We start from the raw sequence: 41,073 nt of genomic DNA, 5'->3' as shown, positions 1-41,073 counted from the left end.
CGGCGCAAGCCGCGACCGCGTTGCAGCAGGTCGCGCCGTAAGCGCGGTGTCGCGGTCGCGGCTCGCGCCGCTCCTACAGTCGGACCTCGCGCACCGCCAGTGCGTGCAACGGCCGCCGGCTCGCGCCGGCGGCCGCGCGAGCTTCAGAACCGCGCATCCAGGGTCAGGAACAACTGCCGCGGCGCGTTGGCGTGGAACGCATAGGTCTTGCCCTGCGGATCGGACGCGCTGAACGCGGTCAGGTTGCTGGCCGTGCGCTTGTCGGTCAGGTTGCTGGCGTTGAGCGAAACCGACCACTGCCGCAGCGGGCCCATCGCATCGAAGGTGTAGCGCAGCGCGGCGTCGAAGGTGGTGTAGCCGCCGAAGCCGTTGTCGTTGAGGTAGGTGTAGTAGCGCTTGCCGGTGTACTTGCCGCTGACGCTGGCCAGCCACGGGCCGTGGCTGTAGCTCACCTCGCTGGAGAACATGGTGTCCGGCACGTCGACCACGCGCTTGCCGCTGGTCGGCACGACCTTGCCGCCGTCGATGTAGTTGTCCTCGTACGTCGACTTGTTCCACGACAGCGCGTTGTACCACTGCAGGCCGTCGATCGGCTTCCAGATGAAGACCAGCTCGCTGCCGTAGCTGTCGACCGAGCCGACGTTGAAGAACTTGGTGATGCACTCCGGCCGGGTGCCGGCCTCGATGCTCGAGCACGGGTTGAGCGAGAGCAGGCGGTTGTCGAAGCGCACTTTGTAGAAGCTCAGCGACGCCTGGTAGGTCTCGCCGACCTGGCGGTAACCCGCTTCCAGGGTCTTGGACTCTTCCGGCTTGAGATCGCGCCTTTGCGCGTCGAACGCAGCCTGGCCGATCGCCAGCGGGCCGCCGGCGCCGCCGCCGACGAAAGCAGCGACGTTCTCGGTGTAGGCGGCGAACACTTCGCGGCCCTCGCCGAGCTTGTAGCCCACGCCCAGCTGCGGCAGGAAGCTGTCCTTGGTTTCCAGGCGGCCGGTGGCGTTGGGCACTTCCATCATCTTCGACGGCACCTGGGTCGCGCGCATGTCGACCTGGGTGCTCTTGGCGCCCACGTCCACGGTCAGGCGGCCGTCGAGCAGGCTCATGGTGTCCTGCAGATACGCCTGGCGGGTGTTGATGCGGTACTTCTGGAAGAACAGGCGGCGGTCGGGATCGTTGAGGAAACGGTCGTCGTTGACCGGCCCGTCGATGAAATAGAAATTGCGCTGCACGTCGTGGTGATTGCTCTCGTACCAGAACCCGCCCTGGATCTTGTGGATGCCCACGTCCCAGCTCAGCGAGGCCATCGCGCCGTAGCGGTTGATGCCGTAGTTGGTGCTGCGGATCGAGATCGGGATCTCCTTGGCGGTGCCCGGGAACGACCAGTTGCCCGGCGACCACCAATGGCCCTGGCCGCGGTCGTCGTGGTAGTAGGTCTGCGCGTTCAGGCGCAGGCCTTCGCCGAGGTTGAACTCGCCGGCCAGCGCGGCCAGGTGGTCGGTGCGCAGCGCGCGGCTGGCGTAGTAGGCATCGTCGATGGTCGCCGCCGGCGATTCGAACTTGCAGCGGCGGTCGCCGGCCTTGTTCGCCGGCCACGGCTTGGGCGCGCAGTAGGCGGCATTGAGCGCGCGCTGCCAGTCGGGCTTGTACAGGTTCCAGTCCCAGTCCGCGCCGCGCGCCAGCAGCGCCTTGGACAGATACGCGTAGTTGGCCTGGCTGGTTTCGGCGCTGGAGACGAAGGCGCTGATGCGGTTGCCGTCGCCGAAGTTGTACACCGCCTTGATGTTGACCTGGCTCTGGTCCTGGTTGTCGTTGGGGCGCGACCACATGTCGGCGCTGAGCAGCGAGCCGGACAGATACATCGAGAAGCCGCCGTGCTCGCCGGTGTCCAGGCGCGCATAGGTGCGGCGGGTGCTGTCGCTGCCGAAGGTTTGCGCCACGCGCAGACCGAATTCGGCCTCCGGATCGGACGAGAAATACTGCAAGGTGCCGCCGAGATTGCTGGTGGACGCGGTGCCGAGCGAACCGATGCCCGCGGCCAGTTCGGCGCCGGCGAGGTTCTCGCCGATCAGCGCGCGGCTGATGCCCAGGCCGTTGTAGTTGCCGTAGCTGTTGTCGCCCAGCGGGATGCCGTCGAGGGTGTAGCCGAGCAGACGCTGGTTGAAGCCGCGCAGGCTGATGGTCTGCGATTCCTCGTTGGCGCCGTACGCGTCGTTGGACTGCACCGAGATGCCCGGCAGCTTGTTGAGGATCTTCTGCGGGCTGGTGCCGGCCACGGTCTTCTCGATGTCGGCCAGCTTGACCCGCTGCACCTGGCGGGTTTCGCCCAGGCCGATGACCGAGACCGCGTCGAGCGTGGTGGCGTCGCGGGATTCGCCGGCCGCGGCGGCATCGGCGCTCGCGGCGGCGGCATCGGCATCGGCGGCATGAGCGGGCGCGGCGGCCAGTGCGGCGGCCAAGGCGGTGGCGATCGCCAGCGCGAGCGCGGCGTGGGAATGGGGGTGCGTCATCGAGGATCTCCGGGGGAGCAGGGCAAAATCCGCGCAAGCATGGGCAATGCAGATGACGCGCTGATGGCGGCGCCGCCGCGCCCGCGGCCGCCGCGCGGCGATCTAAGACCAATTGGCTAAGCCGCGCGCAGCGCGCGCAATGCCCGGTTTTGCGGCATGAACCGGCGATTTCGCGGCGCCGCGGCGTGTGCGCCGCCGGCCCTAACCCTAAGGTGCTATTGGCCCTCCCCTTCCTGCCGCCCACCATCGGCGCCGGGTGTGGGGACGCCCTTGCGCGCCGACCGCGCGACACCGCGCCGGCACTGGCGCTTCCCACCCTCGATCTTCGCAACAGGAGCCGATGTGAGCGCGACCACTTCCACCCAAGCGCCGGCCGCGGCCGCGGGCATGACCCCAGGCCAGCGCCTTAAATCGATCTTCTCCGGCTCGGTCGGCAACCTGGTCGAGTACTACGACTGGTACGTCTACAGCGCGTTCTCGCTCTACTTCGCCCACGTGTTCTTCCCCTCCGGCGACCGCATCTCGCAGGCGCTCAACGCCGGCGCGATCTTCGCCGTGGGCTTCCTGATGCGCCCGCTCGGCGGCTGGGTGTTTGGCCGCTACGCCGACCGCCACGGCCGCCGCGCCGCGCTGATGCGCTCGGTGCTGCTGATGTGCGCCGGCTCGCTCATCATCACCTTCACTCCCGGCTACGACACCATCGGCGTGTTCGCGCCGATCCTGCTGGTGGCCGCGCGGCTGATGCAGGGCCTGAGCGTCGGCGGCGAATACGGCAGCTCGGCCACCTACCTCAGCGAGATGTCCTCGCGCCAGAACCGCGGCTTCTGGTCGAGCTTCCTCTACGTGACCCTGATCCTGGGCCAGTTGCTGGCGCTGCTGGTGCTGATCGTGCTGCAGCAGTTCGTGCTCGATGAAGAACAGCTCAAGGCCTGGGGCTGGCGCATCCCGTTCGCGATCGGCGCGATCGCCGCGATCACCGCGCTGTACCTGCGCCGCAACATGCAGGAAACCGAGTCGTTCACCAAGCTCAAGAGCAGCGACGCGCCGGCCCGGCGCGAGGGTTCGCTGAAGACGCTGATGCAGCACCCGCGCGCGGTGCTGACCGTGGTCGGCCTGACCATGGGCGGCACGCTGGCGTTCTACACCTACACCAACTACATGCTGAAGTTCCTCACCATCAGCACCGGCTTCGACAAGGAGACCGCGTCGCTGATCAACGCCGGCACCTTGTTCGTCTACATGCTGATGCAGCCGCTGGTGGGCGCGCTGTCCGACCGCATCGGCCGGCGCCCGATCCTGATCGCGTTCGGCGTGCTCGGCACGGTGCTGACGGTGCCGGTGATGCACTGGATCCGCGGCGCGCAGACGCCGATGGAAGCGTTCTGGCTGATCATGATCCTGCTCAGCGCGGTCAGCGGCTACACCGCGATCAACGCGGTGGTGAAGGCCGAATTGTTCCCGGTGGAGATCCGCGCGCTCGGCGTCGGCCTGCCCTACGCGCTCACCGTCGCCTTGTTCGGCGGCACCGCCGAGCCGGTCGCGCTGTGGTTCAAGAAGATCGGCATGGAAACCGGATTCTTCTGGTACGTCAGCGCCTGCATTTTGTGCTCGCTGCTGGTCTACGCGCTGATGCCCGACACCCGCAAGCACTCGGCCATCGACCGCGACTGAGCGCGCTGCGCTCGCCCCTCATTCCTTTTCGCTCACTCCTAGCCTCCGGTGCCCTCCATGAAAAAATCAGGCTCGCATTTCTACCTGTGGGTGGTCGGCGCCATCGTGCTCGGCGGCCTGATCGGGCATTTCTTCCCCGAGTTCGGCGTCAAGCTCAAGCCGCTGGGCGACGGCTTCATCGCCCTGATCAAGATGCTGATCGGCCCGATCATCTTCCTGACCGTGGTGCTCGGCATCGCCGGCGTCGCCGACGTCAAGAAGGTCGGGCGCGTGGGCGTCAAGGCCATCCTCTACTTCGAGGTGGTCTCCACCATCGCCCTGGTGATCGGCCTGGTGGTGGTCAACACGCTCAAGCCCGGCGCCGGCTTCAACGCCGACCCGGCCAAGCTCGACCCGGCGCTGGTGGCCAAGGCCACCGACTACGCGCACAAGGCCGAGCAACAAAGCACGGTCGACTTCCTGCTGCACATCATCCCCAAGACCTTCACCGACGCCTTCACCGGCGACGGCAGCCTGCTGCAGGTGCTGTTGCTGGCGGTGCTGTTCGGCTTCTCGCTGCTGCACATGGGCAAGACCGGCGAGAAGGTCATGGACCTGCTGGAGCCGCTGTCGAAGGTGTTCTTCGGGATCATGAGCATGATCATGAAGCTCGCGCCGATCGGCGCCGGCGCGGCGATGGCCTTCACCATCGGCGAGTTCGGCGTCGGCGCGCTCGGCCCGCTGATGAAGCTGATGGGCAGCTTCTACCTGACCTGCGCGTTGTTCGTGCTGATCGTGCTGGGCCTGATTGCGCGCTTCACCGGCTTCAGCATCCTGCGCTTCATCCGCTACATCCGCGACGAACTGCTGCTGGTGCTGGGCACCTCGTCGTCGGAATCGGCGCTGGTGCCGCTGATGCGCAAGCTCGAGCGGCTGGGCTGCTCCAAGCCGGTGGTCGGCCTGGTCGTGCCCAGCGGCTATTCGTTCAATCTCGACGGCACCAACATCTACCTGACCATGGCGGCGATCTTCGTCGCCCAGGCGCTGGGCGTGGAGCTCACGCTGACCCAGGAGATCACTCTGCTGGCGGTGGCGATGCTGACCTCCAAGGGCGCCTCCGGCGTCACCGGCGCCGGCTTCATCACCCTGGCGGCGACCCTGCACGTGGTGCCGGCGGTGCCGGTCGCGGGCCTGGCGCTGATCCTGGGCATCGACCGCTTCATGAGCGAGGCGCGCGCGCTGACCAACATCATCGGCAACGGCGTGGCCACGGTGGTGGTGGCGCGCTGGGAAAACGAGCTCGACCGCGACAAGCTCAATTACGAACTGCTCAATCCGCCGAGCGCGACCGACCTGGACGCCGACCTGCCGTCCGACCACCACGCGCCGCTGCCGGACAAGACCCCGGCCTAAGCCGCAGCGACCACGCGGCCCGCGCGCGGGCTGCATCCCGACTTTCCCATCCGGCCGGACGCCCTGCGCGTCCGGCGCGGAGCCCTGTTGCCAGGACGGCGCCGACGAACCTGGAGCCCCACCCATGCGCACCGCCCGCTTCGCCTTCGCCGCCTCTCCGCTCGCCCTGGCCCTGTGCGCGCTGTCGCCCGCGGCCGCCGCCGGCAGCTTCGACGACTGGCCGACCAAGTACAGCTTCGCCGACGGCACCGAAATCTCGGCCACCGCCAACTGGGCCTACGACGTGGCCGATTTCGACGGCGACGGTTACGGCACCGCCGCCACCCGGCTCAAGGACGACGGCCACTACCGCCGGCGCGAGTTCGGCATGAACCTGAAGAAGAAGGACGTCTACGACTTCACCGCGGTGTTCGACTTCGAATCCAAGCTCTGGCTCGACGTCGCTTTGCGCCTGGAAACCAAGGCGCTGTTCGGCGCCGACTACGGCAAGCTGCGCGTGGGTTACTTCAAGACGCCGGTGAGCATGGAGAGTGTCGCCGCCTCGCGCAGCGGCAGCATGATGGAGCTGTCCGCGGCCTCGCAGGCGATCTTCGAAGGCCGCCGCACCGGCGTGGAATGGTCGCTGGAACGGCCGCGCTACGCGCTCAGCGCCGGCTATTTCTTCGGCCACGACCTGCAGGGCGACAACCCCGGCACCACCGCCGCCGGGCGCGCGGTGTGGACGCCGGTCAAGGACAAGGACCACGTCGTGCATCTGGGCCTGACCGGCTCGGTCGAAAACCCGCACGGCTTCAGCGACGGGCGCGGCGCGTACTTCGGCCCGGCCGCGCGTTTCCGCGCGCGCCCGCTCAACGGCCTGACCGCGGTGCGCCTGGTCGATTCGGGCAGCCTGCGCGAGACCGACAAGATCGTGCGCAACGGCCTGGAAGCGCTGTGGATCGACGGCCCGTGGTCGGTCCAGGCCGAATACCTGCGCGCCACCGCGCAGCGCGACAACGGCCAGCGCGACTTCACTGCGAACGGCTACTACGTCACCGGCAGTTGGGTCGTCACCGGCGAAACCCGGCCCTACACCGGCAACAACGTCGCCAACGTCAAACCCGCGCACGGCTATGGCGCGGTCGAACTGCTGGCGCGCTACGGCGAGCTCGACCTGGACGACGGCGGCATCGCCGGCGGCAAGCAGCGCGACTGGACCCTCGGCGCCAACTGGTATCTCACCAGCCACTTCAAGTTCCAGGCCAACTACGTGCACGTGAAGGCGGACAAGGGCTTGCTGGCGGCGGATCCGGATGTGGTGGAGGTGCGGGCGCAGGTGCAGTTCTGAGCGACCGGGCGTCGGGATCGGTGGAGCCGAAGCGCGGCGATCGTCACGTTCGCCGCGCGCTCGCGACCGCCGCTTGACCGCCATCTCACCCCATCCCCGCTAGGCTGCCAGAGCCCGCGCAAGCGCCCCGAACCGATCCCGACTCCTCACTCCCGTGCTGCATACCCGCCGCCGCCAGCTCCAGACCGCCGCCTGGATCGTCCTGATCCTGGCCGGCATGCTGCTGTCGGCGCTGGTCGCCGGGCGCATCGCCTACTCGCAGGCGCTGCAGCGCCAGGCCGGCGAGGCCAGCGTGTTGCTGGCGCAGCGCGCGCAAGTGATCGAGCAACACATCGACCGCTACCGGATCATGCCGGCGGTGCTATCGCTGGACCCGCAACTGCGCGCCACCCTGGCCAATCCCGGCGACACCGCCCAGCGCCAGCGCGCCAACGAGCGTCTGGTCCAGCTCAATTTCGCCAACCGCACCAGCACCCTGACCCTGATCGACCGCAGCGGCACCGGCATCGCCGCCAGCAACTGGGACCAGCCCAACAGCAACGTCGGCTATTCCTACGCGTTCCGTCCCTACTTCCAACTGGCGATGGCCCACGGCGCCGGCGAGTTCTACGCCATCGGCGTCACCACCGGCGTGCCCGGCCATTTCATCGCCCGCGCGGTGCGCGACGAGCGCGGCGGCGCGGTCGGCGCGGTCGCGGTCAAGGTCGAACTCGAAGACATCCGCTCGGACTGGAGCGAACGCGGCGACGTGGTCCTGCTCAGCGACAACCACGGCGTGGTGTTCCTGTCGGCGCAGCCGCAATGGCGCTACCGCATGCTGCATCCGCTACCGCCGGCGTGGCAGCGCGAACTGCGCGACACCCGCCAATACCAGAGCCAGCGCCTGCGCCCGGTCGCGTTCGACGTGCAGCGCGAGATCGACGGCGGCGCGCGCGTGGTGCGTTGGCGCGAGCCGCGCCTGCGCGAGCCGATGCTGTGGCAGTCGATGCACCTGTCGCGCGAAGACTGGACCTTGCACCTGCTGCGCGACGTCACCCCGAGCATCCGCGCCGCCTGGATCGCGCGCGCGGTCGCTGCCGGCGCCTGGCTGCTGGCGGTGGCGGTGGCATTGCTACTGATCCAGCGCGGCCGCATCGCCTCGCTGCGCCTGCGCAGCCGGCAGGAACTGGAGAAGATGGTCGAGCACCACGCCGAAGCGCTGCGCAACGCGCAGGACGGATTGGTGCATGCGGCGCGGCAGGCGAGCATGGGCGAAGGCCAGAGCCTGGAGCATTTGCCGCAAGGCGTCAGCGTGGTCGATTCGCAGCTGCGCCTGGTCGCCTGGAACCAGCGCTACGCCGAGCTGTTCCGCTATCCGCCCGAACTGCTCCAGGTCGGCCGGCCGATCGAGGATTTGATCCGCTTCAACGCCAAGCGCGGCCTGCTCGGCGTCGATCCGGAAGACGCGATCCGGCGCCGCCTCGATCATCTACAGCGCGGCCAGCCGTATCTGCACGAGCGCGAGCGGCCCGACGGCACGGTGATCGAAATCCGCGGCAACCCGATGCCCGACGGCGGCTTCGTCACCAGCTACGCCGACATCACCGCCTACAAGCAGGCCGCGCGCGATCTGCGCACGCTGGCCGACAGCCTGGAGCGCGGCATCGAGCAGCGCACCAGCGACCTGCAGGCGGCCAAGGGCGAGGCCGAGCGCGCCAACCGCTCCAAAACCCGCTTCGTCGCCGCCGCCGTGCACGACCTGCTGCAGCCGCTCAACGCCGCGCGCATGTATCTGTCGTCGCTACGCCGGCGCGTCGACGACGGCGAAGGCCGCGAGCTGGCCGATCACATCGAAGCGGCGCTGGCGGCGCAGGACGACATCCTCTCCAGCCTGCTCGACATCTCGCGGCTGGAATCGGGCGCGCTGGAAGTGCGGCGCGGCGCGCTGCCGCTGGCGCGGGTGTTCGCCGCCATCGACAGCCAGTTCCGCATCCTCGCCCAGGCGCGCGGGCTGCGCCTGCACGTGCTGCCGACGCGTGCGACGGTCGACAGCGACGAGGTGCTGCTGCGGCGGATCTTGCAGAACTTCGTTTCCAACGCGATGCAGTTCGCGCCGCGCGAGGGCCGCATCGTGCTCGGCGCGCGGCGCCTGCGCGAGGGCGTGCGGATCGAGGTGTGGGACAGCGGGCCGGGCATTCCCGAAAACAAGCGCGAGTTGATCTTCGAAGAATTCCAGCGCCTGGACACCGGCGTGGAAGCGCCGCAGCGCGGCGCGGGCCTGGGCCTGGCGATCGTGCGGCGGGTGGCGCGGCTGCTCGGCCATCGCGTCGCGGTGCGGTCCTGGCCGGGGCGCGGCAGCGTGTTTTCGGTCGAGGCGCCGTATGCGCGCGCGATCGAGGCCGAGGCGGCGCCAGCCGTCGCGCACAGCGCCGAACGCGCCGCAGCTACGGCCGATCCCGATTCGCCGCTGCGCGGCCGCAAGGTGTGGGTGATCGACGACGACCTGCATTCGCGCCAGGCCGCGCTGCATCTGCTCGGCGACTGGGGCTGCCTCGCCGACGGCGCCGCCAGCGCCGCCGAAGCGCTGACCCGCGCCGATGCGCAGCCGCCGCCGGATCTGCTGTTGCTCGATTACCGTTTGGGCGAGAGCACCGGCTTCGAGCTGGGCACGCAGTTGGAAGCCAAGTGGAAGCGGTTGCCGCCGGTGGTGTTGATGTCGGCCGATGCCGATCCGACCTTGCGGCCGCGCGCAGCCGAACGCGATTGGCATTTCCTGCCCAAGCCGCTCAAGCCGGCGGCGCTGCGCGCGTTGGCTTCGCGGTTGCTGCCGGCGCGCGGCGAATGAGGTTGCGATCGGGGCGCGCTTGCGGCGCGAACTGAAACTCCGCGGTCGCGGCTTGCGCCGCTCCTACAGTCGCTGCGTTGCGCCATCGAAGCCCCTGTAGGAGCGGCGCAAGCCGCGACCGCGACAGTACAACTACGACGAACGCGCCAACGCCGCTAAGCCAACCCACCCGCCCCGTCGTGCAACTCCCCGCCCTCGTCCTCCAGCGCCAACCCCTTCACCAACACCGCCGCCTGCGTGCGCGAATGGCAACCCAGCTTGCGCAAGATCGCGGTGACGTGGATCTTCACCGTGTTCTCCGCCAACGAAAGCTCATAGGCGATCTGCTTGTTGAGCAAGCCGTCGGCCAGGCGCAACAACACCCGCATCTGCTGCGGCGTCAGCTGCGCCAGCCGGTCGGCCAGTTGCGCGTCGCCTTCGTCGCGCTCGGCCTGCTGCGGCGGGAACCACACCTTGCCGGCCAACACCGCGCCGACCGCTTCGGCCAGCACTGCCGCCGGCGCCGACTTGGGCACGAAGCCGGATGCGCCGAACTGCTGCGCGCGGCGGATCGTGCGCGGGTGTTCGTTGGAGGAGATGATCACCACCGGCAACTCCGGCCGCTCCCCGCGCGCGTACACCAGCGAGGAGAACCCCATCGCGCCGGGCATCATCAGGTCGAGCATGGCCAGATCGAAGGCCTCGCCGCTGCCGATCGTGGCTTCCAGCGCGCTCTGGCTGGCGACTTCGACGATGTGCGCGTTCGGCGCGATCTCGCCCAGCGCATAACGCAACGCCGCCCGGAACATCGGGTGGTCGTCGGCGATGAGGATGCGCAGCGCGGGGTCGGCCATGAGGGGTCCCAGTGGAAAGCGGGTCCGATCCTACACGCTCCGCCTTCGACCGGGGGCCGCGCGGTGGCTGCGGCCGGGCCGTCGTCCCGCGCGGCTGCTCTTGTGGGAGGGACTTCAGTCCCGAGGCTGTGCGCTCGGGTCGCCGCGATCTGGAACAAAAGCCTCGGGGCTGAAGCCCCTCCCACAAAAGCAGCAGCGGGGCCGCCATCGCGCAAAAACAAACGGGGCGGCCGAAGCCGCCCCGTTCATGCATCGCGATGGCGAACCGATCAACCCAGCAGGTGGGCGACGCCGGCGCGCTCTTCTTCCAGCTCGGCCAGGGTCTTGTCCATGGCCTTGCGGCTGAACTCGTCGATCTCCAGGCCTTCCACGCGGGTGTACTCGCCGTTGGCGGTGATCACCGGCACGCCGTACATCACGCCCTCGGGGATGCCGTAGCTGCCGTCCGACGGCACGCCCATGGTCACCCACTTGCCGTCGCTGCCCAGCACCCAGTCGCGGATGTGGTCGATCGCGGCATTGGCGGCCGAGGCGGCCGAAGACAGGCCGCGCGCTTCGATGATCGCCGCGCCGCGCTTGCCGACCTGCGGGATGAAGGTGTCGGCGTTCCAGGCGGCGTCGTTGATCTTGTCCTTCAGCGAGGCGCCGCCGGCCTTGGCGAAGCGGTAGTCCGGATACATGGTCGGGCTGTGGTTGCCCCACACGATCAGGTTTTCGATGTCGCCCACGGCCACGCCGGCCTTGGCGGCGAGCTGGCTCAGCGCGCGGTTGTGGTCCAGGCGCAGCATCGCGGTGAAGTTCTTGGCCGGCAGGTCCGGCGCCGACTTCATCGCGATGTAGGCGTTGGTGTTGGCCGGGTTGCCGACCACCAGCACCTTGACGTTGCGCGAGGCGACCTTGTTCAGCGCGGCGCCCTGGGCGGTGAAGATCTTGGCGTTTTCCAGCAGCAGGTCCTTGCGCTCCATGCCCGGGCCGCGCGGACGCGCGCCGACCAGCAGGGCGATGTCGGCGTCCTTGAACGCCACTTCCGCATCGTCGGTGCCGACGATGCCGGCCAGCAGCGGGAACGCGCAGTCTTCCAGCTCCATGATCACGCCCTTGAGCGCGGCCTGGGCCTTCTCCAGCGGCAGTTCCAGCAGCTGCAGGATCACCGGCTGGTCCTTGCCGAGCATTTCGCCGGAGGCGATGCGGAACAGCAGCGAGTAGCCGATCTGGCCGGCAGCGCCGGTGACGGCAACGCGGACGGGAGTCTTCATCGAGGTGTTTCCTTCGCTAGTGAACGTTGGTGCGGGCGCGGGCCCGCGAAGTGGATGCAGGACGCGCGCGCCGTCACAGCCGGTAGCCGAGCGGGGCGAGCTTGTCCTTGATCTGGTCGGGGTTGTAGCCGTAGACGATGTCCTGGCCGACGATGGTGACCGGCACGCCGCGCGCGCCGACCGCGGCCATCGCGCGCTGGCCCTGCTCGGTGTCGACGTCGATCAGGGTGTAGCGCACGTCGGCCAGCTCGAAGTCCTTGCGCAGTTTCTCGCAATAGCCGCACCACTCCGCGGCGAGCATGACGATGCGCTTGTCGCCGGTGCTGTGGCGCGGATCGTCCGGCGCGAGCTGCGCCGGTTGCGAGCCGAACCACTGCTGCGGCAGGCCGCCGTTGAGGACGAACTTGGCGCCGACCGCGCCCACGGCGAGCGCGGCCACGATGCACAACACGCTGGTGACACGCATGAGCTCGTCCTTCTCGTCGCGGGCGGGCGGCTTCGCCGGGCTCAGGCGAGCTCGGCGAAGAACTCCTGGAACCGCTGCAGGCCCGGGGCCAGCTGCGGGGTCGGGCAGGTGTAGCTGATGCGCAGCGCGTTGGGTTCGCCGAACGCCGAGCCCGGCACGCAGGCCACGCCCTTGGTTTCCAGCAGCGCGCTGCAGAAATCCATGTCGTTGCCGATCTTGATGCCGCTGGGCTGGTGGGTCTTGCCGAAGGCGACGCTGATGTCGGGGAACACGTAGAACGCGCCCTGCGGACGCGGGCAAATCACGCCCGGGATCGCGTTCATCACCGCCATGACCTGGTCGCGCTTGGCCTGGAACTCGGCGCACTTGGCGGTCGGCACGTCCTGCGGGCCCGACAGCGCGGCCACGGCGGCGGCGGTGACGATCTCCGGCACGTTGGTGATGTGGTTCGAGTTCATCGTGGTCACCGCCTGGGCGATGACTTCCGGCCCGGCCATGAAGCCCACGCGCCAACCCGGCATGCCGTAGGTCTTGGACAGCGAGTCGATGAAGATCACCCGGTCGCGCAACTCGGGACGGGCGTGCACGAAGTTGTGGTAGCCCAGGCCGTCGAACACCATGCGGTTGTAGATGTCGTCGGTGATGATCCAGGTGTCCGGATACTTGGCGACGACCGCGGCCAGCGCGTCGATCTCGTCCTTCGAATAGACCATGCCGGTCGGGTTCGAGGGATTGTTGAACAAGAACACCTTGGGCTTCTTCGCCAGCGCGGCGTCGAGCTGCGCGGGAGTGAGCTTGTAGTCCTGCGAGGCCGGGCACGGCAGCAGGTCGATCTTGGCGTTGACGATCTCGGCGATGTCGAGATAGCTGGTCCAGTACGGGGTCGGGAAGGCGATGGTGTCGCCTTCGTCCAACAGCGCCTCGGCGATGTTGTAGATCACGTGCTTGGCGCCGATGCCGGTGGCGACGTTGACGCGGCCGTAGCCGGTCAGGCCGATCTTGCCCATGTGCTCGATGAACGCGTCCAGCAGCGCGTCGGCGCCGCGGTTGCTGCCGTACTGGCCGCTGTCTTTGGCCAACGCTTCGCGCACGGCGGCGTAGACATGGTCGCCGGGCAGAAAGTTGGGGACGCCGATGGAGAAGCTGATGATGTCGCGACCTTCGGCCTTGAGCCGCTTGGCCTTTTCGGCAACCTGCATGATCGCGCTGGGCTTGGCGCGACCGATGCGCCGGGCGAGCTGGGGCATCGTGTAAACCTCGTGGGGTGGTGTACGACGGAGCGAGGATGGACGGCGCCGGAAGCAGCGGCGCGGCGCGCGGGCGCGCCGGGCGGCGGCTTGCGTAAAGCGCCGCGATTACCGCTGGTTCGAGCCGCAAAATGGTAGCACAGCGGCATCGGCCGGCCGCGCCGCCGGCAGTGCCCGGGCGGCGCCGGCGCCGGGCCGCCGGCATGCGCGATCCGGCGGCCGGGCTTGCCCGATCGGCGGCCTCGCCGGACGGACGGCGGGCGGCGGCGAAACCGCCGGCAGGGGGCCCGCGGCGGCGCGGTCGGCGACCGGCGTCCGCCCCGCCATCGCGACGGCCACTACGCAGCCGCCGGCACAAAAAACCCGCCGCAAAAAACAGGGGCGACCGAACGGCCGCCCCTGTCGGGTGTCGCATCGGGCGATGGCCGCGCCTGGCGGCCGCCGCGCGCTTACGGACGCGCTTCGGCGTCGAGCACCTTGTTCCACTCGGCCACGCGCTCGGCCTTGGCGGCCAGCACCGCGGCGGTGTCGCCCTCGATCTTCACCGAGTTGATCTTGTCGCCCTGCTGCACGGTGTCGACGATCTGCTGGCCTTCCAGCACCTTGCCGAACACGGTGTGCTTGCCGTCGAGCCAGTCGCAGACGATGTGGGTGATGAAGAACTGGCTGCCGTTGGTGCCCGGGCCGGCATTGGCCATCGACAGCACGCCGCGCTCGTGGCCCAGGCCGTTGCGGGTCTCGTCCTCGAAGCGGTAGCCCGGGCCGCCGGTGCCGGTACCCTTGGGGCAGCCGCCCTGGATCATGAAGTTCGGGATCACCCGGTGGAAGCTCAGGCCGTCGTAGAAGCCGCGCTGGGCCAGGTTGACGAAGTTGGCGACGGTCAGCGGCGCCTTCTCGGCGGCGAGTTCGACGCGGATCGGGCCGCGCGAGGTGTCGAAGGTGGCGATCAGGCTCATGCAACGTGCTCCAACTGGTGCGATGGGGATGGGTGTAACGGGTCGCCCGCCGACATGGCGGCGGCGCGGCCGATCCACAAGGGTACCGAAGCGACGATCCACTCGCCCCGCCCCGGAGCCCCTGCAGGAGCGGCGCGAGCCGCGCCCCCTCCCCGAAGTCCGGCCAGAACGACCGCCCCACCATCCCGAGCCCCGGAAACCCGGCCGGCCGCCTCCGATTCATCGCATCCAGCGGCGAGATTCAAAGCCAGCCCCGCCTCACCACTCAGAAAAAGCCACGTTTTACGCAGTCTTCGAGCCACCGCACCCCACGCCCGCCCGGCGCGATGACTCTAAAACCACCCCGCCCCATTCAGCCGATCCAGCCGTCTGAACAAAAATCCCCGCCAGCACAAGCGTTTGCCGCATTTGCCCCGTATAATGGCGGGCTTCCTTCCAGACCCAGGCGCCTTCCGGCGTCCTCCCGCATGTCCATCGAACGCCTGCGCAATATCGCCATCGTCGCCCACGTCGACCATGGCAAGACCACCCTCGTCGACTGTCTTTTGAAGCAGTCGGGCACCCTGTCCGAGCGCACGGTGCTGGCAGAGCGCGCGATGGACAGCAACGACCAGGAAAAAGAACGCGGCATCACCATCCTGGCCAAGAACACCGCCATCACCTGGCAGGGCAACCGCATCAACATCGTCGACACCCCGGGCCACGCCGACTTCGGCGGCGAGGTCGAGCGCGTGCTGTCGATGGTCGACTCGGTGCTGATCCTGGTCGATGCGATGGACGGCCCGATGCCGCAGACCCGCTTCGTCACGCAAAAGGCCTTCGCGATGGGCTTCAAGCCGATCGTGGTGGTCAACAAGATCGACCGTCCGGGCGCGCGTCCGGACTGGGTCATCGACCAGGTGTTCGACCTGTTCGACAAGCTCGGCGCCACCAACGAGCAGCTCGACTTCCCGATCGTCTACGCCTCGGCGCTGCACGGCTACGCCAGCCTCGACGACGCCGCGCGCTCGGGCGACATGACCCCGCTGTACGAAGCGATCATGAAGCACGTCCCGCCGCCGGAAGTCGATCTCGACGGCCCGTTCCAGATGCGCATCAGCCAGCTGGACTACAGCAACTTCGTCGGCCTGATCGGCATCGGCCGCATCCAGCGCGGCAAGGTCCGCCGCAACATGCCGGTCAGCGTGGTCGACCGTCACGGCAAGAAGCGCCAGGGCAAGGTGCTGCAGGTGCTCGGCTTCATGGGCCTGGAGCGCCTGGAGACCGAGGAAGCCGAGGCCGGCGACATCGTCGCCATCTCCGGCGTCGCCGATCTGTCGATCTCCGACACCGTGTGCGCGCTGGACGCCCCGGAAGCGCTGCCCGCGCTGACCGTGGACGAGCCGACCATCAGCATGACCTTCCAGGTGAACAACTCGCCGTTCGCCGGCAACAAGGATCTCAGCGGCGGCAAGTTCCTCACCAGCCGCCAGCTGCGCGAGCGCCTGGTGCGCGAGACCCTGCACAACGTGGCGCTGAAGGTCGAGGAAGGCTCCGATCCGGACAAGTTCCTGGTCTCCGGCCGCGGCGAGCTGCACCTGTCGGTGCTGATCGAGAACATGCGCCGCGAAGGTTTCGAGCTGGCCGTGTCGCGCCCGGAAGTCATCATCAAGGAAATCGACGGCAAGCTGATGGAGCCGGTCGAGCAGTTGGTGGTCGACATCGAAGAGCAGCACCAGGGCGGCGTCATGGAGAAGCTCGGCACGCGCAAGGCCCAGTTGAAGGACATGGTGTCCGACGGCAAGGGCCGCGTGCGCCTGGACTACATGATCCCGGCGCGCGGCCTGATCGGCTTCCAGAACGAATTCCGCACCCTGACCCAGGGCTCTGGCCTGCTGTTCCATGTGTTCGACCACTACGGTCCGAAGGAACAGGGCGCGATCGCCAAGCGCATCAACGGCGTGATGATCGCCAATGCGCCGGGCACCACCCCGGCCTATTCGCTTGGGCCGCTGCAGGATCGCGGCAGGCTGTTCGCCGCCGAAGGCGACAACGTGTATGAAGGCCAGCTGGTCGGCATCCACTCGAAGGACAACGACCTCACCGTCAACGCGATCAAGACCAAGCCGCTGACCAACATGCGCGCTTCGGGCAAGGACGATGCGATCCAGCTGAGCCCGGCGATCAAGTACACGCTGGAGCAGGCGCTGGACTTCATCGAAGACGACGAGCTGGTCGAAGTCACGCCGAAGGAAATCCGCTTGCGCAAGAAGTTCCTCACCGAAAGCGACCGCAAGCGCGCCTCGCGCGCTGCGTAAGCCGAACAGGGCGCCGCGAGGCGCCCTGTTTGTTTGTGGCGCCTGCAACCGGGCCGCGCCCGGCGCGCGGCCCGGTTGCGGCGACGCTCGCCGGCAGCCGGCGAACTGCCCCATGCGCCCGCCCCGGCAACCGCCCCCCCCTGCCCGCTTCATTCGGCCGCGCGTGCGTCGCGGCAGCTTGAACCGCGCCGTCGCCGCCCCAAGTCTTGCGATTCCGCTGCCGCGCTTGCGCCGCGGTGCGCGATCATAGGCCAGGCTCGCTCCGGCGCATCGCGTCCGGCGCAGGCCCGCCGCTCCCGCAAGGCATGGCCGGACTCCCCGGCGCCCGATGAGGATCCAAGCCGCATGCGTCCGCTTCCCCCGCTCCGCCTGCCCGCTGCCGCACCGTCCCGCCTGCGCGGCGCACCGTCCGCGCCCGGCGCCGCTGCGCGATGAATCCGGCCGACCCGCACTACAACGCCGACCCCAAGGCCCATCCGGGCCTGCACGCCATCGCCATGGTCGAGGCGGTCAAGGGCCTGCTCGCGCTGTCGGCCGCCAGCGGCCTGGAGCTGCTCGGCCCGACCCCGCTGCAACGCTGGATCGAACTGCTGATCCGCCGCTTCCACCTGGACCCCGAGCACGGCTCGATGGCCTGGCTCGCGCACAGCATCAGCCCCGGCTCGGTGCACCTGGCCGCCGGCATCGTGTTCGCCTACGCCGCCTTGCATCTGTTCGAAGCCTGGGGCCTGTGGAAGGCCAAGGCCTGGGCCTCGTGGCTGGGCTGCGTCGGCGCCGCGCTGTACCTGCCGTTCGACATTTTCGCGATGGTCCGGCACCCGGGCTGGCTCGCCAGCGCGGTTCTCATAATCAACGTGATCGTGGTTTGGGTTCTCGCCCGCGACATTCTCAAGCGCCGCCGTTGAGCGGCGCGCGCGCGTTCGCCGCGCGCGATGCGGCCGCGCACGCGCACGCCGGCGCATTAACGAAAACTTCTCCGAACGCGCGCGCATTCGTGGCGCGCTTCGCGTCGGTAGCGGCCTCCAATCACAGGCATCGCGGCGCGCGCGGGTGTATCGTGGATCGGTCGCGGTAGCAAGCCGCGACGGCGCGTTCGCGCCCCGCCCAGCGGCTCCACCCCTGCAAGAGGAACGCTCATGAAGACCTGGTCCAAGCCTCAGATCCTTGAAGTCCCGTGCGGCTGCGAAATCAACTCGTACTCCTCCGGCGACCTGTTCTGAGCATGCCCGCTTCCGCCGTCGCCCTTCGCGCGCGGCCGCGCAGCCTGCCGACGGAGCGTCGGTGATGCGCATCCTCGTGCTCGGAGCGGCGGCCGGAGGCGGCTTTCCGCAGTGGAACTGCAACACGCCCGGCAGCCGCCGGGCGTGGCACGAACACGACGGCGCCAAGCGCCGCAGCCAGGCCAGCATCGCGGTCAGCGCCGACGGCGAACGCTGGCTGCTGATCAACGCCTCGCCCGATTTCCGCCAGCAAGTGCTGGCGCTGCCGCCGCTGTGGCCGCAACGCGGCCTGCGCCATTCGCCGATCGAGGCGGTGCTGCTCAGCAGCGGCGAGATCGACCACATCGCCGGCCTGCTGTCGATGCGCGAACGCCAGCGCTTCGACCTGTGGGCCAGCGCGCGCGTGCACGAGCTGCTCGCGCTCAATCCGATCTTCGATGCGCTGCATCCCGATTACGTCGCACGCAAGCCGCTGGCGCTGGAGACCCCGGTCGACATCGACGGCGTCGACGTGCCGCTGGGCTTGCGCGTCACCGCGTTCGCCGTGCCCGGCAAGGTGCCGCTGTTCATGGAATCGCGCAGCGAAACTCTGCAAGGCAACGACGACGACACGGTCGGCCTGGAGATTTCCGACGGCCGCGAACGCTTCTACTACATCCCCGGCTGCGCCGCGCTGACCGCGCCGCTGCGCGAACGCCTGCGCGGCGCGGCGCTGGTGTTCTTCGACGGCACCTTGTGGCGCGACGACGAAATGCAGCGCGCCGGCGTCGGCAGCAAGACCGGCGCGCGCATGGGCCATATGAGCATCGCCGGCGGCAACGGCGAGGACGACGCCGGCACCCTCGCCGCGTTCGCCGACCTAGCGGTGCGGCGCAAGCTGTTCATCCATCTCAACACCACCAACCCGGTCCTCGACGAGACCTCGCCCGAGCGCGCGCACGTGCGCGCGCAGGGCTGGGAGGTCGCCGAGGACGGCATGGAACTCACGCTATGAACGCCGCAGCCGCCCCCGCGGCGGCGCCCGCGCCGAGCGCGCGCGACGCCGCGCTTGCGCCCGACGAGCTCGAAGCGCGCCTGCGCGCGATCGGCGCTGAGCGCTATCACGACAAACATCCTTTCCACGTGCTGCTGCACAGCGGCCGGCTCGACCGCGGCCAGGTCCAGGCCTGGGCGCTGAACCGCTTCGAGTACCAGCGCTGCATCCCGCTCAAGGACGCCGCCCTGCTCGCCCGCATCGAGGATCCGCAGCTGCGCCGGGTCTGGCGCCAGCGCATCGTCGACCACGACGGCGAGCGCGACGGCGACGGCGGCATCGCCCGCTGGCTGCGCCTGACCGACGCGCTGGAGCTGCCGCGCGAGCTGGTCGAATCCGGCCGCGCGCTGCTGCCGGCCACGCGCTTTGCGGTCCAGGCCTATATCCACTTCGTGCGCGAGCGCAGCCTGCTGGAAGCCATCGCCTCCTCGCTGACCGAGCTGTTCGCGCCGAAGATCATCGGCCAGCGCGTCGCCGGCATGCTGGCCAACTACGACTTCGTGTCCAAGGACGCGCTGGCCTATTTCGATTCGCGCCTGCACCAGGCGCCGCAGGACGCCGACTTCGCCCTGGACTACGTCAAACGCCACGCGCTCAGCCGCGAGCAGCAGGAATCGGTGCTGGCCGCGCTGCGCTTCAAGTGCGATGTGCTGTGGTCGATGCTCGATGCGCTGCATCTGGCCTATGTCGAGCCGCGCCTGGTTCCGCCGGGCGCGTTCCGTCCGCAGGAGTTCGTCCCGCAGGAGCCGCGACCATGAGCGCCGCCATCGATTCGGGCAGCGTGATGCGCTTTCCGGTCGGCGTGCGCCTGCAGCACGACCGCACGCGCGAGCGTTGGGTGCTGCTGGCGCCGGAACGGGTGATCGAACTGGACGACATCGCCCACGCGGTGCTGACCCACGTCGACGGACGCTCGGACGTGGAAGCCATCGTCGCCGCGCTGGCGCGCGACTACGGCGCCGACCCCGGCGAGATCTACGGCGACGTGATCGACCTGTTCTCCACGCTGTTGGAGAAACGCATGCTGGCGTTCGCGCCGCAGCTGACCTGAGCGCGCGGCGATGAACGCCCGGCCGGCCGACCTGTCCGCCTCGCCCGCGCCGCCGCTGGCGGTGCTGCTGGAACTCACCCATCGCTGCCCGCTGGCCTGCCCGTACTGCTCCAATCCGCTGCAATTGGTTGGCCTGCGCCAGGAACTGGACACCGCGCAGTGGCAGCGCGTGCTCGAACAGGCCGCCGAACTGGGCGTGCTGCAAGCGCATTTCTCCGGCGGCGAACCGACCCTGCGCAAGGACCTGGCCGAACTGCTGGCGCACGCCCGCGCCCACGGCCTGTACTGCAACCTGATCACCTCCGGCGTCGGCCTGAGCCGCGAACGCTTGATCGAACTGCAAAGCGCCGGCCTCGACCATCTGCAGCTGAGCCTGCAGGACAGCCGCGCCGACGGCGCCGACCGCGTCGCCGGCTACCAGGGCGCGCACGCGCGCAAGCTGGCGCTGGCGCGCTGGTGCGGCGAGCTGGATCTGCCGCTGACGCTCAACGCGGTGATCCATCGCCACAACGCCGAGCGCGTCGGCGAGATGATCGAACTGGCGCTGGAACTCGGCGCCGGCCGGCTCGAAGTCGCCCACACCCAGTACTACGGCTGGGGCCTGAAGAACCGCGCCGCGCTGTTGCCGACCCGGGCTCAGTTTGAGGCGGTCAGCGCCGTGGTCGCCGACGCGCGCGAACGCCTGCGCGGGCGACTGACCATCGACTACGTCACCCCCGACTACTACGCGCGCCGGCCCAAGCCGTGCATGGGCGGCTGGGCGCGGCGCTTCCTCAACATCACGCCCGAAGGCAAGGTGCTGCCCTGCCACGCGGCCGAGACCATCGAAGGGCTGCGCTTCGACAGCGTGCTGGAACGCGGCCTGGACGAAATCTGGCGCGACTCGGACGCCTTCAACCGCTATCGCGGCACCGACTGGATGCCCGAACCCTGCCGCGGCTGCGAACACCGCGAACGCGACTGGGGCGGCTGCCGTTGCCAGGCGCTGGCGTTGAGCGGCCGCGCCGACACGCTCGACCCGGTGTGCGAAAAATCCCCGGATCACGCCGGTCTGCGCGCGCTGACCGAACGCGAATCGCAGGCGCCGGCGCCCGAGTTCGTCTACCGCCGCCCGGGGCGCTGACAACGCCGCTACCGCATGGGCTCCCTGTAGGAGCGGCGCAAGCCGCGACCGCGAAACCCCGACCACGGCGCCAGTTTCGTCGTAGTTGCGCATTCGCGGTCGCGGCTCGCGCCGCTCCTACAGTCGGATGTCCAACCGACCACAGCGCCTGCTAAACCACGCAAACGCCGAACCACCGATACCGTCGTTGCCCGCCTCACCGCGTCGCTTGGGAAACGCAGTCGCGCAGGAACGCATCGCCCGCCCCCGCGGCTCACACTGCTCTACAGCCCCAAAATCACCCCGCCTCACCCACCGTGCCGCCAAGCACGCTCCCTGCGTGCGCTTTGCGCAGGCCGCGACCGCCGACGCCGCGCAATCCTCCGTCCGCGCCGCGCCCGGCTTCCGCGCGCGGGCGCCGCAGGCATACTCGCCTCGCCCTCGCCTCGTTCCGGAACCGGCCATGCCCGCCCTGTCTCCCGCGCCGCGCTCGATCGCGCTGGCCTGCTTCGCCGCTCTCGCCGCCGCCCTCGCCGGTTGCGCCGGCAGCCCTGCGCCGCGGCCGCCGCAGCCCATCGCCGCCTCCGCCGCGCAGGCGCCGCGCGACTTCGTTCCCGGCGACCCGCTGCGCATCGCCGAGGCCGACCTCGCCTCGCTGGCCGCGCGCATGGCCGGCGGCGAACTCAGCAGCGCGCGCCTGACCCAGGCCTACCTCGACCGCATCGCCGCGCTCGACGACGCCGGCCCGCAGCTCAACGCGGTGATCGAGCTCAATCCCAACGCGCTGAATGAGGCGCGCGCGCTCGACGAGGAACGCAAGGCCGGCCGTACGCGCGGCCCGCTGCACGGCATTCCGGTGTTGATCAAGGACAACATCGACGCGGTGCCGATGGTCAATTCGGCCGGCTCGCTGGCCCTGGCCGCGCACCGGCCCAAGCAGGACGCGCCGCTGGTCGCGGCGCTGCGCCAGGCCGGCGCGGTGATCCTGGGTAAGACCAACCTCAGCGAATGGGCCAACTTCCGCTCTGACCGCTCGATCTCCGGCTGGAGCGGCCGCGGCGGCCTCACCCGCAATCCCTATGCGCTCGACCGCAGCGCCTGCGGCTCCAGCAGCGGCACCGGCGCCGCGGTCGCCGCCAGCCTGGCCGCGGTCGGCGTGGGCACCGAAACCGACGGCAGCATCCTGTGCCCGGCGGCGATGAACGGCCTGGTCGGATTCAAGCCCAGCGTCGGCCTGGTCAGCCGCACCGGCATCATTCCGATTTCGCACAGCCAGGACACCGCCGGCCCGATGGCGCGCAGCGTCGCCGACGCGGCGCAGTTGCTCAACGCGCTCGCCGCGGCCGACGCCGGCGGCGACAGCGCCGCCCAGGCCGCGGCCGGCAAGCGCGCTCAGGACTTCCTCGCCGCGCTCGACGCCGATGCCCTGCACGGCGCGCGCCTGGGCCTGCTGCGCGACACCGGCATCAAGCTCCACCCCGAACAAGACGCGGCGCTGCAGCGCACCCTCAAGGCCTTGCGCGACGCCGGCGCGACCGTGGTCGACGTGCGCATGCCCAACGCCGGCAAGTGGGGCGCCGCCGAGTTTGAAGCCATGCTGTACGAATTCAAGGACGGCCTGCAGCGCTATCTGCAAAGCAGCGACGCGCCGGTCAAGACGCTGGACGAGCTGATCGCGTTCAACCGCGCCAACGCCGCACGCGAGATGCCGTTCTTCGGCCAGGAGCTGTTCGAGCAGGCGGCGAAGAAAGGCCCGCTGACCGACGCCGCCTACCGCAAGGCCGCCGCGCAGGCGCGCGCGCTGGCCGGCGCACAAGGCATCGATGCGCTGATGAAGAAGCACCGGCTCGACGCGCTGATCGCACCGGCGACGACGCCGGCGTTCATGGTCGACCCGGTCAACGGCGACGCCTTCGGCGGCGCCAGCTGGGGCGCGGCCGCGGTGGCCGGCTACCCGAGCCTGACCGTGCCGATGGGCGAAGCCCAAGGCCTGCCGGTCGGCCTGGTGTTCATGGGCCGGCGCTGGGACGACGCCAAGCTGCTGTCGCTGGGCTATGCCTACGAACAGATCACCCAGGCGCGCACGGCGCCGAAGTATCGGGTGACGTTGAGTCCTTGAGCCTGCCGCGGTCGCGGTCGCGGTTGCGGCTTCGGCTTTTGTGGGAGGGACTTCAGTCCCGAAGCTTTTGTCTCAGATCGCCGCGACCCGAATGGAAAGCATCGGGACTGAAGTCCCTCCCACAAAAGCCGAAGCCGGTTCAACCAGAATTCCCTCCCGCAACGAAAAAGCCCGCCTGACGGCGGGCTTTTTCGTTCGGTCCGACTTCAACCGATCAGGCCGGCGCCGCGATCTGCGCCTGCTTGCGCACGATCAGCATCGCCACTTCCAGCGCCTGCTCGTAGTTCAGGCGCGGATCGACGGTCGAACGGTACGCGCGTTCCAGATCGCTCTCGGTGAGCTCGCGCGCGCCGCCCAGGCACTCGGTCACGTCCTCGCCGGTCAGCTCCAGATGCACGCCGCCCAGGCGGGTGCCGGCCGCGGCGTGCAGTTCGAAGCTCTGCTCGATCTCGGCGCGGATGTTGCGGAAGCGGCGGGTCTTGTAGCCGTTGCTGGTGCTCTCAGTGTTGCCGTGCATCGGATCGCACACCCACAGCACGCGGCGGCCGTCGCGGCGCATCGCCTCCAGCAGCGGCGGCAGCTTGTCGGCGATCGCGGTCGCGCCCATGCGGTGGATGAAGGTCAAGCGGCCCGGCTCGTCCTCGGGATTGAGCAGGTCGATCGTGCGCAGCAGTTGGTCCGCCGTCACCGACGGGCCGACCTTGAGCGCGATCGGGTTGCGGATGCCGCGGAAGTACTCGGCGTGGGCGCCGTCGACCGCCGCGGTGCGCATGCCGATCCACGGGTAGTGGGTGCTGAGGTTGAAATGGCCCCAGTGGCGCGGCACCTGCCGGGTCAGCGACTCCTCGTACGGCAGCAGCAGCGCTTCGTGCGAAGTGTAGAAGTCGACCCGGTTGAGGTTGTGCACTTCCGAGCCCGACAGCGTCTCCATGAAGCGCACCGCATCGCCGATGGCGTTGACCATGCGCCGGTACTCGTCGGCCAGCGGCGAGTGGCCGACCCAGCTGAGGTTCCAGTACTCGGGATGGTGCAGGTCGGCGAAACCGCCGTCGATCAGCGCGCGCACGAAGTTCATCGTCATCGACGAACGCGCGTGCGCCTTGATCATGCGGCGCGGGTCGGGCTTGCGCGCGGCCTCGGTGAAGGCCGGGCCGTTGACCATGTCGCCGCGGTAGCTCGGCAGGGTCACCCCGTCGATGGTCTCGCTGTCGGCCGAGCGCGGCTTGGCGTACTGGCCGGCGAAACGGCCCACCCGCACCACCGGCTTGCGCATGCCGTGCACCAGCACCAGGCTCATCTGCAGCAGCACTTTGAGCCGGTTGGAGATGACGTCGGAGGTGCACGAGTCGAAGCTCTCCGCGCAGTCGCCGCCTTGCAGCAAAAATCGCTTGCCTTCCTGCGCTTCGGCCAGTTGTTGCTTGAGCGAGAGGATCTCCCACGAGGTCACCAACGGCGGCAGATGGCGCAGTTCGGCCAATGCGCTCTCGAGTTCGGCCTGGTCCGGATAAGTCGGCAGCTGCAGTGCGGTGCGCTCGCGCCAGGAGGTCGGGCTCCAGTCGGCGGGAAGGTTGACGGCACGGAGGTTGCTGCGGTCGGAGGCGCTCATTTGCTTGATTCCGTTGGGTGTCGCGGTGTGTGGGAGGTTGGGGTGGAAGGGATGGGTGGCGAAGACAGCGGGATGCAGCGGTTTACTTGCTCGAACGCGCGCGGAACGCGGCATAGGCCGCCCACGCCGCCAGCACGACGAAGCAGATCAGGCTCCAGGCCGGCATCGCCAGGCCGAGGAAGGTCCAGTCGACGTTGGCGCATTCGCCCGAGCCGGTCATGACCTTGCGGATCACGCCGCCGATCGGCATCGCGCCCATCATGTAATCGAGACCGGGGCCGCAGGCCGGAACCTGGTCCGGCGGCAGGTGCTGCAGGCGCACGTGGTTGCCGGCCACGGCGATGCCGGCGCCGGCCGCGATCAGGGCGAGCACGCCCCAGATCCGCCGACCCAGCGGCTTGCCCGGGCCGTGGATGGCGCCGAGCAGGAACATCAGCCCGAGCGCGGCGAACGCCACGCGCTGGAAGATGCACAACGGGCACGGTTCGAGGTGCTGGTAGAACTGCAGATACACGGCATACGCGAGCAAGCCCGCGCAGGCCAGGAAACCGAGCAGGAATTGGATCCGAAAGGAGGCTTTAAAGGGGTTCATGTACACACCATACGGGTCGGGGTCGGGTCGTGCCAATGTCCAATCGCCATGTAATGAGGCGGCGCTGCGCGGCTGCGCAGCTCCAGATGGACCTCATCGGCGGCGCTAAAGTTGCCGCGCTGCGACGATTCGTCCACACCTCGATGGCCGTCCGATTCCTGCCTGCCCGAATCCTCCCAAGTGCGCTCGACGAGCCTACCGCACTGCAACATTTACCGGGGTAACCGTTGCCGCAGTAACCGTCGCCGGAAAGCAAAAACCCCGACCTCTCGGCCGGGGTTTCGCTCGCTTGGACCCCGACCGCTTCGCGGCCGAGACCCAGTGTGCTGGCTGTTGCGTCGCGTCGCCCGAGGCGGCGCGAACGCGATTACTCGGTCGCCGCTTCCGGACGATCCACCAGCTCGACATAGGCCATCGGCGCATTGTCGCCGGCGCGGAAACCGCACTTGAGGATGCGCAGGTAGCCGCCCGGACGGGTCGCGTAGCGCGGGCCCAGGGTGGTGAACAGGGTGCCGACGGCTTCCTTGTCGCGCAGGCGCGAGAACGCCAGGCGGCGGTTGGCGACGCCGTCGACCTTGGCCAGGGTGATCAGCGGCTCGGCGACGCGGCGCAGTTCCTTGGCCTTGGGCAGGGTGGTGCGGATGAGGCCGTGCTTGATCAGCGAGGCGGCCATGTTGGTGAACATGGCATCGCGGTGGGCGCTGGTACGGCTGAACTTACGACCGGCTTTCTGGTGGCGCATGACGGTGATTCCTGTGAATGTTGAGACGGTTGGACTTCGCTGTCGCCATCCAGGCGTTGGAGCATTGGACTGCGGATGGTCCGAACCGGCCTTCCCTGACCGGCTGGCCGCGGACTTGGAGGTCCGTCGGCGGGTGTTGCGGCGTTGCGGGTAGTACGTACTACCTGGACAAACGCGGGCCGCGCCTCGCGGCGCGGCCCGGTCGATGGCGTTATCAGCCCATCATACCGTGCGAGGCGATGCCCGCCGGCGGCCAGTTTTCCAGCTTCATGCCGAGGGACAGGCCGCGCTGAGCCAGCACTTCCTTGATCTCGGTGAGCGACTTCTTGCCCAGGTTCGGGGTCTTGAGCAGCTCGACCTCGGTCTTCTGGATCAGGTCGCCGACATAGTAGATGCTCTCGGCCTTGAGGCAGTTGGCCGAACGCACCGTCAGCTCCAGATCGTCGATCGGGCGCAGCAGGATCGGATCGATGCCGCTGGTGGCCGGCTTCTGCGCGCCGCGGTCGCGGTGGGTGAAGTCGCCGAACACCGACAGCTGATCGGTGAGGATGTCGGCGGCGGTGCGCACGGCTTCCTCGGCGTCGATCGTGCCGTTGGTCTCGATGTCCAGGACCAGCTTGTCCAGGTCGGTGCGCTGCTCGACGCGCGCGGCTTCCACGGCGTAGGCGACGCGGCGCACCGGCGAGAAGCTGGCGTCCAGCATCAGGCGGCCGATGGCGCGGGTTTCTTCGTCCGGACGACGGCGCGAGGCCGCCGGCTGGTAGCCGAAGCCGCGCTCGATCTTCAGACGCATGTTGATCGCCGTGTCCTTGGTCAGGTGGCAGATCACATGGTCGGTGTTGAGGATTTCGACGTTGTGGTCGGTCTTGATGTCGCCGGCGGTGACGATGCCGGGGCCCTGCTTGGCCAGCGACAGCGTCGAGGACTCGCCGGTGTGCATGCGGATGGCCACGTCCTTCAGGTTCAGCAGGACTTCCAGCACGTCCTCTTCCAGACCTTCGACCGTGGTGTACTCGTGCAGCACGCCGTCGATTTCGACCTCGGTGATGGCGAAACCCGGGATCGACGACAGCAGCACGCGGCGCAACGCGTTGCCCAGCGTGTGGCCGTAACCGCGCTCCAACGGCTCGATCACGACTTTGGCGCGATTGCCGTTGAGGCGTTCGATCTGCGGGCCACGCGGGCGCAGTACCTGGTTGGCGGTAACCGTCATGTTTCGGTGTCTCCAATGACCTTCGCCGGGGGGCGACGGAAGGCTTTAGCTCTTGGAGCCCCCTCGGATCGAGGGAGCGGCCGCCGCGGCTGGAGCCACGGCGGCCTGGGGTGCACAGCGCGCCGGATTCGCGAGAATCCGGCGCAGGGCTTGCACTATTACTTGCTGTACAACTCGACGATCAGCGCTTCGTTGATGTCGGCCGGCAGATCCGCGCGATCCGGAACCGCCTTGAACACGCCGCTGAACTTCTTGCTGTCGACTTCGACCCACGACGGCGACAGGTCCATCTGCGACGAGACGGTCAGCGACTCCTGCACGCGCAGCTGCTTCTGGGCGCGTTCGGACAGAGCGATGATGTCGCCGGCCTTGACCTGGTACGACGGCAGGTTGACCGACTTGCCGTTGACGGTGACGCCGCGGTGCGAGACCAGCTGGCGGGCGGCCGGACGAGTCACGGCGAAGCCCATGCGGTAGACGACGTTGTCCAGGCGGGTTTCCAGGAACTGCAACAGGTTTTCACCGGTGTTGCCCTTCTTGGTCGAGGCCTTCTTGTAGTAGTTGCGGAACTGACGCTCCAGCAGACCGTAGATGCGCTTGACCTTCTGCTTCTCGCGCAGCTGGGTGGCGTAATCCGACAGCTTGCCCTTGCGGGCGGTGGGACCGTGCTGGCCGGGCTTCTGCTCCAGCTTGCACTTGGAGTCGAGGGCGCGAGCCGACGACTTCAGGCCGAGGTCGGCGCCTTCGCGACGGGCGAGCTTACAGGTGGGACCGATATAACGAGCCATGTTCTTTCAGCTCCTCAGACGCGACGCTTCTTCGGCGGACGGCACCCGTTGTGCGGGATCGGCGTCACGTCGATGATGTTGATGATCTTGTAACCGACGTTGTTCAGCGAACGCACGGCGGATTCACGGCCCGGACCCGGACCCTTGATGCGCACTTCCAACGACTTGACGCCGTAGTCGAGCGCAGCACGGCCGGCCTTTTCGGCGGCGACCTGGGCGGCGAACGGGGTCGACTTGCGCGAGCCGCGGAAACCGGCGCCGCCCGAAGTCGCCCACGACAGCGCATTGCCCTGGCGGTCGGTGATCGTGATGATGGTGTTGTTGAAAGAAGCGTGGACGTGGGCGATGCCGTCGGTGACGACGCGCTTGATCTTCTTCTTGGTCTTGACTGCTGCCGGCTTGGCCATGGTCTAGGTCCCCTTACTTCTTGATGGCCTTGCGCGGACCCTTACGGGTACGAGCATTGGTCCGGGTACGCTGACCACGCAGCGGCAGGCCGCGACGGTGACGCAGGCCGCGGTAGCAGCCCAGGTCCATCAGACGCTTGATGGCGATGCCGATTTCGCGGCGCAGATCGCCTTCGACCACGAACTTGCCGACCTCGGCGCGCAGGCGCTCGACTTCCGGTTCGGACAGGTCACGGATCTTGGTAGTCGAAGTCACACCTGCGGTATCGCAGATCTGCTTCGAACGGGTACGGCCGATGCCGTAGATGCTCTGGAGCCCAACCCAGACATGCTTCTGGGCAGGCAGATTGACGCCCGCAATACGCGCCATAACGCGATCTCCAACTGGTTTGGCGGCCGAGACGGATTAATCCCGGCGGAGTGAACTGGAAATTGTATCTAGGTCTCGGGTTAATAGGAAGCCCCGCGGCACCCGAAGGTGCCACGGTGCTCCGGCATGGGGAGTGTGCCCATGCTCCGGCGACGAGTCGGAACTGGCTGAACGGCGATGCCCTGCCCCTCAGCCCCGCGCGCTACTCTGGCGCGCGAACCGGTTCTGACTCACCCGCGCGCGAGACCGCCGCGCGAGCCGCCCTTCAGGTTCGCTTTCTTCAACAGGCTTTCGTACTGATGCGACATCAGATGCGCCTGGATTTGAGCGATGAAATCCATCACCACGACCACAACGATCAGCAGCGACGTGCCGCCGAAGTAGAACGAGGTGCCCAGTTGGGTCCGCATGACCTCCGGAAGGAGGCAGACGATCACCAGGTAAATCGCGCCGGCCGCCGTCAGGCGGGTCAGCACGCCGTCCACATAGTCCGCCGTCGCCTTGCCCGGACGAATGCCCGGAATCAATGCACCCGACTTCTTGAGGTTGTCGGCGGTTTCCTGCGAGTTGAACACCAGCGCCGTGTAGAAGAACGCGAAGCCGATGATCAAACCAGCATACAGGATCATGTGCACCGGTTCACCCGGGGCCAGCCATTGGCTGAGCCGCTGGAGGAAACCGGAGAAACCCGAACCGCTGTTGCTCTGGGCGAACCAGGTCGCGGCGGTGGCGGGGAACATCACGATGCTCGAAGCGAAGATCGCCGGGATCACGCCCGACATGTTGAGCTTCAGGGGCAGGAACGACGCCTGGTTCATATAGGCGTTGCGACCGCCCTGACGGCGCGCGTAGTTGACCGTGATCCGGCGCTGGCCGCGTTCGACGAAGACCACCAGATAGGTGAAGCCGAACACCAGCAGGATCACCACGATCGCCGCGATCGCGCTCATATCGCCGTTGCGGATCTGCTCGAACATGTGCAGGACCGCGGCCGGCAAGCCGGCGACGATGCCGGCGAAGATGATGAGCGAAACGCCGTTGCCGACGCCGCGTTCGGTGATCTGCTCGCCCAGCCACATCAGGAACATGGTGCCCGCGGTCAACGCGATCACCGCGGTCAGGATGAAGCCCATGCCCGGCGCGTACACCACCGGCACGCCGTCGGGCGCCACGCTGGACTGCAGACCGGCGGCGATGCCCCAGGCCTGGAACACCGCCAGCGGAATGGCGCCCATGCGCGACCACTGGTTGATCTTGCGCCGGCCCGACTCGCCTTCCTTCTGGATGGCTTTCAGGCTGGGCACGATCTGCACCAGCAACTGCACGATGATCGACGCCGAGATGTACGGCATCACATTGAGGGCGAACAGGCTGAAGCGATGCAGGGCGCCGCCCGAGAACATGTTGAACATGTCCACGATGGTGCCCTGCTTGGTCTCCATGAACTTGACCATCGCCTCCGGGTTGATACCCGGCACCGGGATGTAGCTGCCGATGCGATAGACGATCAACGCGCCGATGACGAACAGCAGACGCTGACGCAACTCGGTGAACTTGCCGAGCCCGCCGCCGATACCAGCCATTGCGTTGCCGCTGCGCGCCATTCGTCAGTTACTCCTCGATCTTGCCGCCGGCCGCTTCGATGGCGGCCTTGGCGCCAGCGGTAGCGAGCACGCCCTTGAGCACGAACTTCTTGGTCAGCTCGCCCTTCTTCACGATCTTGGCCTGCTTGGCCGTGCTCGGAACGAGCTTGGCGGCCTTCAGCGCGGCGAAATCGATCTCGCCGGCTTCCAGCTTGTCCAGCTGGTACAGCAGCACTTCGGCGGTGTCTTTGGCCAGCTTCGAGCGGAAGCCGATCTTGGGCAGGCGACGCTGCATGGGCATCTGACCGCCTTCGAAGCCGGCCTTGATCTTGCCCTTGCCCGAGCGCGCGAACGAGCCCTTGTGGCCGCGACCGGCGGTCTTGCCCAGGCCGGAACCGATGCCGCGACCGACGCGGGTACGTTCCTGACGGGCGCCGTCGGCGGGCTTGAGAGTGTTGAGACGCATGATGGATTACTCCTCGACCTGGACGAGGTAGTGAACCTTGTTGATCAGACCGCGAACCTGCGGGCTGTCCTTGAGTTCACGCACATCGTTGAGCTTGTTCAGGCCCAGCGCGCGCACCGACAGGCGGTGACGCGACTGGGTGCCACGCAGACCCTTGACCAGACGCACCTTGACGGTGCCGGTACCGGCTTCGTTCTTAGCCATTGAGGAGATCCTCCACCTTCTTGCCGCGCTTGGCCGCGATCTTGGCCGGCGAGTGCATTTCGGTCAGGCCTCGCAGGGTAGCGCGAACCAGGTTGATCGGGTTGCGCGAACCGGTGGCCTTGGCCAGCACGTTCTTGACGCCGACCGCTTCGAGCACGGCGCGCATCGCGCCGCCGGCGATCACGCCGGTACCTTCCGACGCCGGCTGCATGTACACATGCGCCGCGCCGTGGCCCGACTTGACGGCGTGCCACAAGGTGCCGTTGTTGAGCTCGACGTTGTTCATCGCCTTGCGGGCGTATTCCATCGACTTCTGGATCGCGACCGGCACTTCGCGCGCCTTGCCGTAGCCGAAGCCGACCTTGCCGTTGCCGTCGCCCACCACCGTCAGCGCGGTGAAGGTGAACTGGCGACCGCCCTTGACGGTCTTGCTGACGCGGTTGACCGCGATCAGCTTTTCGATCATGCCGTCGTCGATCTCTTCGCGGTTGCGATCGCGATCGCGGCCCCGCGGCGCTCTGTCGTCTGCCATTTCGATAATCTCGTTGATTGAAGGAATTTGCGGCGTAGCCGCTTATGGTTGTGAAGTACTTCGGGTGCAGCACCATCGCAGGAATCCGCGATGGCGCCCGACGCGACCCGCGTCGGCAGGCAAAACGATTCGGTGCCCAAGGCGTGGAGACGGATCTCCACGCTTTCAAGTCCGGATGCGGGCGCGCCCCTGAGAGGCGCGCGCCGGATCAGAACTGCAGGCCGCCTTCGCGCGCGGCGTCGGCGAGAGCCTTGATGCGGCCGTGGTAGCGGTAGCCCGAGCGGTCGAACGCGACCTTCTCGATGCCGGCGGCCTTGGCGCGCTCGGCGATCAGCTTGCCGACCTTGACGGCGGCTTCGGCGTTCTTGCCGTTCTTCAGGCCTTCCTTGACGTCGGCCTGCACGGTCGAGGCGGTGGCCAGGACCTTGGAGCCGTCGGCGGTGAAGACCTGGGCGTACAGGTGCTGACCGGTGCGCAGCACGGTCAGACGGGCGACGCCGAGGTTGCGGATGTGCGAGCGGGTCGACTTGGCGCGACGCAGGCGAGCGGTGTTCTTGTTCATGTTCTGATCTCCGAAAGCTGAAGACTTGGTCTATCGAGGCCGGCCCGGGGACCGGCGCCCTACCCGTTAAGCCTTCTTGGCTTCCTTGCGGATGATGACTTCGCCGGCGTACTTCACACCCTTGCCCTTATAGGGCTCCGGCGGACGGAAACCGCGAATCTTGGCGGCGACTTCGCCCACGCGCTGCTTGTCCGCGCCCTGGACCAGGATTTCGGTCTGGGTCGGAGCGGCGAGGGTGATGCCTTCCGGGGCCTGGAACACGACCGGGTGCGAGAAACCCAGCGACAGGCTGAGGTCCTTGCCCTGCATCGCGGCGCGGTAACCGACGCCGACCAGCTCGAGCTTGCGCTCGAAGCCTTCCGACACGCCCTTGACCATGTTGGCCAGGATCGCGCGCAGGGTACCGGTCAGCGGGATCAGCGCGGCGTCTTCGGTGGCGAAGACCGCTTCGTTGTTTTCGATCTTGAGGTTGATCGCGGCGGGCTTGGCGATGGTCAGCGAGCCCTTCGGGCCCTTGGCGACGATCGAATCGGCCTGCACGTTGACTTCGACGCCCTTCGGCAGGGCGATCGGCTTCTTGGCAACTCGGGACATGGTTCGTTTACTCCCTTAGGCCACGAAGCACAGGACTTCACCGCCGACGCCCTGCTGGCGCGCCTGCGCATCGGTCATGATGCCCTTGGAGGTGGAGATGATGGCGACGCCCAGGCCACCGAGGACCTTGGGCAGATCGGCCTTGCCGCGGTACTGGCGCAGGCCCGAGCGGGAGTAGCGCTGCAGGCGCTCGATCACCGGCTTGCCTTCGTAGTACTTCAGCGAAATTTCGAGTTCGGACTTGCCCGGGGCGACCTCGGTCACGCGGGAGTCCAGGATGTAACCCTCTTCCTTCAGCACGGCGGCGATGGCCACCTTCACCTTGGACGAAGGCATCTTCACCGTCTGCTTGCGCACTGCGGCCGCATTCTTGATGCGGACCAGCATGTCGGCGATGGGATCAGTCATGCTCATTAAAAGTCACCTATGAGTAGCACCGATATCCGCGGGATTGCGAATTTCAGTTGTATACAGCGTCTTACAACAACGCCAGCGCGGCCCGAAGGCCGCGCTGGGAACCCGGGCCGAAGCCCGGGGAGCCGGCAACTATAACAGACTTTTAAGATCTGCTCGGTTGCCGGCGTGGATCGCTTACCAGCTGGCCTTGCGCAGACCCGGCACGTCGCCGCGCATGGTGGCTTCGCGCAGCTTGTTGCGGCCCAGGCCGAACTTCTGGTAGACGCCGCGCGAACGGCCGGTCAGGGCGCAACGGTTGCGCTGACGGCTCGGCGAGGAGTCGCGCGGCAGCTTCTGCAGCTTGACCACCGCGTCCATCTTGTCCTCGTAGGAGGACGCGTCGCTGGAGATGATCTTCTTCAGCGCGTCGCGCTTGGCCGCGAACTTCTTCGCCAGCTTGGTCCGCTTGAGGTCGCGGTTGACCATGGAGGTCTTAGCCATTGTTCAATCCTAGCCTCAGTTACGGAACGGGAAGCGGAAGGCTTCGAGCAGGGCCTTGGCCTCGGCGTCGGTCTTCGCGGTCGTGGTGATCGCGATGTCCATGCCGCGCAGGGCGTCGACCTGGTCGAAGTCGATTTCCGGGAAGATGATCTGTTCCTTGACGCCCATGTTGTAGTTGCCGCGGCCGTCGAACGAACGGCCCGACACGCCGCGGAAGTCGCGGACGCGCGGCAGCGAGATGTTGATCAGGCGGTCCAGGAACTCGAACATCTTGGCGCGGCGCAGGGTGACCTTGGCGCCGATCGGCCAGCCGTCGCGGATCTTGAACGAAGCCACCGACACGCGGGACTTGGTCACGATCGGCTTCTGGCCGGCGATCTTGGTCATGTCGGCGACGGCATTTTCCAGGATCTTCTTGTTGGTGGCGGCTTCGCCCACGCCCATGTTCAGCGTGATCTTGACGAGGCGCGGCACTTCCATCGGGTTCTTGTAGCCGAACTTTTCGGTCAGCGCGGGAACCACTTCTTTCTTGTAAAACTCTTCGAGCCGGGTGGTCATCTCAGCATTCCTCAGGCGTCAACCGCCTCACCGCTGGAGCGGAACACACGCAGTTTGCGTCCATCCTCCAGCACCTTGAAACCGATGCGTTCGCCCTTGCCGGTGGCCGGGTTGAACAGCATGACGTTGGAAATGTGGATCGGCGCTTCGCGCTCCACCACGCCGCCCGGCTGGTTGGCCTGCGGATTCGGCTTGGTGTGGCGCTTGACGATGTTGATGTTCGACACGACGACCTTGTCGCCGAGCACGCGCACCACATCGCCCTTCTTGCCCTTGTCCTTGCCGGCGGTGACGATCACTTGATCGCCCTTCTTGATACGGTTCATGGTCTAGTTCCTCCGCTCAGAGCACTTCAGGCGCGAGCGAAACGATCTTCATGAACTTCTCCGAGCGCAGCTCGCGAGTCACGGGCCCGAAGATACGGGTGCCGATCGGCTCATGCTTGTTGTTGAGCAACACCGCAGCGTTGCCGTCGAAGCGGATCAGCGAGCCGTCCGGACGGCGCACACCCTTGCGGGTGCGAACCACGACGGCGTCGTAGACGTCGCCCTTCTTGACCTTGCCGCGCGGGATCGCGTCCTTCACGGTGACCTTGATGATGTCGCCAATGTGCGCGTAACGGCGCTTGGAGCCGCCGAGCACCTTGATGCACATCACTTCCTTAGCCCCGGAGTTGTCGGCCACGCCGAGGTAGCTTTGCATCTGGATCATGGTTCAGCCTCCTCTTATTCGGCCACGCGGCTGACGATCTCAACCACGCTCCAGTTCTTGGTCTTGGACAGCGGAGCGATCTCCTTCACGCGCACGATATCGCCTTCTTTGCAGGCGTTTTCGGCGTCGTGGGCGTGGAGCTTGGTCGAGCGACGGATGTACTTGCCGTACAGCGCGTGCTTGACCTGGCGCTCGACGAGCACGGTGACGGTCTTGTCCATCTTGTTGCTGACGACCCGGCCTTCAACCGTGCGCACAGCCTTCTCTGTCTTGTTGTCGGTCATGGCAGGGTCCTTACTTCTTCTCGCCCAGCAGCATGTTGACGCGAGCGATCTCGCGGCGCACGCGGCGGGCCTCATGGGTCTTGGCGAGCTGGCCGGTGGCCTTCTGCATGCGAAGGGCGAAGCCCTCCTTGTGCAGTTCGACCAGATGAGCCTTCAGCTCATCGGCAGACTTCTCGCGCAGTTGCTTGAGTTCCATTAGCGCACCGTCCGGGTAACGAAAGTGGTGGTCACCGAGAGCTTGGCGGCGGCCAGGCGGAACGCTTCGCGCGCCACGTCTTCGGCCACACCTTCGATCTCGTAAATCATGCGACCGGGCTGGATCTGGGCGACCCAGTACTCGACGTTGCCCTTACCGGAGCCCATTCGGACTTCGATCGGCTTCTTGGTGATCGGCTTGTCCGGGAACACGCGGATCCACATCTTGCCGCCGCGCTTGACGTAGCGGCTGATCGAGCGGCGGGCCGCTTCGATCTGACGAGCGGTCAGCTGGCCGTGCGCGGTCGCCTTGAGGCCGTACTCGCCGAAGCTGACGGCGTTGCCGTTCCAGCTCAGGCCCTCGTTACGGCCCTTGTGTACCTTGCGGTACTTGGTTCGCTTGGGTTGCAGCATGGCGGATTACCTCTGTTCGCGGGCAGGACGGCCCGAGCGGTCGTTACGATCGCCGCGGTCGCCGCGATCTCCGCGGTCGCCACGGTCACCACGCTCGTTGCGCGGCGAGTCGTCCTGCTTCTCCTGGCCGATCTGAGCGAAATCGAACACTTCGCCCTTATAGATCCAGGTCTTGATGCCGATGATGCCGTAGGTCGTCTTGGCTTCGGCAAAGCCGTAGTCGATGTCGGCGCGCAGGGTATGCAGCGGCACGCGGCCTTCGCGATACCACTCCGAACGCGCGATCTCGGCGCCGTTGAGGCGGCCGGCGACGTTGACCTTGATGCCCAGGGCGCCCAGGCGCATCGCATTGCCCACCGCACGCTTCATCGCGCGGCGGAACATGATGCGGCGCTCGAGCTGCTGCGCGATCGATTCGGCGACCAGCTGCGCGTCGAGCTCCGGCTTGCGGACCTCGGTCACGTTGATGTGCGCCGGAACGCCCATCAGGTTGCTGACTTCCTTACGCAGCTTCTCGATGTCCTCGCCGCGCTTGCCGATCACCACGCCCGGACGGGCGGTGTGGATCGTCACGCGGGCGTTGTTCGCCGGACGTTCGATGAAGATCTTCGAGATGCCGGCCTGAGCCAGCTTCTTGCGAAGCATCTCGCGAACCTTCAGGTCAGCCGCCAGGTACTCGGCGTACTGCTTCTTGTTGGCGAACCACTTGGAATTCCAATCCTTGGCGATGCCCAGGCGGATTCCGGTCGGATGAACTTTATGACCCATTGTCTACTCCGCCTTACTTGCCGGCGCCCACAACCACAGTGATGTGGCTGGTGCGCTTGAGGATGCGGGTGCCGCGGCCCTTCGCACGCGCCATGAAGCGCTTAAGTGCGGGACCCTCGTCAACCATGATGGTCTTGACCTTGAGATCGTCGACGTCGGCGCCCTGGTTGTTCTCGGCGTTGGCGATGGCGGACTCCACGACCTTGCGGATCAGTGCAGCAGCCTTCTTGTCCGAGAACTTCAGCAGGTTGACGGCGCGCTCGGCGGACAGACCGCGCACCTGGTCGGCGACCAGGCGGGCCTTCTGCGGGGAGATGCGCGCGGTGCGCAGGATGGCTTTCGCTTCCATGGTCATCTCCTTACTTGCCCGACTTCTTGTCGCCGCCGTGACCCTTGAACGTACGGGTCAGAGCGAACTCGCCAAGCTTGTGGCCAACCATGTTTTCGTTGACCAGCACCGGGATGTGGTTCTTGCCGTTGTGGACGGCGATCGTGAAACCCACCATCTCCGGCAGCACCATCGAACGGCGCGACCAAGTCTTGATCGGCTTCTTGTTGTTGCCCGCGGTCTCCACCTTCTTGATCAGATGGTGGTCGACGAACGGACCCTTCTTCAGTGAACGTGCCATGGCCGATTAACCCCTGCGATCGCGCACGATGAATTGCGTGGTGCGCTTGTTCTTGCGCGTCTTGTAACCCTTGGTCGGAACACCCCACGGGGTGACCGGATGCGGGTTGCCCTGGCCAGCCTTCGCCTCACCACCACCGTGCGGATGGTCGACGGGGTTCATGGCCGCGCCGCGGACGGTCGGCTTGATGCCGCGCCAACGCTTGGCGCCGGCCTTGCCGAGCTTCTCGAGGCTGTGCTCGTCGTTGCCGACTTCGCCGATGGTGGCGCGGCACTCGACCGGCACCTTGCGCATTTCGCCGGAGCGAAGACGCAGCGTGGCGTAGCCCTGCTCGCGAGCCACCAGGTAGGCGCTGGCGCCGGCCGCGCGGGCCAGCTGGGCGCCCTTGCCCGGCTTCATCTCGACGCAGCACACGGTGGAGCCGACCGGGATGTTGGTCAGCGGCAGCGTGTTGCCCACCTTGATGGGGGCGTCGCGGCCGGCGATGACCTGATCGCCATCCTTCAGGCCCTTCGGGGCGATGATGTAACGGCGTTCGCCATCGACGTAGCACAGCAGCGCGATGTGCGCGGTGCGGTTGGGATCGTATTCGATCCGCTCCACGCGCGCCGGGATGCCTTCCTTATCGCGCTTGAAGTCGATGATGCGGTAGTGCTGCTTGTGACCGCCGCCGATGTGGCGGGTGGTGATTCGGCCGTGGTGGTTACGGCCGCCGGTCTTGCCCTGCTTTTCGATCAGGGCCGCGTGCGGCGCGCCCTTGTGCAGGCCCGGGGTCACGACGCGGACCGCGTTGCGGCGGCCTGCGGAGGTGGGCTTGAAAGTCATCAATGCCATGGGTCTTTCCTCAGGCCTTGGCCATCACGTCGATCGACTGGCCTTCGGCCAGCTTCACGTACGCCTTGCGCCAGTCGCCGCGACGGCCCATGCGGTTGCGGAAGGCTTTGTTCTTGCCCTTCACGTTGACCACATTGACAGCCTCGACCTTGACGTCGAACAGCTTTTCCACGGCGACCTTGATGTCGGCCTTGGTAGCTTCGTTCGAAACTTCGAAGACGTATTGGTTGGAAACTTCCTGCAGACGTGCGGTCTTTTCGGACACGCGCGGCGCGCGGATGATGCTGTAGAGCTTGGCGTCGTTCATGCCAGCCACTCCTCGATCTTCTTGACCGCATCGCTGGTGAGCACGACCGAGTCGGCGCCAACGAGGGCGACCGGATCCAGGCCCTGGACATCACGCACTTCGACGTACGGCAGGTTGCGGGCCGAGAGATACAGGTTCTCGGTGGCCTCTTCGGTGACGATCAGCGGACGGCGACCGACTTCCAGGCTCTTGAGCTTTTCGATCAGGCCCTTGGTCTTCGGCGCATCGATGTCGAAGCTCTCGACGACCTTGATACGGCCCTGGCGGTTCAGCTCGGACAGGATCGCGGCGATCGCGGCGCGGTACATCTTGCGGTTGACCTTCTGCGCGAAGCTGCGCGGCTTGGCCGCGAAGGTCACGCCGCCGCCGACGAAGATCGGAGCGGTCAGAGCGCCGTGACGAGCACCGCCGCCCTTCTGCTTCTTCGACTTCTTGGTGGTGCCGTTGACTTCCGAACGGGTCTTCTGCGCCTTGGTGCCGGCGCGACCGGCGTTGCGATAGGCGACGACGACCTGATGGACCAGATCTTCGCTGAATTCGCGGCCGAAGATCTCGTCGGAGACCGACAGAGTCTTGGTGCTGTTATTGATGGCGAGTTCCATCGTCATCTCTCCTTATGCCTTGCTCGAGGGACGGACGATCACGTCGCCACCCGGCGCGCCCGGCACGGCGCCCTTGATCGCGATCAGGCCGCGCTCGGCGTCGACCTTGACCACTTCAAGACGCTGGGTGCTCTGCTGGACGGCGCCCATGTGGCCCGACATCTTCTTGCCCGGAAACACGCGGCCCGGCGTCTGGCGCTGGCCGATGGAGCCCGGCGAACGGTGCGACAGCGAGTTACCGTGCGTCGCGTCGCCCATGCGGAAGTTCCAGCGCTTGATCGTGCCCTGGAAGCCCTTGCCCTTGGTGACGCCCTGGACGTCGACCAGCTGGCCGGCGCTGAAGATGTCGGCCTTGATCTCGCCGCCCACTTCGAACGCGCCGATCTGGTCGGCTTCCACGCGCAGCTCCCACAGGCCGCGACCGGCTTCGACCTTCGCCTTGGCGAGGTGACCGGCTTCGGGCTTGTTGACGAGCGCGGCGCGGCGCACGCCGACCGTCACCTGCACGGCGCTGTAGCCGTCGGTGTCTTCGGTCTTGATCTGGGTGATGCGGTTCGGGGTCGCCTCGATGAGGGTCACCGGAACCGACTTGCCGTCTTCGGTGAAGAAGCGGCTCATGCCGGCCTTGCGACCGACGATGCCCAACGAATATTTCTTCGCGGTCATAGTGGTTGCCTCAGGTCAGCTTGATCTGGACATCAACGCCAGCCGCGAGTTCGAGCTTCATCAGCGCGTCCACGGTCTTGTCGTTGGGGTCGACGATGTCGAGCACGCGCTTGTGCGTGCGGGTCTCGTACTGGTCGCGCGCGTCCTTGTCGACGTGCGGGGAGACGAGAACGGTGTAGCGCTCGATCTTGGTCGGCAGGGGGATCGGGCCGCGCACTTGCGCGCCGGTCCGCTTGGCCGTTTCGACGATCTCGCTGGCCGAGCGGTCGATCAGACGATGATCGTACGCCTTGAGCCGGATCCGGATCTTTTGGTCCGCCATGAACGGAATTCCTTGGTTGAAAGAGCGACGGGACGGCTTCTGGGTGCGCCGACCCCACGAAAACGCAAACACTCCAGGGCAACACCCTCGCCCCGGAGCTTCCTTGCCTGGAAAAGCTAAGGCGGCCCGGTTTCCCGGCCCGCCCCAGACTGAGCAGAACGCACGAAGGGCCCCGTTACTGTTCCCTGGATGCCTTGTGGGCCCGGAACGTACGGAGCTGCCGTGCGACATATCCCTGTCTGGCGAATACGAGGGACGTCCTGTTCCTCATTTCGCTGGTTGTGCCGGCCTGGAAGCCAGGCTGGCACGGTGGTCGCGCATTCTAGCGGTATTGACGGGGGCGATGCAACTCCCCTGCCCTGCGGGATTGCGGACCGGCCGGCAGCTCCGTTCAGGGAGCTGGCTGGCCTTGAAAAGCCGCGGCGGCCGGGAGGCCGCCGCGGGATCGGTTCGCCTGAGATTTCGGGGGTTAGTCCTCGTCTCTGGATCCCCGCTTTCGCGGGGATGACGATCTGACCAAGCCGCGCGCGCAAAGCGCGCGCGGGTCAGATCGTCACTTCAGGATCTTCGACACCACGCCGGCGCCGACGGTGCGGCCGCCTTCGCGGATCGCGAAGCGCAGGCCTTCGTCCATCGCCACCGGGTTGATCAGCGTGACCACCATCTTCACGTTGTCGCCCGGCATCACCATCTCCACGCCTTCCGGCAGCTGGCACGCGCCAGTGATGTCGGTGGTGCGGAAGTAGAACTGCGGACGGTAGCCCTTGAAGAACGGGGTGTGGCGGCCGCCTTCGTCCTTCGACAGCACGTACACCTCGCCCTCGAACTCGGTGTGCGGGGTGATCGAACCCGGCTTGGCCAGCACCTGGCCGCGCTCGACGTCGTCGCGCTTGGTGCCGCGCAGCAGCAGACCCGCGTTGTCGCCGGCC

48 protein-coding genes and 2 pseudogenes are annotated in these 41,073 nt (G+C 67.3%); 14 read left to right on the top strand and 36 right to left on the bottom strand.

What is annotated here, in order from left to right; all coding sequences use genetic code 11:
- Positions 1–143: 143 nt before the first annotated feature.
- Positions 144–2,504: a TonB-dependent receptor gene (locus BLU84_RS21995; RefSeq protein WP_074872198.1), complete on the bottom strand. Its 2,361-nt coding sequence runs from the start codon at positions 2,502–2,504 to the stop codon at positions 144–146.
- A 342-nt stretch (positions 2,505–2,846) separates the two neighbouring features.
- Between BLU84_RS21995 and BLU84_RS21990 the strand changes: the two genes are divergently transcribed.
- The 4 genes from BLU84_RS21990 to BLU84_RS21975 all read left to right on the top strand — a co-directional run bounded on the left by BLU84_RS21990 (position 2,847) and on the right by BLU84_RS21975 (position 9,718).
- Positions 2,847–4,175, top strand: coding sequence for an MFS transporter (locus BLU84_RS21990; RefSeq protein WP_233431203.1), 1,329 nt, complete (start codon positions 2,847–2,849; stop codon positions 4,173–4,175).
- A gap of 57 nt (positions 4,176–4,232) precedes the next feature.
- Entirely contained in the window at positions 4,233–5,567 is a 1,335-nt protein-coding gene (locus BLU84_RS21985) for a dicarboxylate/amino acid:cation symporter (protein WP_074872196.1), read from the top strand.
- Positions 5,568–5,691: 124 nt separating this feature from the next.
- Positions 5,692–6,894 (top strand): OprO/OprP family phosphate-selective porin, encoded by a 1,203-nt coding sequence (locus BLU84_RS21980; protein WP_074872194.1) that lies wholly within the window; start codon positions 5,692–5,694, stop codon positions 6,892–6,894.
- A gap of 217 nt (positions 6,895–7,111) precedes the next feature.
- The gene (locus BLU84_RS21975) at positions 7,112–9,718 is read left to right on the top strand and encodes a hybrid sensor histidine kinase/response regulator (protein ID WP_083383030.1); all 2,607 of its coding nucleotides are present in this window, start codon (positions 7,112–7,114) and stop codon (positions 9,716–9,718) included.
- Positions 9,719–9,873: 155 nt separating this feature from the next.
- On the opposite strand, the gene BLU84_RS21970 is transcribed toward BLU84_RS21975, so the two are convergent.
- Positions 9,874–10,551: a LuxR C-terminal-related transcriptional regulator gene (locus tag BLU84_RS21970; RefSeq protein WP_074872190.1), complete on the bottom strand. Its 678-nt coding sequence runs from the start codon at positions 10,549–10,551 to the stop codon at positions 9,874–9,876.
- On the opposite strand from BLU84_RS21970, the pseudogene BLU84_RS28885 reads away from it, so the two are divergent.
- Positions 10,453–10,737, top strand: a pseudogene (locus tag BLU84_RS28885) (DUF6053 domain-containing protein); the annotation flags it as partial. The gene BLU84_RS21970 and the pseudogene BLU84_RS28885 overlap by 99 nt on opposite strands.
- Before the next feature lie 83 nt (positions 10,738–10,820).
- On the opposite strand, the gene BLU84_RS21965 reads toward BLU84_RS28885, so the two are convergent.
- The 4 genes from BLU84_RS21965 to BLU84_RS21950 form a co-directional block, all read right to left on the bottom strand.
- Positions 10,821–11,807 (bottom strand): malate dehydrogenase, encoded by a 987-nt coding sequence (locus BLU84_RS21965; protein WP_074872188.1) that lies wholly within the window; start codon positions 11,805–11,807, stop codon positions 10,821–10,823.
- Positions 11,808–11,880: 73 nt separating this feature from the next.
- Positions 11,881–12,273, bottom strand: coding sequence for a glutaredoxin family protein (locus BLU84_RS21960; protein WP_074872187.1), 393 nt, complete (start codon positions 12,271–12,273; stop codon positions 11,881–11,883).
- 41 nt (positions 12,274–12,314) lie between these two features.
- Positions 12,315–13,520 (bottom strand): pyridoxal phosphate-dependent aminotransferase, encoded by a 1,206-nt coding sequence (locus BLU84_RS21955; RefSeq protein ID WP_074872184.1) that lies wholly within the window; start codon positions 13,518–13,520, stop codon positions 12,315–12,317.
- A gap of 449 nt (positions 13,521–13,969) precedes the next feature.
- On the bottom strand, positions 13,970–14,476 hold the full coding sequence (locus BLU84_RS21950; RefSeq protein ID WP_074872181.1) for a peptidylprolyl isomerase: 507 nt from the start codon (positions 14,474–14,476) through the stop codon (positions 13,970–13,972).
- A 467-nt stretch (positions 14,477–14,943) separates the two neighbouring features.
- On the opposite strand from BLU84_RS21950, the gene typA reads away from it, so the two are divergent.
- From typA to BLU84_RS28875, 9 genes and pseudogenes are all read left to right on the top strand, one after another.
- Positions 14,944–16,773: a translational GTPase TypA gene (typA, locus tag BLU84_RS21945; RefSeq protein ID WP_074872178.1), complete on the top strand. Its 1,830-nt coding sequence runs from the start codon at positions 14,944–14,946 to the stop codon at positions 16,771–16,773.
- Between the two features lie 431 nt (positions 16,774–17,204).
- A complete protein-coding gene (locus BLU84_RS21940; RefSeq protein ID WP_074872176.1) occupies positions 17,205–17,678 on the top strand; it encodes a DUF2127 domain-containing protein in 474 nt (157 codons plus the stop codon).
- Positions 17,679–17,909: 231 nt separating this feature from the next.
- A complete protein-coding gene (gene pqqA / locus BLU84_RS28880; RefSeq protein WP_083383010.1) occupies positions 17,910–17,993 on the top strand; it encodes a pyrroloquinoline quinone precursor peptide PqqA in 84 nt (27 codons plus the stop codon).
- A 64-nt stretch (positions 17,994–18,057) separates the two neighbouring features.
- Entirely contained in the window at positions 18,058–18,987 is a 930-nt protein-coding gene (gene pqqB / locus BLU84_RS21935; RefSeq protein WP_074872469.1) for a pyrroloquinoline quinone biosynthesis protein PqqB, read from the top strand.
- Positions 18,984–19,784: a pyrroloquinoline-quinone synthase PqqC gene (gene pqqC, locus BLU84_RS21930; RefSeq protein WP_074872174.1), complete on the top strand. Its 801-nt coding sequence runs from the start codon at positions 18,984–18,986 to the stop codon at positions 19,782–19,784. Before pqqB ends, pqqC begins: the two co-directional genes overlap by 4 nt.
- On the top strand, positions 19,781–20,077 hold the full coding sequence (gene pqqD / locus BLU84_RS21925) for a pyrroloquinoline quinone biosynthesis peptide chaperone PqqD (RefSeq protein WP_074872172.1): 297 nt from the start codon (positions 19,781–19,783) through the stop codon (positions 20,075–20,077). Before pqqC ends, pqqD begins: the two co-directional genes overlap by 4 nt.
- A gap of 10 nt (positions 20,078–20,087) precedes the next feature.
- Complete coding sequence (gene pqqE / locus BLU84_RS21920; RefSeq protein ID WP_425479434.1) at positions 20,088–21,200, top strand: pyrroloquinoline quinone biosynthesis protein PqqE; 1,113 nt, start codon at positions 20,088–20,090, stop codon at positions 21,198–21,200.
- 442 nt (positions 21,201–21,642) lie between these two features.
- Positions 21,643–23,298: an amidase gene (locus BLU84_RS21915; protein WP_074872170.1), complete on the top strand. Its 1,656-nt coding sequence runs from the start codon at positions 21,643–21,645 to the stop codon at positions 23,296–23,298.
- A 40-nt stretch (positions 23,299–23,338) separates the two neighbouring features.
- A pseudogene (locus BLU84_RS28875) lies at positions 23,339–23,422 on the top strand (DUF6053 domain-containing protein); the annotation flags it as partial.
- 90 nt (positions 23,423–23,512) lie between these two features.
- Here BLU84_RS28875 and BLU84_RS21910 read toward each other — a convergent pair.
- From BLU84_RS21910 to BLU84_RS21765, 30 genes are all read right to left on the bottom strand, one after another.
- Positions 23,513–24,904: a class II 3-deoxy-7-phosphoheptulonate synthase gene (locus tag BLU84_RS21910; RefSeq protein WP_074872168.1), complete on the bottom strand. Its 1,392-nt coding sequence runs from the start codon at positions 24,902–24,904 to the stop codon at positions 23,513–23,515.
- Between the two features lie 82 nt (positions 24,905–24,986).
- Positions 24,987–25,496, bottom strand: coding sequence for a disulfide bond formation protein B (locus BLU84_RS21905; protein WP_074872166.1), 510 nt, complete (start codon positions 25,494–25,496; stop codon positions 24,987–24,989).
- A 367-nt stretch (positions 25,497–25,863) separates the two neighbouring features.
- Complete coding sequence (gene rplQ / locus BLU84_RS21900) at positions 25,864–26,238, bottom strand: 50S ribosomal protein L17 (protein ID WP_074872164.1); 375 nt, start codon at positions 26,236–26,238, stop codon at positions 25,864–25,866.
- A gap of 214 nt (positions 26,239–26,452) precedes the next feature.
- Complete coding sequence (locus tag BLU84_RS21895; RefSeq protein ID WP_074872162.1) at positions 26,453–27,451, bottom strand: DNA-directed RNA polymerase subunit alpha; 999 nt, start codon at positions 27,449–27,451, stop codon at positions 26,453–26,455.
- Positions 27,452–27,609: 158 nt separating this feature from the next.
- Positions 27,610–28,239 (bottom strand): 30S ribosomal protein S4, encoded by a 630-nt coding sequence (gene rpsD / locus BLU84_RS21890; RefSeq protein ID WP_074872160.1) that lies wholly within the window; start codon positions 28,237–28,239, stop codon positions 27,610–27,612.
- 14 nt (positions 28,240–28,253) lie between these two features.
- Entirely contained in the window at positions 28,254–28,646 is a 393-nt protein-coding gene (gene rpsK / locus BLU84_RS21885; protein ID WP_057948535.1) for a 30S ribosomal protein S11, read from the bottom strand.
- Between the two features lie 13 nt (positions 28,647–28,659).
- Positions 28,660–29,016: a 30S ribosomal protein S13 gene (gene rpsM / locus BLU84_RS21880; RefSeq protein ID WP_074872158.1), complete on the bottom strand. Its 357-nt coding sequence runs from the start codon at positions 29,014–29,016 to the stop codon at positions 28,660–28,662.
- Between the two features lie 230 nt (positions 29,017–29,246).
- Positions 29,247–30,599 (bottom strand): preprotein translocase subunit SecY, encoded by a 1,353-nt coding sequence (gene secY, locus BLU84_RS21875; RefSeq protein WP_425479433.1) that lies wholly within the window; start codon positions 30,597–30,599, stop codon positions 29,247–29,249.
- A gap of 28 nt (positions 30,600–30,627) precedes the next feature.
- The gene (gene rplO / locus BLU84_RS21870; RefSeq protein ID WP_074872153.1) at positions 30,628–31,065 is read right to left on the bottom strand and encodes a 50S ribosomal protein L15; all 438 of its coding nucleotides are present in this window, start codon (positions 31,063–31,065) and stop codon (positions 30,628–30,630) included.
- A gap of 6 nt (positions 31,066–31,071) precedes the next feature.
- Positions 31,072–31,269: a 50S ribosomal protein L30 gene (gene rpmD, locus BLU84_RS21865; protein ID WP_057948539.1), complete on the bottom strand. Its 198-nt coding sequence runs from the start codon at positions 31,267–31,269 to the stop codon at positions 31,072–31,074.
- The gene (gene rpsE / locus BLU84_RS21860; RefSeq protein WP_074872151.1) at positions 31,262–31,801 is read right to left on the bottom strand and encodes a 30S ribosomal protein S5; all 540 of its coding nucleotides are present in this window, start codon (positions 31,799–31,801) and stop codon (positions 31,262–31,264) included. The genes rpmD and rpsE overlap by 8 nt, the downstream gene beginning before the upstream one ends.
- Before the next feature lie 208 nt (positions 31,802–32,009).
- The gene (gene rplR / locus BLU84_RS21855) at positions 32,010–32,363 is read right to left on the bottom strand and encodes a 50S ribosomal protein L18 (RefSeq protein WP_074872149.1); all 354 of its coding nucleotides are present in this window, start codon (positions 32,361–32,363) and stop codon (positions 32,010–32,012) included.
- 66 nt (positions 32,364–32,429) lie between these two features.
- Positions 32,430–32,957 (bottom strand): 50S ribosomal protein L6, encoded by a 528-nt coding sequence (rplF, locus tag BLU84_RS21850; RefSeq protein WP_074872147.1) that lies wholly within the window; start codon positions 32,955–32,957, stop codon positions 32,430–32,432.
- Between the two features lie 15 nt (positions 32,958–32,972).
- The gene (gene rpsH / locus BLU84_RS21845; RefSeq protein ID WP_040390006.1) at positions 32,973–33,371 is read right to left on the bottom strand and encodes a 30S ribosomal protein S8; all 399 of its coding nucleotides are present in this window, start codon (positions 33,369–33,371) and stop codon (positions 32,973–32,975) included.
- 177 nt (positions 33,372–33,548) lie between these two features.
- Positions 33,549–33,854, bottom strand: coding sequence for a 30S ribosomal protein S14 (gene rpsN / locus BLU84_RS21840; protein ID WP_074872145.1), 306 nt, complete (start codon positions 33,852–33,854; stop codon positions 33,549–33,551).
- Between the two features lie 15 nt (positions 33,855–33,869).
- Positions 33,870–34,412 carry a 50S ribosomal protein L5 gene (rplE, locus tag BLU84_RS21835; protein WP_057948545.1) on the bottom strand — a complete coding sequence of 181 codons (543 nt, stop codon included), beginning with the start codon at positions 34,410–34,412 and terminating at the stop codon, positions 33,870–33,872.
- 11 nt (positions 34,413–34,423) lie between these two features.
- Positions 34,424–34,738, bottom strand: coding sequence for a 50S ribosomal protein L24 (gene rplX / locus BLU84_RS21830; protein WP_057948546.1), 315 nt, complete (start codon positions 34,736–34,738; stop codon positions 34,424–34,426).
- 16 nt (positions 34,739–34,754) lie between these two features.
- Entirely contained in the window at positions 34,755–35,123 is a 369-nt protein-coding gene (gene rplN, locus BLU84_RS21825; RefSeq protein WP_031373826.1) for a 50S ribosomal protein L14, read from the bottom strand.
- Positions 35,124–35,137: 14 nt separating this feature from the next.
- Complete coding sequence (gene rpsQ / locus BLU84_RS21820; protein ID WP_074872142.1) at positions 35,138–35,407, bottom strand: 30S ribosomal protein S17; 270 nt, start codon at positions 35,405–35,407, stop codon at positions 35,138–35,140.
- A 10-nt stretch (positions 35,408–35,417) separates the two neighbouring features.
- The gene (gene rpmC / locus BLU84_RS21815) at positions 35,418–35,603 is read right to left on the bottom strand and encodes a 50S ribosomal protein L29 (RefSeq protein ID WP_074872140.1); all 186 of its coding nucleotides are present in this window, start codon (positions 35,601–35,603) and stop codon (positions 35,418–35,420) included.
- Positions 35,603–36,016, bottom strand: a complete 414-nt coding sequence (rplP, locus tag BLU84_RS21810; protein WP_055902334.1) for a 50S ribosomal protein L16 — start codon at positions 36,014–36,016, stop codon at positions 35,603–35,605. Before rplP ends, rpmC begins: the two co-directional genes overlap by 1 nt.
- Positions 36,017–36,022: 6 nt before the next feature.
- A complete protein-coding gene (gene rpsC, locus BLU84_RS21805; protein WP_074872138.1) occupies positions 36,023–36,784 on the bottom strand; it encodes a 30S ribosomal protein S3 in 762 nt (253 codons plus the stop codon).
- Positions 36,785–36,797: 13 nt separating this feature from the next.
- Positions 36,798–37,133, bottom strand: coding sequence for a 50S ribosomal protein L22 (gene rplV / locus BLU84_RS21800; protein WP_055902442.1), 336 nt, complete (start codon positions 37,131–37,133; stop codon positions 36,798–36,800).
- A 10-nt stretch (positions 37,134–37,143) separates the two neighbouring features.
- Positions 37,144–37,413: a 30S ribosomal protein S19 gene (rpsS, locus tag BLU84_RS21795; RefSeq protein ID WP_031373832.1), complete on the bottom strand. Its 270-nt coding sequence runs from the start codon at positions 37,411–37,413 to the stop codon at positions 37,144–37,146.
- A gap of 6 nt (positions 37,414–37,419) precedes the next feature.
- Complete coding sequence (rplB, locus tag BLU84_RS21790; RefSeq protein WP_074872134.1) at positions 37,420–38,247, bottom strand: 50S ribosomal protein L2; 828 nt, start codon at positions 38,245–38,247, stop codon at positions 37,420–37,422.
- Between the two features lie 10 nt (positions 38,248–38,257).
- Positions 38,258–38,554: a 50S ribosomal protein L23 gene (rplW, locus tag BLU84_RS21785; protein WP_074872133.1), complete on the bottom strand. Its 297-nt coding sequence runs from the start codon at positions 38,552–38,554 to the stop codon at positions 38,258–38,260.
- Positions 38,551–39,156, bottom strand: a complete 606-nt coding sequence (gene rplD, locus BLU84_RS21780) for a 50S ribosomal protein L4 (protein ID WP_074872464.1) — start codon at positions 39,154–39,156, stop codon at positions 38,551–38,553. Before rplD ends, rplW begins: the two co-directional genes overlap by 4 nt.
- Before the next feature lie 12 nt (positions 39,157–39,168).
- Positions 39,169–39,822, bottom strand: coding sequence for a 50S ribosomal protein L3 (gene rplC, locus BLU84_RS21775; RefSeq protein WP_057948555.1), 654 nt, complete (start codon positions 39,820–39,822; stop codon positions 39,169–39,171).
- Positions 39,823–39,832: 10 nt separating this feature from the next.
- Positions 39,833–40,144 carry a 30S ribosomal protein S10 gene (gene rpsJ / locus BLU84_RS21770; protein WP_022968186.1) on the bottom strand — a complete coding sequence of 104 codons (312 nt, stop codon included), beginning with the start codon at positions 40,142–40,144 and terminating at the stop codon, positions 39,833–39,835.
- A 553-nt stretch (positions 40,145–40,697) separates the two neighbouring features.
- A partial coding sequence (locus tag BLU84_RS21765; protein ID WP_484502536.1) for an EF-Tu C-terminal domain-related protein occupies positions 40,698–41,073 on the bottom strand: 376 nt, incomplete at its 5' end.

Origin of the sequence: Lysobacter enzymogenes, assembly GCF_900106525.1 — a bacterium.
GTDB lineage: Bacteria > Pseudomonadota > Gammaproteobacteria > Xanthomonadales > Xanthomonadaceae > Lysobacter > Lysobacter enzymogenes.
The sequence above is the reverse complement of the archived record's forward strand: the minus strand, read 5'-3'. Positions and strand labels throughout refer to the sequence as shown.

Bases quoted from the DNA above. Each gene is read 5' to 3' on its own strand.
- BLU84_RS21995 (WP_074872198.1), bottom strand. From the start codon at position 2,504: ATGACGCACCCCCATTCCCACGCCGCGCTCGCGCTGGCGATCGCCACC.
- BLU84_RS21985 (WP_074872196.1), top strand. From the start codon at position 4,233: ATGAAAAAATCAGGCTCGCATTTCTACCTGTGGGTGGTCGGCGCCATC.
- BLU84_RS21980 (WP_074872194.1), top strand. From the start codon at position 5,692: ATGCGCACCGCCCGCTTCGCCTTCGCCGCCTCTCCGCTCGCCCTGGCC.
- BLU84_RS21975 (WP_083383030.1), top strand. From the start codon at position 7,112: ATGCTGCTGTCGGCGCTGGTCGCCGGGCGCATCGCCTACTCGCAGGCG.
- BLU84_RS21970 (WP_074872190.1), bottom strand. From the start codon at position 10,551: ATGGCCGACCCCGCGCTGCGCATCCTCATCGCCGACGACCACCCGATG.
- BLU84_RS21965 (WP_074872188.1), bottom strand. From the start codon at position 11,807: ATGAAGACTCCCGTCCGCGTTGCCGTCACCGGCGCTGCCGGCCAGATC.
- BLU84_RS21960 (WP_074872187.1), bottom strand. From the start codon at position 12,273: ATGCGTGTCACCAGCGTGTTGTGCATCGTGGCCGCGCTCGCCGTGGGC.
- BLU84_RS21955 (WP_074872184.1), bottom strand. From the start codon at position 13,520: ATGCCCCAGCTCGCCCGGCGCATCGGTCGCGCCAAGCCCAGCGCGATC.
- BLU84_RS21950 (WP_074872181.1), bottom strand. From the start codon at position 14,476: ATGAGCCTGATCGCCACCTTCGACACCTCGCGCGGCCCGATCCGCGTC.
- typA (WP_074872178.1), top strand. From the start codon at position 14,944: ATGTCCATCGAACGCCTGCGCAATATCGCCATCGTCGCCCACGTCGAC.
- BLU84_RS21940 (WP_074872176.1), top strand. From the start codon at position 17,205: ATGAATCCGGCCGACCCGCACTACAACGCCGACCCCAAGGCCCATCCG.
- pqqA (WP_083383010.1), top strand. From the start codon at position 17,910: ATGAAGACCTGGTCCAAGCCTCAGATCCTTGAAGTCCCGTGCGGCTGC.
- pqqB (WP_074872469.1), top strand. From the start codon at position 18,058: ATGCGCATCCTCGTGCTCGGAGCGGCGGCCGGAGGCGGCTTTCCGCAG.
- pqqC (WP_074872174.1), top strand. From the start codon at position 18,984: ATGAACGCCGCAGCCGCCCCCGCGGCGGCGCCCGCGCCGAGCGCGCGC.
- pqqD (WP_074872172.1), top strand. From the start codon at position 19,781: ATGAGCGCCGCCATCGATTCGGGCAGCGTGATGCGCTTTCCGGTCGGC.
- pqqE (WP_425479434.1), top strand. From the start codon at position 20,088: ATGAACGCCCGGCCGGCCGACCTGTCCGCCTCGCCCGCGCCGCCGCTG.
- BLU84_RS21915 (WP_074872170.1), top strand. From the start codon at position 21,643: ATGCCCGCCCTGTCTCCCGCGCCGCGCTCGATCGCGCTGGCCTGCTTC.
- BLU84_RS21910 (WP_074872168.1), bottom strand. From the start codon at position 24,904: ATGAGCGCCTCCGACCGCAGCAACCTCCGTGCCGTCAACCTTCCCGCC.
- BLU84_RS21905 (WP_074872166.1), bottom strand. From the start codon at position 25,496: ATGAACCCCTTTAAAGCCTCCTTTCGGATCCAATTCCTGCTCGGTTTC.
- rplQ (WP_074872164.1), bottom strand. From the start codon at position 26,238: ATGCGCCACCAGAAAGCCGGTCGTAAGTTCAGCCGTACCAGCGCCCAC.
- BLU84_RS21895 (WP_074872162.1), bottom strand. From the start codon at position 27,451: ATGACGGTTACCGCCAACCAGGTACTGCGCCCGCGTGGCCCGCAGATC.
- rpsD (WP_074872160.1), bottom strand. From the start codon at position 28,239: ATGGCTCGTTATATCGGTCCCACCTGTAAGCTCGCCCGTCGCGAAGGC.
- rpsK (WP_057948535.1), bottom strand. From the start codon at position 28,646: ATGGCCAAGCCGGCAGCAGTCAAGACCAAGAAGAAGATCAAGCGCGTC.
- rpsM (WP_074872158.1), bottom strand. From the start codon at position 29,016: ATGGCGCGTATTGCGGGCGTCAATCTGCCTGCCCAGAAGCATGTCTGG.
- secY (WP_425479433.1), bottom strand. From the start codon at position 30,599: ATGGCTGGTATCGGCGGCGGGCTCGGCAAGTTCACCGAGTTGCGTCAG.
- rplO (WP_074872153.1), bottom strand. From the start codon at position 31,065: ATGCGTCTCAACACTCTCAAGCCCGCCGACGGCGCCCGTCAGGAACGT.
- rpmD (WP_057948539.1), bottom strand. From the start codon at position 31,269: ATGGCTAAGAACGAAGCCGGTACCGGCACCGTCAAGGTGCGTCTGGTC.
- rpsE (WP_074872151.1), bottom strand. From the start codon at position 31,801: ATGGCAGACGACAGAGCGCCGCGGGGCCGCGATCGCGATCGCAACCGC.
- rplR (WP_074872149.1), bottom strand. From the start codon at position 32,363: ATGAACAAGAACACCGCTCGCCTGCGTCGCGCCAAGTCGACCCGCTCG.
- rplF (WP_074872147.1), bottom strand. From the start codon at position 32,957: ATGTCCCGAGTTGCCAAGAAGCCGATCGCCCTGCCGAAGGGCGTCGAA.
- rpsH (WP_040390006.1), bottom strand. From the start codon at position 33,371: ATGAGCATGACTGATCCCATCGCCGACATGCTGGTCCGCATCAAGAAT.
- rpsN (WP_074872145.1), bottom strand. From the start codon at position 33,854: ATGGCTAAGACCTCCATGGTCAACCGCGACCTCAAGCGGACCAAGCTG.
- rplE (WP_057948545.1), bottom strand. From the start codon at position 34,412: ATGACCACCCGGCTCGAAGAGTTTTACAAGAAAGAAGTGGTTCCCGCG.
- rplX (WP_057948546.1), bottom strand. From the start codon at position 34,738: ATGAACCGTATCAAGAAGGGCGATCAAGTGATCGTCACCGCCGGCAAG.
- rplN (WP_031373826.1), bottom strand. From the start codon at position 35,123: ATGATCCAGATGCAAAGCTACCTCGGCGTGGCCGACAACTCCGGGGCT.
- rpsQ (WP_074872142.1), bottom strand. From the start codon at position 35,407: ATGACCGACAACAAGACAGAGAAGGCTGTGCGCACGGTTGAAGGCCGG.
- rpmC (WP_074872140.1), bottom strand. From the start codon at position 35,603: ATGGAACTCAAGCAACTGCGCGAGAAGTCTGCCGATGAGCTGAAGGCT.
- rplP (WP_055902334.1), bottom strand. From the start codon at position 36,016: ATGCTGCAACCCAAGCGAACCAAGTACCGCAAGGTACACAAGGGCCGT.
- rpsC (WP_074872138.1), bottom strand. From the start codon at position 36,784: ATGGGTCATAAAGTTCATCCGACCGGAATCCGCCTGGGCATCGCCAAG.
- rplV (WP_055902442.1), bottom strand. From the start codon at position 37,133: ATGGAAGCGAAAGCCATCCTGCGCACCGCGCGCATCTCCCCGCAGAAG.
- rpsS (WP_031373832.1), bottom strand. From the start codon at position 37,413: ATGGCACGTTCACTGAAGAAGGGTCCGTTCGTCGACCACCATCTGATC.
- rplB (WP_074872134.1), bottom strand. From the start codon at position 38,247: ATGGCATTGATGACTTTCAAGCCCACCTCCGCAGGCCGCCGCAACGCG.
- rplW (WP_074872133.1), bottom strand. From the start codon at position 38,554: ATGAACGACGCCAAGCTCTACAGCATCATCCGCGCGCCGCGCGTGTCC.
- rplD (WP_074872464.1), bottom strand. From the start codon at position 39,156: ATGGAACTCGCCATCAATAACAGCACCAAGACTCTGTCGGTCTCCGAC.
- rplC (WP_057948555.1), bottom strand. From the start codon at position 39,822: ATGACCGCGAAGAAATATTCGTTGGGCATCGTCGGTCGCAAGGCCGGC.
- rpsJ (WP_022968186.1), bottom strand. From the start codon at position 40,144: ATGGCGGACCAAAAGATCCGGATCCGGCTCAAGGCGTACGATCATCGT.